This window comes from Cohnella sp. SGD-V74 (assembly GCF_003001675.1).
Lineage (GTDB): Bacteria > Bacillota > Bacilli > Paenibacillales > Paenibacillaceae > Cohnella.
Genome location: NZ_PVYW01000004.1, coordinates 1 through 57,671 on the forward strand (window position 1 = coordinate 1; position 57,671 = coordinate 57,671).

A 57,671-nucleotide genomic window follows, 5' to 3' on the forward strand; every position below is an offset into this window, starting at 1 on the left:
CGAGGGCTTATCCTAACGAATGACACGACAAAGCAAGACACTTCACCTTCTTCTTCGCTCCACTTGGTTCGCATCCAGTTTTCAAGGCGTAAGCCTTGCGTGCATGATGAATGCATATCGGTTCAGCTATCGTGCCGAATCGACGTTTACGATGTGGCGGCGTAGCTCAGCTGGCTAGAGCATTCGGTTCATACCCGGAGGGTCGGGGGTTCAAGTCCCTCCGCCGCTACCAATCTTTATTCCCATGGAGGCTTAGCTCAGCTGGGAGAGCATCTGCCTTACAAGCAGAGGGTCGGGGGTTCGATCCCCTCAGCCTCCACCATAAAAGTACCCCAAAAAGTGAAGAATGCCTTCGTAGCATATTCCGAATACTTTTCGGGGACCCCTAGTATCGCGGAGCCGTGGTGTAGAGGCCTAACATGCCTGCCTGTCACGCAGGAGACCGCGGGTTCGAATCCCGTCGGCTCCGCCATTTATTTTCCGACCATTCGTCGGATGCCTGTACTAAGGCAAGTAAGGCTCGATAGCTCAGCTGGTAGAGCAGAGGACTGAAAATCCTCGTGTCGGCGGTTCGATTCCGTCTCGAGCCACCATCTGTTTTACCCGGTATTAGCAAGCCAATCAGGTGTGCATTCTACCGGCGGGTTATACATGGAGGGTTAGCGAAGTGGCCAAACGCGGGAGACTGTAAATCTCTTCCTTCGGGTTCGGTGGTTCGAATCCATCACCCTCCACCATTACCCGAGCCATTAGCTCAGTTGGTAGAGCACCTGACTTTTAATCAGGGTGTCGTAGGTTCGAGTCCTACATGGCTCACCAGTTTTCGAACTGACAGCAGACGTTAAAGCGTCTGCTTTTTTTGATTTCCGTCAGGGTGACTTGGCGGTTTTATTGTTACATAAAAATCCAATTTGTCATATGACATCTTTTGCGACCAAACTCACTGTGAACCGGAGGAGGGCTGTCTTATAATGGATTGATTATTCGCAAGCGGCTTGTAACTTCAGTGCCCGCTTGGCTAAAAGGGGAAGACTGCATGACACAAGGCCATGTCGCAGGAAGAACCGGAGCGGCGCAAGTAAAAACGTCCAGCAGCAAGGTTGTTCCCGGCGCACACCGTCAGAATAGCCAAAGCTTGAACACGCTTCAATGGCTGCAGATGAACGTTGGAAATCAGGGGACGCTTCAGTTAGCGGGGAGTGTCCAGAGCACGCAAGGCAACCAGGGAACGCCCTCCCCTAATTCGAATGCGAATCCGGCAGCGAGTGCGACGACGACTATGACCGTTCCTGCGCCTGCGGCACCAGTACCGGCGACACCGGCACCAGTGGCTGCAGCGTCATCGACGCCAACGACATCGGCGCCAGCAGCACCGACAGCATCGACATCGACATCCGTACCATCAACGCAGGCGACGACGACACCATCGACAACAACGCCAGCTGCGCCGTCGACACAGACATCGCCAATGCCAGTAATAGCGACGGCGCCGACAGTAACTACTGTAACTACAGCAGCACCTGCAACGTCGACACCAGTGATACCGGCACCAGTGGCTGCAGCGTCATCGACGCCAACGACATTGGCGCCAGCAGCACCGACAGCATCGACATCCGCACCATCAACGCAGGCGACAACGACAACAACGCCAGCAGCACCGTCGACGCAGACGCCGGCATCCCCGGCTGCAAGCTCGACTGCAACCGCTTCCCGGCCAAGAGGCTTGGGGATGATGCGCAGCAAGGTCAAAGACGCGCAGAGTTCGGGCAATTTCGGCCAGGCGGGAGCCTATAAAGACGAGAGCTCCGCTCCGGACAATGCCGGCGATACGATGGAGATCTCGAATTCGGGCGTCGGCGGGCAATCCGATAACTATCAGGACATGTCGGACGATCTGAAGGATCGGATCGAGAAGGGCGAGAAGAGCGGGCAGGACGTCTCGGCGCAAAAAGGCGAAAAGGCGAAAATAGACCGGGAAAATCAGAAGCTGAGCGTCGCCTCGGGGTTGTTGGACGTAGGTTCCGGTTTTGTCGGATTAATCAATATGAAGAAGGCGATCGAGGAGTCCAAAAGTAAGGCGAAGACGGCGGGAGCTCTGTACGAAGGGGCGGAGAGTGTTCAGAAGTCGTTTACGGGCGTCGCGAAAGTCATCGATAACGCCGCCAAGCTGGAAGGCAACGAGGAGGGCACCGGCGCATCGGAAGCGGTAGCCGGTTATGCCGGCAGCATCGGGGACGCTTTGGCGGCGATCAAGAGCGCCTTTTTCATGGTTAAGGATATATACGAAGTGTTCAAGGAATGCTTCTCGGAGGACGGCATCTCCAAGGAGGACGCGATCAAAGGCGGGCTCAGCGCGCTTCATAACGGACTCGAGTCGGCGCAATCGGCCGTCAAAACCGTCAAGTCGATTCTGGAAATTCTTGAATCCGGAGTCGGCAAGCTGACCGAAGCGGTTCCGGGAATCGGCATCGCGATCAGCGGCATCAAAATTACGATTAAAGTGTTCGATATGATGCAGTGGCATGCTTCCAAGGAGCAGATGACCACGATCAAGAGAGATTTCAAAGCCAAGTACGCCAACAGCGACATGGTCAAGAGCAACAATTACACTTTGTTCGGCAAAACGATCCACCAATCGCTGGGCACGAACAAGGAGAAAATCGACGAACGTCGTAAACAATTAATGGACATTATTGATACCTCTAACCAAAGCGCGACCGAGGACGAGAAGAAGGCGGCGCAAAGCGAACTCGACGACATTCAAAATTACGAACTGGCCAAAGAAATGAAATCGATCAACCAGAAGCGGCTGACCCGAGGAGGCATAGAGGCCGGACTCGAAATGGTCAGCATGGCCGGAGATATCGCCACGCTCAGCGGCGCCGGCTCTGCGGTAGGCATCAGTCTGAAGGCGGCGGCAAGCGGCGCGAAGGTCGGAATGGGGCTGTTCCGCCGGTTCAAACAATACGGACGCGACAAAGCGTCGGCCAAAGGTCCGGACAGCGCCTGGTCATCCGTATTTAATGCCGATAAGTCGTCCGACAAGAAACATGCCAAGAGAGCCAACGACACCGACCTCATCCTCGATATGGTCGCCAAGCTTCCCGAGGCCGACGATACGGATGAAGCGAAGAAGCAGTATCAGCGGGTTCTGGTTTACATTGAAGCGACGGGATGCAGCACGAAGGCGCTGTTCGAGGCGAACGGCGACATCGACAAGCAGCGCGATCTGCTGATGGAAGCGATGAAGCAGCGGGATTAACCCCGGCTGCCAGCGGAGAAAAAGTTAGAAATCTACGACAGACGGAGGGTGCCCAATGGTATCGGAAATGGAGCATGCGAAACAACTGGCGGAACTCGGAGGATTGCAGGCCGGGTTGAACAAGGAAGGCTTCTCTACGGAATTGCTGGAGCGCTCTTCCGACATTCCGCTGCATGTGCTGTTGCTGCCGCTCGGCAAGGACGCACGCGGCCGGGATCGGATCGTTAACCTGAACTTCGTGCCGCTTCCGGAATCCGACATCGAGTGGATCAGACTGCTGCAGCTCTATACCGTCGTTCCTTGCGAGATAGCCGCGAATAGAAGGAGCGCATTGGAGAGCTTGCTGCACGCAGCCAACGGCGTACTGCCGCTCGGATACTTCGGCATTAAGGAAGACGGGGAAGTGTATGCCCGCTATGTCTATACGGTTCCGTCCTCGCGAACGGTATCGGCGGACGAACTGCTGGAGGTCGTCTCACTGTTTCATTACATGCTGGAGATGTTCGCCGATCGCATCGAACGGGTAGCAAGCGGCGAGCTTTCTCCGGACGAAGCGCTGCAAGAGCTGGGATGATTCCCGGCTCTTTTTTTTGTCCGTATGATCAATCCAATTGGAGAAATCGTCGCTGCGGCAACGCGAAATTCGTCATTCGATTTTACGTTTTGCCCATATCGGCCCCATCGTTTCCTCCGTTAGTCTGATAGCGAGATGCATCTCACTATTCGACAGGCGGAGGTTGGGAAATGAAAAGACTGCTCATGGCTGCCCTTGCCATTATAATGGTCGGCACGCTGCTAGTCGCTTGTTCATCCAAAGACAACAACGCAAACAAAGGGGAAAGCCCCGCAGCATCGAACAGCCCGTCCGCGACGACGGAAGCTTCGGCGAGTCAGCAGGGAGAAGAAGGCGGGACGGCGACGTATCCGCTCAACACAGACAAGGCGCTGACCTACTGGGGAGAGCTGACGGGCAACCTGGTAGGCGTCAAAGCGACGCACGACGAAGTTCCTTTTTTCCAAGAGTGGCAGAAGGTAACGGGAGTTAAGCTGAATTTCACCGCCCCTCCGTCGGGGCAAGCGAAGGAAGCGCTTAACATCCTGCTCGCCTCCGGCGATCTGCCGGACATCATTGAATACAACTTCCTCAGCGACTTCCCGGGCGGCCCGGAGAAGGCGATCGCGGACGGTTATATTCTGAGGCTGAACGATCTGATCGATCAGCACGCTCCGAATTTGAAGAAATTCCTTCAGGAAAATCCGGATATCGACAAAATGGTCAAAACGGACAACGGCAGCTACTATGCGTTCCCGTTCATTCGCGGAGACGAGTACTTGCGCGTATTCCAAGGACCGATCATCCGCAAGGACTGGCTCGACGAGCTCGGCCTGCCCGTGCCGGAGACGATCGACGAATGGACGACGACGCTGCGCGAGTTCAAGGAGAAGAAGGGCGCATCCGCACCGTTCACCGTGAACAGCAAACCGCGTTTCTTCAACGATTCCTACAATGGCGCGTTCCTCGGAGCGTTCGGCGTTAACCGCGGATTCTACCAAGAGGACGGAGTCATTAAATACGGTCCGGCGGAAAGCGGGTTCAAAGATTACTTGGGCTTGTTCCAGCAATGGTACAAGGAAGGGCTTCTGGACAAAAACATCGCAACCGCGGACGCCAAGTCGATCGACAGCAACTGGGCTTCCGGCCAGACGGGCGCTTCGGTCGGTAACGCCGGCGGCGGCATCGGCAGATGGCAGCCGCTCGTCGAGCAGAACAGCCCGAACGCCGTGCTCGTCGCGGCGCCGTATCCGGTACTGAACAAAGGGGATAAGCCGAAGTTCGGACAGAAGGACAACGCGTATTCGAGCGGAGGCATCGTCGCCGTGACGACGGCCGCGAAGGACGCCGAGCTGGCCGTCAAAATGCTCGACTACGGCTACAGCGAGGAAGGTCGCATGTTCTTCAATTTCGGCACGGAAGGCGTCAGCTACAATCTGGTCGACGGTTATCCGAAATATACCGATCTGCTGATGAAGAACCCGGATAAGCTGGCCCCGGCGCAAGCGATGTCCATGTACATTCGCGGCAGTTATAACGGACCGTTCATCCAAGACAAGCGCTACGCGGAGCAGTTCTTCGCCCTGCAGACGCAGCGCGACGCGATCGATGTCTGGAAGAACACGGACGTGTCCAATTACGCTCTGCCTCCTCTGACGCCGACGCCCGAGGAAAGCTCGGAATATGCCACGATCATGAACGACATCAATACGCTGATCGACGAGATGACGCTGAAGATCGTGCTGGGAACGGAATCCGTCGACAAGTTCGAAAGCTATGTCGAGAAGATGAAGTCGCTGAAGCTCGATCGGGCGATCGAGATCCAGACCGCCGCTTGGGAGCGGTACAAGAACAGATAAGACGGCTGCATGCAAGGAGAGGACGGCTCGGCCGTCCTCCCTTCATCCGGATCGAGAGGAGAGTCGCCCGATATGGCAGATGCGCGGGCAGCGCTGGGGACAGCAAAGCCGTCCGGAAGTTTGGCAATGAAGAGGCGCGTAGTGAAGGATTTTGCGACGAATAAGTACTTGTACCTGATGATCGTGCCGGTTCTCGTGTATTATGCCGTGTTTCACTATGCCCCGATGTACGGCGCCTTGATCGCGTTCAAGGAGTATTCTCCGATGAAGGGGATCTTGGGCAGCGACTGGGCGGGATTGAAGCATTTCGAGGATTTCTTCAACAGTTATTACTTTTGGCGGATTTTGAAAAATACGATTTTGATCAGTCTGTACACGTTGGTGTTCGAATTCCCCGCGCCGATCATCCTTGCGCTGCTCATTAACGAGGTTCGCAACAAGGCGTTCAAGCGCACGGCTCAGACGATTACGTACATGCCTTACTTTATTTCGCTCGTCGTCATCTGCGGGATTATTACCGATTTTACGAACTCGGACGGCGTCATTAACCGATTCTTCATGTTGTTCGGCTACGACGGCCAGGCGATGCTGCAGAGACCGGAGCTGTTTCGCCCGATCTACGTGCTGTCGGAAATCTGGCAGAGAATCGGCTGGGAATCGATTATCTACATCGCAGCGCTCATGAGCGTCGATATGGAGCAGTACGAAGCGGCGCGGATGGATGGGGCTAGCCGGCTGAAGCAAATGTTCTACATTACGCTGCCGGGCATTATGCCTACGATCGCGATCATGCTCATTCTGCGGATGGGCAATCTGATGAACGTCGGTTTCGAGAAAATCATTCTGCTCTACAATCCGGTAACCTACGAAACCGCGGACGTCATCTCGTCTTTCGTCTATCGGAAAGGGCTGCTGGAGTTCGGCTGGAGCTACGGCTCCGCCGTCGGATTGTTCAATTCCGTCATTAATCTCGCGCTGTTGATCACGGCCAACTGGATCAGCCGCCGGGTTAACAATAGCAGTCTATGGTGAGGTGAGCCCGTGAAACGAGAAAAAGGTGCATTCGACAGGCTCTTCGACGTCTTCGTCTATACGGCGCTTTCCGCGCTGGTCATCGTGACTCTGTATCCGCTGGTATACGTGCTGTTCGCCTCGTTCAGCGAGCCGGGAGAGTTCATCACGCATAAGGGCTTCCTGTGGAGACCGCTCGGCCTCAGCTTCGACGCTTACGAGAGCGTCATCCGCAATCCGGGCATTCTGATCGGGTACCGCAACACGTTCTTTATCGTCGTGGCCGGCGTGGCCGTCAACCTGGTCATGACCGCGCTCGCCGCGTACGTGCTGTCCCGCAAAAACGTGCTTTGGAACAACGCCATCATGTTTTTCATCGTGTTCACGATGTTTTTCTCCGGCGGCCTTATTCCGTTGTATCTGATCGTCAAAGGGGTCGGCTTGCTCGACTCGCTGTGGTCGACCATCGTTCCGTTCGCGGTCAGCACGTTTAATCTGATCATCATGCGCACGTCGTTCATGGGCATTCCGGACAGTCTGGAGGAGTCCGCGAAGATCGACGGGGCGAATCACGCGACCATTTTGCTGCGCATTATTTTGCCGCTCTCCATGCCGGTCATCGCGGTCATGATTTTGTACTATGCGGTCGATAAGTGGAACGGCTGGTTCTACGCTTCGATTTTCATCAAGAGCCGGGACCTGTATCCGCTGCAGCTCGTGCTCCGGGAGATTCTGATCGCCAACTCGACGGACAGCATGACGGCGGGAGCCGATGCAGGGGATCGCCACCAGATCGGGGAGACGATCAAATACGCGACGATCGTCGTTGCGACGGCGCCGATTCTGTTCGTGTACCCGTTCGTCCAGCGTTACTTCGTGAAAGGCGTCATGATCGGATCGTTAAAAGGATAATCCCCCACAGGCTGCTCCTTCTTCGCGTTCGACGGGAGAGGGACGGCCTTTATTCTCATGGGCCCGGCGCCCTGAATCCCTCGTTGCGCAAGGCTTTCTTGGAGTTTTCGTCAATCGCGTTGAACTTTTTGCATATGTCCAGAGAGCGTTCATGCCGCTATAATGAAAGAACCAAAAGAAGGAGGCCGACACCTATCGCCCCAGAGACGACGATTGCGAGGAGAGGCTCTTGAAGATTCGATATTTGTGGCAAAAGCGCAAAAGCGTCGTATTTACATGGATCGTCTCCTACAGCGTAGTTCTATTCGTGCCTTGGATCATCAGCCTGATTATCTATACCCAGTCCAGCGACGCGCTCAGAAGCGAGATTCATCGCGCGAACGACTCTTTGCTGAAGCAGGCGCGCTACACGATCGACACCCAGATCGATCTGATGAAGCGGCTTAATATGGAGATGACGTGGAATGCCAAGCTGCAAAGCCTGATGTACTCCACGAAAACTCAGGGGGACGCGCAGTACACCGCTTATCAGCTCGTCAAGGATTTGCAGACCTACCAGACCTCGTACGCTTCGATCGACGAATTTTACGTGACTTGGGAGCAGGAGGGGGCGATTTTGCGTTCCGGCAACGTACGCGAACTCGAAACCGCTTTCAATACGATCCATGCGACGGGGGAAATCAGCTACGGGCAATGGCTGGAGACGATTCGGAACTCGGCCAGCAGCCGCTTCCTGCTGCTGCCCCATATGGACGCGCTGTATCCGAAAACGTCGATCGCGTATTTAACCCACCTGCCCAAAGATTTGAACGGCAGGGTGACGGGCACGGTCGTCGTCATGACCGATCTGTCCCGGTTCCAGGAAGCGATCGAGAGCATCTCGGGCTTCAGCGGAGGCCAGGTGCTGATTCTGAATCAGGACAACGAGGTGCTGCTGTCCAATTTGACCGATGCGCACGTTCAGGAGCAGGCGGTCCGACAGCTCGCCGGAGGCTATTCGGCAGAGAACGCGGATTTCGAGCTGCTCTCGATTCCGTCCTCCGTGTCCGATCTGAAATACGCGTTGGTCATTCCCAGCGGGATTTTCTGGCAGAAGGCGGAGTACGTGCGCAAGTTCACTTACGCCAGCATCGCGATCAGTCTGCTCGGCGCGGGAGTGCTGACCTGGTTTTTCGTGCGGAGGAATTATTCCCCGATTCAGGAGCTGGTGCGATCGCTGTCGGACAAGAGCGTTCATGGCGAGCGAACGGACGGCAACGAGCTGAATTTCATCCAGAGGGCGATCTCCCAGACGAGGAACGAGAAAGAACGTATCGCGCTGCAATTGCAGCTGCACCAGCATACGCTGCGCTCCAACATGCTGAACCGGCTGTTGAAGGGGCGGATGGATTCGCTCGTGCCTTACGACGAGGCGTTCAGATCGTTCGGGATGAAGCTGTCGTCGGAGCGTTTCGCGACGATTCTGTTCGTCGTGGAGAACGCGGGCAACCTTTCTTCGGTGCTGCCGGGTATCGACGCCGACGAACGGCGCAAGCTGGCCCAGTTCATTATTACCAATGTCGTCGAGGAGTTGGTCGGACGTCACGGCCATGCGGGCTACGTGGCGGAGATCGACGATATGATCGTGTGCCTGGTCAATTTCTCCGAGGGAGATCCGACGGAGTTCAGGGACGAGCTGCGCGAGATCGCGACGGAAGCCCAGCTGTTTCTGCTGCAGTTCCGGCTGGATCTGACGATCTCGGTCGGAGGCATTCATGAAGGGTTCGCGGGCATTGCCGAGGCTTATCGGGAAGCCGTCGACGCGATGGAGTACAAGATGGTGAGGGGCAAGAGGGAAATCATTACGTACGACGACATTCGCATCGATCCGGCGGACAATCTTCAGTTCGGGTACTATTATCCCTTGCAGCTGGAACAGCAGATCATCAACTGGATCAAGGCGGGCGACGGGGAAGAAGCTTCACGCGCGATGGACGAGATCATGCAGCGGAATTTCAACAAGCCGGTCGTGACGCTGACGCTGGCCAAGTGTCTGATCTTCAATCTGGTCGGCACGATGGTGAAGGCGATTAACGAAATCGGAGACGGCGAGAGCAGCATTCTCGGCGACAATCCGCTATGGATGGATAAAATCATCGCTTGCGATACGATCCACGAGATGCGGAAGGAACTGCTCGACTTGCTGGACGAGGTTTGCGCCTTCGCTGCCGCCAAGCGGGAGAAGGGCGTCTCCCAGGAGCGGGCGGAATCGCTGCGCCATCTGGCGGCGAAGGTGATTCGCCATATCGAAGAGCATTACGACGACGTCAATCTCAGCGTGAACTCGCTCGGAGAACGCTTCGAGCTGAAGGGCAGCTACCTGTCGAAGCTGTTCCGCAACGAGATCGGCGAAGGGCTCCCGGACTACATCAACAAGCTGCGAATCGACAGGGCCAAGCGGATGATCCGCGACAGGGGGACGTCGATCTCCGACGTCGCGAAGCGGGTCGGCTACAACGAAGCGGCGACCTTCATTCGCGTGTTCAAGAAATACGAAGGCATAACGCCGGGCAAATTCAAGGAAATGAGCTGAAGCGGCATGCCTGCCGATAGATCAACAAGGGGGAGCGGGAGATGAGAACAAGAACGGGAGGCCGCGCATCCGCCCGGCTGCTGCTTGCTGCGGCCATGCTTCTGCTGTCGGGAGCCTGCACGGGGACAAGCTCGCTGTCCGGACCGGAGAGCTCGTCTGCGGGCGGCGCACAGAGGCAAGTCGAGGGCGCGAAAGAAGGGGAGGCCCGGCGGCTGACCTACTGGGCGGAACTGAACGGCAACGCGGGAAGCATCGTTCCGACGTTCCAGCAGGTTCCCTTTTTCCAAGAATGGCAGCGTCAGACCGGGGTGGAGCTGACGTTCATTCAGCCCCCGGCCAACCAGGCCAGGGAGTCCCTCAACGTGCTGCTGGCTTCCGGGGATCTGCCCGATATGATCGAGTTCGAATGGGATACGTTCCCGGGCGGACCGGACAAGGCGATCGCCGACGGCTATATTTTGCGGTTGAACGAAGTGATCGAGAAGCATGCTCCGAACTTGCGCAAATACTTGAGCGAGCATCCTGAGATCGACAAGCAGGTCAAGACCGGCTCGGGAAGCTATTATGTATTTCCGTTTATCCGCGGAGACGACAGGCTGCTGACGTTCCAGGGGCCGATCGTGCGCAAGGATTGGCTGGACGAGCTCGGCCTTCCGATCCCGGAGACGATCGGGCAGTGGCACGAGACGCTGAAGGCGTTCAAGGAGCGGAAGGGAGCGGCCGCGCCGCTAACGTTCCTGGGCGTTCCGCATCCGTTGTTCGGACTGGAGGGAGGAGCCTTCATTGGCGCGTTCGGCGTCAAAAACGGTTTCTATCTCGAAGAAGGCCGGGTGAAGTTCGGTCCGTTGGAACCGGGATACAAGGAGTTCCTGTCACTGTTCCGCCAGTGGTACGACGAAGGCTTGATCGATAGAAATATCGCCACCGTCGACACGAAGACGATGGACGCGAACGTGATCTCCGGCAGAAGCGGCGCCAGCATCTGGAACGCGGGAGCGGGCATCGGCACCTGGCAGCCGTTCATGCAGGCCAAGGATCCTAAGGCACGCTTGGCGGCCGCTCCTTATCCGGTTCTGAACAAGGGAGAGCGGCCGAAATTCGGGCAGCGAAGCTTCGACTACGTCGGAACGGGAGGAGTGGCGATCTCGGCGAACAGTCCGAACGTCGAGGAGGCGGTCCGAATGCTCGACTACGGGTATGGAGAGGAGGGGCATCTGCTGTTCAACTTCGGCATCGAGGGGCAGAGCTACGAGATGATCGACGGTTATCCGACGTATACGAAGCTGATTCTGGACAATCCCGACAAGCTCGCTCCCTCCCAGGCTCTGGCCATGTACACGAGGGCGAGCTACTTCGGCGCGTTCGTGCAGGACGGCCGATATATCGAACAGTACTATCTCCTGCCGGAGCAGCGCCAGGCGATGGACATATGGTCCGATACCGACGCCGCCAAACATAGGATGCCGCGCGTCTCCTTATCGGAGAAGGAAAACGCGGAGCTGTCGGCCATTATGCAGGACGTCGAGACGCTGGTGGACGAGGTGTCGCTGAAAATTATCCTCGGCGTGGAGCCGCTAAGCAGCTTCGACGATTGCGTCGCGGAGCTGCGGACGCTCGGCATCGGCCGGGCGATCGAGATTCAGGAGAAGGCGCTGGCGGTCGCCCTTAAGGGATAGAAGGCGTCGGGACGGGGGAAAGTTAAGTGCATATCGAACAATGGCGGAGGACACCAGATGATCTACCTGTACGCCTTGGCTCTTTCTTTCGCAATCGTGCTGCTGCTCGTCCCTCAAGTGCGCAAGCTTGCGCTCCGCTTCCGCTTCGTCGATCGTCCCTCCAAGCGCAAAATCCATGCGGCGCCGGTTCCGTTGTCCGGGGGAATCGCGCTGTTTGCCGGCGTCATGGTACCGGTTGTTCTCTTCATGGGCGATTCTCCTTTGTTCCGGGCGCTGTCGATCGGCGGCGCCGCTCTGATCGTCGTCGGGCTGATCGACGACGGATTCAAGGCCAGGGGATTGGAATTCCCGGTATGGCCCCGGCTCATCGCCTACATCGCGGTAGCGTTCGTCCCGTTCTGGCAGGGGATCGCCATCCAGGGAATCTCCTCGCCTTCCTCCGCCGCGATGATCATTTTCTCCCCGGCGGCTTCCGCCGCCTTCACGGCCGTATGGGTGTTCGCCTTGATCAACATGCTCAACTTCATCGACGGCATCGACGGACTGGCGTCCGGCGTGACCGCGATCTCTTCGATGACGCTGTTCGCCGCCTCGCTCATCTTCGCGCATAAGGATACGGCGCTCGTGGCCGTCGCGCTCTCGGGAGCCTGTCTGGCTTTCCTCGCATACAACTTCCATCCCGCTCGCATTTTCATGGGCGACGCCGGAGCGACCTTCCTGGGATACGCGCTTGCGGTAACGGCCGTGGACGGCACGCTCAAAGGGGCGACGCTGCTCTCCCTGTCCGTCCCCATGCTGGCCCTCGGCGTGCCGATTCTGGATACGGTGATCGTATTCTCGCGAAGGCTGCTCGAAGGCAAAGGCTTGCACCGGGCGGACAATCTGCATACCCACCACAGCCTGATGAAGTGGGGGCTGACGCAGGTTCAGACCGTCAGCTTCCTCTACCTGATCGCGGCGGTGTTCTCCTTGCTGTCCATCGTCGTGCTGCTCATTGTGCGTTGAATCGCTCCGCCCGCGTCAAATATGGTACAATGACGCATATCGCAATCTTCGCTGACAAGGGGCTTTTCGACGATGAACAAAACCAAGCTGCAGGAGCTGAGCAAGCTGCTGAACGCGACGGTCGTCGCCAAAGTGCTGACCGGAACCGAATGGGAGAAGGCGGGCGGGGAGAAGCACCCGGAAGCCGGAGACGCCATTCAGACGGATACCGGGTGCTTGATGCTCGCGCGAGTCGGCGGATCCGAACTCCATTGCGTGGAGATCGGGGCCGCGCTGTCTCCGCTCGAGAGACAGCTTCTGAGCTGGGCGATCCGCCAAGGGAACATGCGGCCGGTCTCGACGGCCTCCGATCTGGAGCGCCAGGCCAGACGATTCGGAGAATGGATCCAGCAGTCGGTGGCGGCCGGCGAGTGGAGGGCGGAAGTTCCGGATCGAATGGAGCTGCGCAACCGGCTGTTCGAGGGAATGGTGCCTTTTCTCCTCTCGTGCGAGCAGGTGGAAGACAAGGAGCCGTCGTACGGCGAATTGGAGAAGACGATACGGACGTATATCCCGGAAGACACACTGCTGATTCCTCTGCGTGAGCACGAATGGCTCGTGCTCACCAGCGACAGCGTGCTGTCCGAGGCGGACGCGGACGGAGACGAAGAGATCGGGCACGAGGAGACGAAGGAGCTGCTGGCTTCATTGGCTCAAGGGCTGCACGAGCTGATTACGAGCGAATGGGGCGGAGAGTGTCACATCGCGGTGGGAGAGCCGATCGTGCCTTCGGAGAACGTCGTGCGCATCGTTGCTACGCTGAGGGAGACGATCTTCCTCGGTCGCAAGTTCCACGTGGGCATGCAGATTCATCTGCCGTGGCTCGTGCATCTCGAGAGGCTGCTCAGCGGCATTCCCGAGACGGTTCGCTCCCGCTTCGTCGAAGAGATGATGGGAAGGCCCGACCTGTTTACCGATTCGGAGACGGTCGCCACGCTGGACGCGTTCTTCTCGATGGATTGCAACGTGAGCGAAACCGCCAAAAAACTGTTCATTCACCGGAACACCCTTCTGTACCGGTTGGACAAAATCAAAAACGAGGCGGGACTGGACGTGCGCTCGTTCAACGACGCAGTGCTCGTACGGATCTTATTGCTATTGTACAAAGTCACGAAAAGGAAATGAATTTTTTGTACGCTTTGTGCATAGTCATCCGGCCCGGCTGTAAGGTAAGATATTCGTGTACCTTCAAACGAAGTTTAGGGGGAAATGTACATGGCAGGCGTTCGTTTAGAAAGCGTGTATAAAAAATATCCGGGTTCCGACAAAGCATCGGTTACCGACTTTAACTTGGACATCCAAGACAAGGAATTTCTCGTACTCGTAGGCCCATCCGGCTGCGGCAAATCGACTACGCTGCGTATGATCGCAGGACTCGAAGAAATTTCCGAAGGCAAGCTGTACATCGGCGACCGCGTCGTGAACGACGTCGCTCCGAAAGATCGCGACATCGCGATGGTATTCCAATCTTACGCCCTTTATCCTCATATGAACGTGTATCAGAACATGGCATTCGGTCTGAAGCTGCGCAAATTCCGCAAAGACGAGATCGACCGTCGCGTACGCGAAGCGGCTCGCACGCTGGAAATCGAGCACTTGCTCGACCGCAAGCCGAAGGCTCTCTCCGGCGGTCAGCGTCAACGTGTCGCACTGGGACGCGCAATCGTTCGTGAGCCTCAAGTGTTCTTGATGGACGAACCGCTCTCCAACTTGGATGCCAAGCTGCGTACGCAAATGCGCGCGAACATCTCCAAATTGATGAAGCGTCTTGAGACGACTTGTATCTACGTAACGCATGACCAGACGGAAGCTATGACGATGGGCGACCGTATCGTCGTTATGAAAGACGGCTTCATTCAGCAAGCCGCTACTCCGGACGTTCTGTACAACCACCCTGTCAACCTGTTCGTTGCAGGCTTCATCGGCGCTCCGGCGATGAACTTCATCACGGGCCAACTGGTTGAAGAAGGCGGCTCCGTTCGCTTCCGCGCAACCGGCTTTAACGTTGAAGTTACGGAAGGCAAAGCGAAAGTGCTGCGCGCCAAAGGCTACATCGGCCGCGAGATCATCCTGGGCATCCGTCCGGAAGATTTGCACGAAGAGCCTGTATTCATCGAAGCTTCCCCGAACACGGTCGTCAACGCGACGATCGAAGTTGCGGAGAACTTGGGTCACGAGCAATACCTGTACCTGAACGGTCTGGGCAAAGAGAACGTCATTGCCCGCGTTGACGGCCGCTCCGGCTTGCGCGAGAACCAAAACATCAAGCTTGCGATCGACATGAACAAAGTCCACATCTTCGACAAGGACTCGGAACTGAACGTGTTCGAGAGCTAATAGATCGGTAAGAGCGGAAACCGTTCGGCCACTGGCCGGACGGTTTTTTGGCGCATGCCGCTCAATCGCCGTTTCATCCAGCGAATTCGATTGCTTTGTCCGATTATTTTCGATACGATAAATAGGGGAAATCAGGAAAGGAGCTGTACGATGGCCAAGAAAGTGAGAGTATCCGAGCTCGTGCAGCAATTTCACCTCGAAATTGTCGCCGGCGAAGACGGATTGCGACGTACTATCGTCACGGACGACTTAAATCGGCCGGGCCTGGAGATGGCCGGCTATTTCAATTACTATCCGGCGGATCGGGCGCAGATGCTGGGCCGTACGGAGCTCGCGTTCCTGGAAACGTTGACCTCGGAAGAGCGGCGCGACCGGATGGAGAGGCTATGCCACGAGGAAACGCCTTGCCTTATTATTACGCGCGGACTGGACACTCCCGCCGAGCTGGTGGAGATCGCCAACGAGCGCAATTTTCCGGTACTCAGGAGCTCCGTCGCGACGACGATTCTGCTCAGCCGGATTACGAATTTTCTGGAGAAAAGGTTGGCTCCGTCGGCGACGATTCACGGCGTCCTGGTGGACGTGTACGGCGTGGGCATGCTCATTACCGGCGGCAGCGGCATCGGCAAGAGCGAGACGGCGCTGGAGCTGGTCAAGCGCGGCCATCGCCTGATCGCGGACGATGCGGTCGAAATCCGCCAGACGGCCGACAACCATCTGTTCGGAACGTCTCCGGAGCTGATTCGGCATCTGCTGGAGATTCGCGGCTTGGGCATTCTGAACGTGATGACCTTGTTCGGAGCCGGCGCGGTGAAAAACCAGACAAGCATCAGCCTCGTCGTCCGTCTGGAGAATTGGCAGCAGGACAAGCAGTACGATCGCCTCGGACTGGACGAAGAGACGACCAAGATTATCGAGACTGAGGTACCGCTGCTCACCGTGCCGGTCAGACCGGGACGGAACTTGGCGGTCATTCTGGAAGTGGCTGCGATGAATTATCGGCTTAAGCGGATGGGCTACAATGCGGCGCTGCAATTCACGAACAAGCTGACGGAAGCGATATCCGAGGACGATTACGAATAAGAGAGTTGGAGGAAAACGATGTTTACGATGCTGCTCGATCCGATCGCGTTCTCGATAGGAACTCTTCTTGATGTACATTGGTATGGCATCATTCTGGGGGCCGCGGCTCTGGCCGGCTTGCTCATCGCGGTTCAGGAAGGCAAGCGCTTCGGGCTAAACGCCGATTTTTTCCTGGACTTGCTGCTGATCGGAGTTCCGTCTTCCATTATTGCGGCGCGATTGTATTACGTGGCGTTCAAATGGGATTATTACCAGGATCATCCGGGCGAGATCATCCAGATTTGGAACGGCGGGATCGCCATCTACGGGGCGTTGATCGGAGCGCTGCTCAGCGGATTTTTCTACATACGGGCCAAAGGCTACAGCTTCTGGAGAATCGCCGATATCTGCGCTCCATCCTTGCTCATCGGGCAAATGATCGGGCGCTGGGGCAACTTCGTCAATCAAGAGGCTTACGGCGGAGAGGTTGAAGAGTCGTTTCTGCGCGAGACGCTCCACCTTCCGAATTTTATCGTGAATCAGATGAACGTCCAGGGCGTGTTTCATCATCCGACCTTTCTCTACGAATCGCTGTGGAGCCTGGTCGGTCTGATCATTCTGTTCGTCATCCGGCGCCGCAACTTCCTGAAATCGGGCGAACTGCTGTTCACCTATTTCATCTGGTATTCGATCGGCCGCTTCTTCATCGAGGCGCTTCGCACGGACAGCTTGGCTTTCAAAGGGCCGGAGTGGCTCAAGTCGACGCTGGACGCGCTGTGGTCTCCGATGACGGCCGTGTTCGAGCAAGGCTACCTGAACCCGGCGGAAGGCAATATCCGCATCTCGCAGCTGCTGGCTCTGCTGCTCGTCATAGGCGGCATCATTCTGATCGCAACGCGGCGCAAGCTGGGATATGCAACGGAGAAGTACAACGATCCGCTGGTGAATTTCAAAACCGGGAAAACCGCGTCCGAGGGGCGCGAAGAAACGGGGAGCAGCAAGAATGACGCAAACGGGAACAAACGCAACGACGCGGACGGAGGAGCAGCCAACCGCAAAGATTCAGACGAAGGAAGCGGCGGTAAAGACGCAGCAGGCGAAGCGGGAAGCGGCGGAGGCGACGGTGGCGGCGGAGATTAGGTCCGGGGCCAAGATTACGACCGTCCTGTTCGATCTCGACGGCACGATCATCGATACGAACGAACTGATCATCCAATCTTTCATGCATGCGCTTCGCGGCCATGTTCCCGAGAGTTTCGGGCGGGAGCAGATTATTCCGTCGATGGGCGAGCCTCTGGCCGTTCAGATGAAGCATTTTAGCGGGAGAGACGATGTCGCGACGCTGGTGGGCGCCTACCGGGAATACAATCTGCTTAAGCACGATGAAATGGTGTCGCTGTTTCCGGGTGTGAAGGAGACGATCGAACGGCTTCATCGGGAGGGCGTTCGTCTTGGCGTCGTAACGACGAAGATGAGGGAGACGACGATTCGCGCGCTTAAGCTTCTGGAGATCTACTCCTATATGGATACGATCGTGACGCTGGACGACGTGGAGAACGCGAAGCCGCATCCGGAGCCGGTAGAGAAGGCGGTCGCGGCGCTCGGCGCGAAAGCGTCAGAGACGCTGATGGTCGGAGACAGCTCCGTCGACATCGTATCCGCGCTCCGGGCGGGAGCCGTTCCCGTCGGAGTCGCATGGTCCCTGAAAGGGGAAGAGCTGCTGCGCAAATCCGGCGCATCGTACATCGTAACGGAGATGGACGAGCTGCTGGCTCTATGCGGAATCGGAAATGAGGGTGCTTAAGGTTGAGGAACGTGGAGCGGTATCCGGTGGAGGGTCCGAACGCGCTGTGGCAGGTCTACCGCACGGTGTCCCGGTTCAAGTCGGTGCGCAATTTCGTCTTTATCCAGATTGCGCGCTACTGTCCGAGCCTGCCGGTTAAAAACTGGATCTACAGGCGAGTGCTTGGGATGAAAGTCGGACGGCGTACGTCGTTCGCGCTCATGGTGATGGTGGACGTCTTCTTCCCCGAGCGAATTACGATCGGAGACAACTCGATCATCGGCTACAACTCGACGCTGCTCACTCACGAATATTTGATCAAGGAATACCGTCTGGGAGATATCCGGATCGGCTCGAACGTCATGATCGGAGCGAACGTGACGGTGCTTCCGGGAGTGACAATCGGCGACGGCGCGGTCATTGCGGCCGGCTCTGTCGTTCACAAGGACGTCGCTCCGGGGGCGCGTGTCGGGGGCAATCCTCTGCGTTCGCTTGGCGATTCCGCCGACGGCCCGGAGCTTCGATAGCGAGGTGGCGAAATCGTGAAGCGTCCGGGAACAATCATCGGTTATCTGCTGCTCGTTCCCCTTCTGCTCTGCCTAACCTACCAGAATCGGCTTCATGAATCGAACTACAAGGTTGCTCAGGAGCCGCTCGATCCCGTCGTTTCCGCGGAACGCATTGCCGACGAGTACGATGTGATCGTAGCCGGAACCGATCCGGAAGGAATTATGGCGGCGATCTCGGCTTCGCGCAACGGCTTGAAGGTGCTGCTCGTCGAGAGCCGCGACCGTTCCGTCCTGGGCGGGTTGATGACGCTGGGGTGGCTGAATACGCTCGATCTCAACAAGGCTCCTGTGAAATATCGGCTCTGGAAAGATCCCGTTTATTTGAACAAAGGATTGTTCCAAGAGTGGTACAACGGCATTCAGGGCACCTCCTTCGATGTCAACCGCGCCGCCAATCTGTTCAATCGAATGGTATCCGCGGAGGATAATATCGACTTGCTTATGCATGCGCGAACAATGGAGCCCGTGTTGGAAGGGAACCAGGTTGCCGGCATGCGGTTGGAGACGGGGGACGGAAGAGGGGAGATCGTCGTCCGCGCCAAGGCGATTATCGACGCAACCCAGGATGCCGACGTGGCCGCCGCCGCTGGGGCGGCATATACGTTCGGACGCGAGGATCTCGGGGAGCCGGAAGCGCGGATGGCGGTTACGCTGGTGTTCAAGCTCAGCGGCGTGACGGATGAAGTGTGGCGCAAGATGAAGCGGTTCGACAATACCGGCTTCGACAGCCGCAGCATCTGGGGATATCAGCAGGCCAGGGAGTACGTGTCTTCGGATTCGGCGAGAGTGCAAATGCGCAACCTGAACATCGGCCGAGAGGACGGCGACACGGTACTGATCAACTCGATGCAGATTTACGGAATCGATCCGCTTGATCCGGAATCGGTGAGCGAGGGGCTGCGGATCGGCGAGAAGGAAGCGCCGCTGATTGTCGAATTTCTGAAGACGAGATTCGAGCAGTTCCGCAGCGTGGAATTCGCCGGCACCGCGCCCGAGCTGTACGTCAGGGAAACCCGTCACATTCTGGGAGAGTACCGGCTGACAATGGCGGATCTGCTGGACAATCGCGATCACTGGGACGCGATCGCCTACGGGGCGTACGAGGTGGATATTCAAAGTCTCGACGCCAATAACAAAGGCACGATTCTGATGGTGCCGAAGCAGTACGGGGTGCCCTTCCGCAGTCTTGTTCCTCTGAAGGTGGACGGTCTGCTCGTGGTTGGCCGGTCGGCCAGCTTCGACACGCTGCCTCACGGCAGCGCTCGGGTTATTCCGCTCGGAATGGCGACCGGCGAGGCCGCGGGCGCCGCAGTCAAGCTTGCGTTGGAGCGGGGAGTCTCCCTGCGGGAGCTTTCCCTGTCGCGGGAAGCGATGGCGGAGCTTCGGCAGAGGTTGACGAAGCAAGGGATGGACTTGACGATGCGCAGCTTCGCGCCTCCGGCTTATACGAAGCATGAAGCGTACCCGGGACTTGCGGCGGCGGCCAGCCTGGCCCTTGCGAGCGGCGGGTACGGGAACGACTGGAAGCTGGACGAGACGACGAATCCCCAGAGATTCTTAAATCAGATGCGTACGTTGCAGAAGCGCTATCCGGAGCTGATACGGCGTACATTGACGGCTTCCTCGGTTGGCGGGGCATCCGCGAAGGAAGCGCTTGGTCTCGATCTGGCCGCGTATATGATCGCACAAGCGGCAGATCTGGCCGCCGACCGTCAGACGGCCTTGCAGGCATTGGCGGAGCGGGGATGGATTCGCGGCGAGACGATCGCCAATCTGACCGACCGTGAACGATTGACGAACGGCGACGCGTTCATGCTTGTTCGCGACTTGGTGCAGTACGGCGCAGGAGTCGTATTCGAATAAACGAAAGTCGCCCGACGGCCTAGACGGCGTCGGGCGACTTTCACTGTATCGGAGAGCGGAAACGTATCGGGAAAGCGGGATTGACTGAGCGATGGGGTCATGGTAATATACGACTAATCTCTTTATTTTGGCAGTATGGTAACATGGTAGTACTTTAATGTGGTGAAGTTAATGCGAGAAGCAACGGAGAGTCGCAAGAGAGTGCGGCACGGTCCGTTCAAAGCTGAAACAAATCATTTGCAATAGAGGAAAACGCGAAGAAGGTGCGCAAAGATGACGAAACCGAAAGTGTTCGAGAAGCCTACCGGAGTGAAGGATTATTTGCCGCATGCGGTAGCCAAGCTGAGGAGGATCGAGCGCAGCGTGTTGGAGTGCATGCGCTTGTGGGGTTACGAGCAGATCATCACTCCCGCGCTCGAATATTACGATACGGTCGGGATGGCCAGCTCGACGTCGGACCAGAAGCTGTTCAAGCTGCTGGATCGCCGAGGCACGTCGATCGTGCTGCGCTCGGACATGACGGCGCCGATCGCGCGCGTCGTCGGTTCGCTGCTGAAGGATGAGGCGTTCCCGATCCGCCTGAGCTACCACGGCAACGTGTTTCGGGCTTTCGAGGAAGAGGGCGGACGGGACTCGGAATTCTACCAGACCGGCGTAGAGCTGGTCGGAGACGCGTCTCCGGAGGCGGATGCGGAGATGATCGCGCTGGCGGTCGCCTCCCTGAAGGCGGCGGGTGTGCCGGCGTTCAAGATCGCGATGGGCCACGTCGGGTTCCTGAACGGTTTGTTCGAGGAGACGCTGCCAGGGCTGGTTGGCGAACAGGAGACGCTGAAAGCCTGTCTGCTGCAGCGGGATCACGTCGGCTACCGGGACGCGATTCGCAAGCTGTCGCTGGACGCCGCGTGGAAGCGGGAGCTGGAAGATATTTTGCGGCTTCGCGGCGGTCAGGAGGTGTGCGCCCAGGCGCTGGAGCTTAGCTCCAACGAAGGCGCGCGGGCGGCGATCCGACATCTGTGCGACGTATGGGACGTGCTGGAGGCGTACGGCATCCAGGAGCACGTGCTGATCGATCTGACGATGATCGGGGACTTCTCCTATTACACGGGCATGACTTTCGAAGGCTATGCCTCGCATCTGGGCTTCCCGGTGTGCAGCGGAGGACGGTACGACAACCTGCTCTCGCAGTTCGGACGCCCCGCTCACGCTACGGGATTCGCGCTGAAGACGACGCGTATTCTGGAGGTCGTGGAAGACGCCGCGGAAGAGCGCGAACGGACGCTCGTGGCGTATGAGGGCCCGCAGCGTCAGGCCGCTCTCGCGAAGGCGAACAGGCTGCGCGAGCAAGGCGAGATCGTCGTGACCGCGCTCGTATCGGCTTCTGAGCTGGAGGAGCTGCGGGCTTCGCATCAGGAAGGGCATGCGAGCGGGAGCGGGATATCGTACCGCGGAAGAACGTATGAGAAGCTGGTTTCTTTCGAAGACGGAAAGGATGATTTGGCATGACGGACAGCGGCACGTTAAAAGTCGCGATGCCCAAAGGGCGCATCTACAAGCAGGCCAGCAAGCTGTTCCGGCAGGCCGGTCTGCCGATTCCGGAGGATTTCGACGATTCCCGCAAGCTGATCATCCCGGTTCCCGAGGCGAACATGGAGTTCATCATGGCGAAGCCGGTCGACGTTCCGACTTACGTGGAGTACGGCGTGGCGGATATCGGGATCGTGGGCAAGGACGTTCTGATGGAGGAAAACAAGGACGTCTACGAGCTGCTCGATCTCGGCATCGCGAAGTGCCGGATGTCGGTCATCGGGCTGCCTGATTGGAAGCCGGTTATCCATCCTCGCGTGGCGACGAAGTACGCGAACGTGGCTTCGCAATATTTCCGGGAGCAGGGGCAGCAGGTGGAAGTGATCAAGCTGAACGGCTCGATCGAGCTGGCTCCGCTGATCGGCCTCGCCGACCGGATCGTGGACATGGTGGAAACCGGGCAGACGCTCAAGGAGAACGGGCTAGTCGAGATGGAGACGCTGTTTCAGGTGACGAGCCGGCTGATCGCCAACCGCGTGAGCTACAGGCTGAAGAATTCGGCGATTCAGGAGCTGTGCGACCGTCTGGGCGCGATTATCGGCGCTCCGGTCTGACGGATACGGTTAAGCGAGGAGGGAGCAGGAATGTATATAGGCAAAGCGGACGGATTCCGTCTGGAGCGGGAGAGCGAGTACGGCTCGCCGGAGCAGAACGCCACGGTGCGGGAAGTCGTGGAAGCGGTGCGCCGGGAAGGCGACGAGGCGCTGCTGCGGTATACGGCGGCTTTCGATAAGGTGACGCTGACGCCGGGGCAGCTTCGGGTAACGGAAGAGGAAATTCAAGGCGCTTACGCCAAGGTGGAGCCGGAGTTTCTGGCGGCGCTGCGGCAGGCGGCGGCGAACATTACGGCGTTCCACGAGAAGCAGAAGCGCGGCTCGTGGATGGACGTGGCGCCGGACGGCACGATGCTGGGCATGGCGATTCGCCCGCTGCGCCGCGTCGGGCTATACGTTCCCGGTGGCAAGGCGGCGTATCCGTCGTCGGTGCTCATGAATGTGCTCCCGGCCAAGGTGGCCGGCGTGCCAGAGATCGCGATGGTCACTCCGCCGGCGACCGGCGGCCGGGAAGGCATCGACCCGTACATTCTGGTGGCGGCCGCGGAAGCGGGCGTGACGGAGATGTACCGGGTCGGGGGAGCGCAGGCGGTAGCCGCGCTCGCCTATGGGACGGCGAGCATCCCCGCCGTCGACAAGATTTGCGGGCCCGGCAACATCTTCGTGGCGCTGGCGAAACGGGCCGTGTACGGCACGGTCGACATCGACAGCATCGCGGGCCCGAGCGAGATTGTCGTGCTGGCGGACGACAGCGCCGATCCGCGGTATGTGGCCGCGGATATGCTGTCGCAGGCGGAGCACGACGAGATGGCGTCGGCGGTGCTGGTGACGCCGTCGCAGGCTTTGGCCGCGGCGGTGGAGACGGAGCTGGAGCGCCAGGTCGCGGCTTTGCCGCGGGTCGATATCGCGCGCAGCTCTTTGGAGCAGCACGGGGCGATTCTGATCGTCGACAGCCTGGACGAAGGGCTGGACGTGGTCAACAAGCTGGCTCCGGAGCATCTGGAAGTGATGACGGAGGAGCCGATGGAGCTGCTCGGCCGCATCGAGACGGCGGGGGCGATCTTCATCGGTCCGTACAGCTCGGAGCCGGTAGGAGATTATTTCGCGGGCCCGAATCACATCCTGCCGACGAACGGCACGGCGCGGTTCTCGTCTCCGCTGAACGTGGACGATTTTCTGAAGAAATCCAGTTTGATCCGATACAGCAAGCAGGCGTTGCTTAGAGACGCCGCGGGGATCGCGACGCTGGCCCGGCACGAAGGGCTGGAAGGCCACGCCCGCGCGGTGGAAATCCGATTGGAAGGCAGGGAGACGAAGTGAGCGAAGAGAAGGTGTTGGGCGGCCGTTCCTCGGCCGTATCCCGCAAGACGAACGAGACGGACATTCAATTGTCCCTGGGAGTGGACGGAAGCGGCGAGGTGTCGCTCGAGACGGACGTTCCGTTCTTGAACCATATGCTGGACCTGTTCGCCAAGCACGGCCAGTTCGACTTGAAAGTCGAAGCGCGCGGAGACGTGGACATCGACGACCATCATACGGTCGAAGACATCGGCATTTGCCTCGGGCAAGTGCTGCGGGAGGCGCTGGGCGACAAGAAGGGCATCAAGCGCTACGCCAGCGTGTTCGTTCCGATGGACGAAGCGCTTGCGCAGGTTGTCGTCGATATCAGCAACCGGCCGCATTTCGAGCTGCGCGGGGAGTTCCCGGCGGCTAACGTAGGCAGCTTCACGGTGGAGCTGGTACACGAGTTCCTGTGGAAGCTGGCGCTGGAAGCGCGTATTACGCTGCATGTCATCGTCCACTACGGACGCAATACGCACCATATGGTCGAGGCCGTGTTCAAGGCGCTCGGACGCGCTCTGGACGAAGCGACTTCGATCGATCCGCGCGTGAAGGGCGTGCCTTCCACCAAAGGAGTGTTGTAAGTGATCGCGATCATCGACTACGGCATGGGAAATCTGCACAGCGTCAGCAAAGCCGTAGAGCGGCTCGGCTGCGAAGCTCGCGTGACGTCCGACCCGCGGGAGATTCTGGCGGCGGACGGCGCGATTCTGCCGGGCGTCGGCGCTTTCGGCGACGCGATGGCGAATCTGCGCGAGACCGGGCTGGTCGATACGGTTAAGGAGTACGCGGCTTCGGGCAAGCCGTTTCTCGGCATCTGCCTCGGCATGCAGCTGCTGTTCACCGAGAGCGAGGAGCACGGCGTCCACCAGGGGCTGGACTTGCTGCCGGGACGGGTCGTCCGGTTCCAAGGGGACTACAAGGTTCCACATATGGGCTGGAACGAGTTGACCTTCAAGCAAGAGAGTCCGCTGTTCGAGGGCGTGGAGCCGGGACACGTGTATTTCGTGCACTCGTACCACGCGCTGCCGGAGCGGGAGTCCGATTTGCTGGCGGTGACGGACTACTGCCAGCCGGTGACGGCGATCGTCGGCAGAGGCTCGGTGTACGGCATGCAGTTCCATCCGGAGAAAAGCGGCGATCTGGGCATGGCTCTCCTCCGCAAGTTCACGGATATGGCGTCGGGAAGGATTGAGGGCTTTGAGGTTTAGACCTTGTATCGATATTCACCAGGGCAAGGTGAAGCAGATCGTCGGGGAAACGCTTCAGGCGGACGCTTCGAAGGTCGTGGAGAACTTCGTCTCCGAACGGGGGGCGGATTATTATGCTTCGCTGTATCAACAAGACGGGTTAACCGGCGGGCACATTATCATGCTCGGCGGAGGCAACCGGGAGGCTGCGGTGTCCGCGCTAAGGGCCTATCCCGGCGGCTTGCAGATCGGCGGAGGCATCACGGCGGATAACGCGGCAAGCTACTTAAGCGAAGGAGCTTCGCACGTCATCGTCACTTCTTACGTTTTCCGGGACGGTCGTCTTCAGATGGACAACTTGCGGCGTATCGTTGCGGAGGTCGGCCGGGAACGGCTCGTACTTGACCTCAGCTGCAAGGAACGGGACGGCAAATGGTACGTGGTGACGAACCAGTGGACGACGTTTAGCGATCTGGAAGTCAACGAAGCCACTGTCCGAGAGCTCGAAAGCTACTGCGACGAGTTCCTGATCCACGCGGTCGATGTGGAAGGGAAGCGGGAGGGCGTGCAAGAGAGGCTGGCAGCCAAGCTCGCGGAATGGGCGACGATTCCGACCACTTACGCAGGCGGCGCGCGATCGCTAGCGGATTTGGCGCGATTCCGCGAGTTGACGCAAGGCAAGCTGGACATTACGATCGGCAGCGCTCTCGATATTTTCGGAGGGACTCTTCCCTATCGAGAGGTCGTGGCCTATTGCAACCCGTCGCGGTCGTCATAGCGGATAACGCGAGAAAAGGGGGAACGCCACATGTTAGCTAAAAGAATTATCCCTTGCCTGGACGTGAAGGATGGCCGGGTCGTTAAGGGCGTTAATTTCGTGAATTTGCGGGATGCCGGGGATCCGGTGGAGCTGGCGGCGATCTACGACCGGGAAGGCGCGGACGAACTGGTGTTTCTGGACATCTCCGCGTCGGTGGAAGGCCGGGCGACGATGGTGGACGTGGTGCGGCGGACGGCCGGGGAGATTACGATTCCGTTTACGGTCGGAGGCGGCATCTCGGCGGTGGAGGACATGAAGCGGCTGCTGCGCGCGGGCGCGGACAAAATCGGCATCAACACGGCGGCGATCCGCAACCCGGACCTGATTACGGACGGTTCGCGTACGTTCGGGGCGCAGTGCATCGTGGTGGCGATCGACGCGAAGTTCAACGCGGAGTGGGGAGAATGGGAAGTGTTCACCCACGGCGGACGCAATTCGACGGGCATTCGCGCGCTCGAATGGGCGAAAGAGGCAGAGCGCCGGGGAGCGGGAGAGATTCTGCTCACCAGCATGGACGCGGACGGCACGAAGGATGGCTTCGACGTCGCGCTGACCAAGGCGGTGTCATCGAGCGTGGGCATCCCGGTCATCGCTTCCGGAGGAGCGGGCAACGCTCAGCATTTCGCGGATGTGTTCGCGGAAGGACAGGCGGACGCGGCGCTGGCGGCGAGCATTTTCCACTATAAGGAAGTTACTGTGCAAGAGGTCAAGCAAACGTTACGCGGCAAAGGAGTGAACGTCAGATGACGCAGCAAGAGCAAGGGCAGTGGCAGGATCAAATCAAGTGGAGCGACGACGGCCTGGTGCCGGCGGTCGTGCAGGACGCGCTGAGTAAAGAAGTGCTCATGCTGGCCTACATGAACAAGGAGTCGCTGCAAAAGTCGCTCGAATCCGGGCAAACGTGGTTTTGGAGCCGGTCGCGCGGCGAGCTCTGGAACAAAGGGGCGACCAGCGGGCATACGCAGCAGATCGAGTCGCTGCATTACGATTGCGACGGGGATACGCTGCTCGTGAAGGTGCGCCAGAACGGACCGGCGTGCCATACCGGAGCGTACAGCTGTTTCTATCGCGAAGGGACGTCGAAGACGGCCGAGGCAGCGGCGCAGCAGGAGGACCGCTTCGGTCCGCTCAGCCGGCTCGAGACGACGATCGCGCAGCGCGACGCGGAACGCCCGGAAGGCGCGTACACGACGTACCTGTTCGAGAAGGGGATCGACAAAATTCTCAAGAAGGTCGGGGAAGAAACCGCTGAAGTGATCATCGCCGCGAAAAACCGCGACGGTGACGAGCTGCGCTGCGAGTCCGCCGATCTCATTTTCCACCTGATGGTGCTGCTCCGCGAGCAAGGCATTCCGTTCGACGATGTGCTGAAAGAGCTGGAATTCCGTCACCGGAAACCGGTCAAGAAGGATTAGGTGAAGCGGCCATGACCCGACCGGAAGCGAAAGGCATGCTCATCGATTATCATACGCATCACGCGCGCTGCGGCCATGCGGTCGGCAACTTGGAGGACTACATCCTCAGCGCGATGAACCTAGGCATGGAGCAGATCGGCTTGTCCGACCACATGCCTTTGCTGCATGTGACCGACAAGGACAATCCCGATTCCGCGATGCCGATGGACGAGCTTCCCCGCTATGTGGAGGAGGCGCTCGCCCTGAAGGAGAAATACAAGGGCCGCATCGAGGTGCGCGTCGGTCTGGAAGGCGATTACGTCGAGGGTTACGAAGAAGAGATCGAGCGAATCGTGAACGGTTATCCGTGGGATTACGTGATCGGTTCGGTTCATTTTCTCGGAACGTGGGATGTGACGGATTTCAGGCAGGTTAGCCGATGGGAGGGGCGCCGCGTCGTCGACGTGTACGAGCAGTACTTCGACGCTATCGCGAAAGCCGCGGCAACCGGCTTCTACGACTACATCGGGCACATCGACGCGATCAAGCGGTTCGGCTACCGTCCGGAGGAGGACGTGACCGCCCTGGAGGATGCTGCGCTGCAGGCCGTCAAGAAATACGACCTCGCCTTCGAACTGAACGCGGCTGGCTTCTACGCGCCTTGCAAGGAAATGTATCCCTCCTTTTCCATTTTGGAGCGAGCCAGAGCTTACGACATCCCCGCAACGTACGGTTCCGACGCCCATCACCCTGACAAAGTGGGACAAAAAGGGGCAGAAGCGCAAGCGATGCTGAAAAAAGCCGGATATACGCACCTGGCTTTGTTCACTGGGCGTAAACGGGAAATGAAACCTTTTTAAAATCGACCCGTACTCATGTATAATGGGATTGATGACTTGACGGATTTCGACACATGGAGCGTCGAATCGCCAAAATATGGAGGGGCACATGTACAGCAGCAGTAAGCTTCGTATCTTTTCGGGATCATCCAATCCGTTGTTGGCAGGCAAGATCGCCGACAATCTCGGAGTGCCGCTGGGGAAAATCAAGCTTTCCCGGTTCAAGAGCGGTGAAGTGTACGTTCACTACGAGGAGACGATTCGCAACTGCGACGTTTTCCTGGTCCAGTCTTTATCCCATCCGATCAACGATTACTTCGTGGAATTGCTGGTCATGATCGATGCGGCGAAACGGGCGTCGGCACGGACGATTAACGTCGTGCTTCCGTATTACGGCTATGCCCGGCAGGAAAGGAAAGCAGCTCCCCGCGAGCCGATCTCCGCGAAGATGGTAGCGGACGTGCTGACGACAGTCGGCGCGCACCGCATCGTGACGATCGACTTGCACGCTCCGGCCATTCAAGGCTTCTTCGACATTCCGGTCGACCACTTGACCGCGCTGGACTTGATCAGCGACTATCTGAAGTCGAAGAACATCCGCAATCCCGTCGTGGTCTCCCCGGATGCGGGACGAGCCTCGACGGCCGAGAAGCTGGCGAACCAACTGGATTGCTCTTTCGCCATCATGATCAAGAAGCGTCCGGCGCACAACGAATCCGTCATTACGCACGTCATCGGGGAAGTCGAAGGGTTTACCCCGATCGTAATCGAAGACATGATCGATACCGGCACGACGATCGTTAACGTCGTCGAGGGCTTGAAGGAACGCGGCGCGGAGGATCCGTTCGTATGCGCGACCCACCCGCTGTTCTCCGATCCGGCTCTGAAGCGGCTCGACCACCCGAACATCAAGGAAGTGGTCGTTACCGACACGATCCTGCTGCCGGAAGAACGCTCTTCCCGGTTCAAGGTGATCTCGGTGGCGCCGATGCTCGCGGAAGCGACGCGCATCATCATGGAAGGCGGCTCGATCAGCACGCTCTTCAAGACGAAAGGCGTATAGAGGCATAAGTCAGGCAGGAGCCGCAAGCGGAGGACAATCTCCTTAGCTTGCGGTTTTTTTCTTATGCTTTTCTTATGCTATAAGGGCGTTGATTCAGATCCGGGCAATCGTAGAGTAATAGAAAATACTGTTCGGTGACGCGGAGTATGCGCAACACTACTTTTCCGGGACGTGTCGGAAAAGTCAGTGTGCGCGTTTTTTCGTCTGCAGTGCTGGAGATGGCTGTGTTATGATTGAGAAAGGGACAATGAAACAGGATACGACAAGTTAATTCCCGAAAAATGTCGACCAAGGAAAGGATGTTGAGGTGTGAAAAGGAGCATACATAAGTTCACTTTGCTGGTTGGTCTATCCATCATCGTATTGCTATCAGCTTCTGTTGCTGCACTTGCCGCCGGGTTTAAGGATGTGAGTAACACCCACTGGGCTAAAGAAGATATTCAGGCTTTAGTAGCCAAAGGCGTTCTAACGGGATATCCCGATCAGACTTTTCGTCCTAACTTACCGGTTACAAGAGCCGAACTGGCTGCAATTTTGTATAAAGCGGCGAAAATTCCCGCAGGCTCTGTCTCAACCTCGATCCATTTCGAAGATGTTCCGCAAAATAAGTGGTATAGAGACAGCGTCTATGCGATGAGCCCCTTTCTAGAAGGTTACATACTTAACGAGAATTCCGTATTTAAACCAGATCAGCCAGCAACCCGAGTGGAAACCGTCGTCGCACTTGGTCGCTTGCTCGGTTATGATGCCGACCAAAGTCTGTCCGAGCTTGCCACACTCAAGGATTGGACCGAGATTCCTGCTGCTGCCCGCCCCTATATCTCCAAGGCTCTTTCGGAGGGGGTAGTTAGCGGATATCCGGATAAGACATTTCAACCTAATCGGCAAGTGACTCGCGCCCAGGCGGCAACGATGATATGGAAAACCTTTGAACGATTGCAACAAAACACGGCAGAAAGCGACAATACGCAAAGCCCTTTTGCCGGGAAATGGCGAAATAGCGAATTGACGGATTACGATTTTACGATCGTGTTCCTTGATCAGTCGGTAGGATTAATCAGCTACATCATTGATGGCGAAACGGTCGGCGGGCATTTCAACTATGTTAAACGCTCAGACACGCAAATTGAGCTGACTTTATTGGATGACCCAAGCGGACCTAATATGGTATTCACTTTAATAGATACAACTACTTTACAGTTGGATTACTTGGGGAAACAGTATCGATTAAGTAAACAGCAGTCCTGACGAAACCTATATCGAGGAGGATATGCAGATGAGACGGATCGCGTTATTACTTGTATCGGTCGTGTTGGGCTTGTCTATCTTATCGCCTGTCGCGCAGTCCAGCAATTACAAGGGAAACGAATACATGCAAAATGGCGGGGATAATGTTGCCTTAGCTATTGCGCTTAATATGGGAGACTTGTTAAAGCGAACTGTGGCCGACTTTTATGGCATTCCGTTAAGCGCTGAAGATCTTGTGGAGGATCAGCTTACGAAGCCATTAGAACAGGTGCCGGGAGGCAAGCAATTTCTGACTGTTCTCTCTTTCTCTGAGAATACGCTTGAAGCTTATGTGGATCTGGGCAATGCTCTGGGAGAACTCTCCAAAGCGAAAAGGGATTTATACAACGCTCTCATGGACAGCTCTATGGATTATATGGAAGGTACTGTGAGGCTGATGAAAGCCATTCAGGAAAGAGCCAGGCAGGATGCTATCAGTGGTACGCCTATGGACGAGAAGTTGTTTGTCAACTTCGACAAGGTGATGGACGGTTCGGATCTGGCAAAGCGTATTCGCAATCATTCCAAAGACATCATTTTTTTCTTCGACAAGCCATCGCGAGTCAGATTGCAAAGCGCAGCAGACAGCGTAGAGCAGCTTAGCAAAGCATATCGCAATATAGGTTATAAGCAGATGTATCAACTGGCTCGCGAGCAGAAGGAGAAGGAGTTGGCGGCGAGCAGGCAGCAGGAACCTGTAGGACAGCCGCAGCAGCCCGTAGCAGAACCGCAACCGCCGGCAGTGAACCAGCCGCATCAACAATCTGTTGTTGAACAACGAAGGGATGCCTATGTGTTCAATACGGGAAATATCGGATTAAAATTGCGTGATATCCCATCGCCAAACGCCAAACAGCTCGCGGGTATTCTGGACGGTTCCAAAATTACTGTAATTGGAGACGGTCCATCTAATGGCTATTACAAAATTGAATATAACGGTATTGTCGGATGGGGAACTGCCGAATACATTCGGATTGCTGCCACACCTGAGCAGCGCAGGAATGCTTACGTGTTCAACACCGGCAACATTGGGTTAAAGCTGCGGGACGTTCCTGCCGCAAATGCGAGACAGCTTGCGGGTATTCTGGACGGCTCCAGAATTATTGTTATTGGAGACGGTCCATCCAATGGGTATTACAAAATCGAATATAACGGCATTGTTGGCTGGGGGACCGCGGAGTACATTCGTATCGAAGGTGCTGCTTCTGCAGGGGGAGCATCACAAGCGAAATTTATCTGGCCAGTGCCTGAGTCGAAGCTGATTACGAATGGGTACGGAGGGGAACATGGTGGTCTGGATATCGGAAATCCAGGCTACAGTCCGACAATAGTAGCTGCTGCCAGCGGCGTCGTTGTGACGAGCATCTCCAATTGCGTTGTCGGGGATACCAAATGTGGGAGCACCTTTGGTAATTACGTCATGATAAAACACGATATTAATGGGCAAATCTACTATACGTATTACGCTCATCTGAAACAAAACTCAGTCAAGGTTAAAGAGAACGACTGGGTCGAAGCAGGGACGGAGATTGGGGTCATGGGGAACACTGGTTATAGCTTTGGCGTTCACCTGCATATGGAAGTACGAGTGGGCGGTACATCTTCATCAAATCGCCAGGACCCGATAGAGCATCTGGCTATCCCGCAGGATGTCAGGCTTGGGACTGGAGTCTCCGAGAGCTACAAGAAAAAGGTGAACGATTTGAAGTAAATTAGAGCAGTGTCGAAGAAAACCGCTTCTATTGAAAGTTTGAGGGCCGTGACGGATTGCCGGAAGGCAACTGTTACGGCCCTTCGAGAATCAGATAAAGAGCTTTATTTTATGGATCGCGCAGGCTGTGTTATAATCTTGGGTGATGAGTTTCAGACCACGAGGAGGTGCCTTGCGATGAGCCAGCGAAAGCGCGCGGCGAAAAACCGACGTCCCAAAGTCATCCCGATGAGATTGGATGCGACATTCTTCTTCGAGCGTGCCGTTCAGTCGCTGGATCGGTACCATTACGACAAGGCACTGAAATATTTTCGCCGCGCGGTGGAGTACGAACCGGAGAACCCGGTCAACCACTGCAACATGGCCGGCATTCTGTCCGAGATGGGGCGGTACGAGGAATCGAACGTCATTCTTCGCTCGGTGCTCGATCAGATCGATCCCGCGATGACGGAATGCTACTACTACTTAGCCAACAACTACGCCAACATGGAACTGTTCGAAGCGGCGGAAGAAGCGCTTGTCCGGTATCTGGAGAACGATACGGAAGGCCAATTTCTGGAAGAGTCGGACGAGCTGCTCGACTTGCTTCACTATGAGCTGAACCGGCCCGCGAAGCTGTCGACCATCAAGGCCAAAGAAAATATCTACGCCCACGACAAGGCCCGGGAACTGCTGGAGGCAGGCCGGTTCGCCGAGGCGGTCAAAATGCTGGAAGAAATTATTGAGCGGCAGCCGGACTTCTTGGCGGCAAGGAATAACCTGGGGCTGGCATACTACTATATGGGGCTGTTCGACAAGTCGGTCTCCACCATTACCGAGGTGCTGGATTCGGAGCCGGGCAATCTGCACGCGCTGTGCAATCTGGCGATTTTCTACCAGCATTCGAACCAGCAGGAGCAGCTTCGGTCGCTGATCGCGAAGCTGAACAAGACGATTCCCTTCCACCCCGAGCACGTGTTCAAAATGGCGACGACGCTGGGCATTGTGGGGGAGCATCGCGAGGCTTACCAGCATTTTCGCCGTCTGCTGCGCACGGGAGAATTGGCGGGAGAGCCGAGCCTGCATCATTTCGCGGCGATCGCGGCGGTCAATCTTCAGCGTTACGAAGATGCGAAGAAGCATTGGCAGCAGGCCGAGAGACTCGATCCCGAATCGCAAGTGCCTCCTTTTCACCTGAAAAAGCTGGAAAGGATCCGTGCGGGAGAAGAGACCGCTCCGACGCATTACCACTATCACCTTCCGTTCGAAGAGCAGTTCAAGCAGTGGGAAAACAACCCTGGCCAAGTGACGGAGGCGCTCAAGAACGATCCGCTTATCCGCTCGTCTTTCTTCTGGGCGCTCAGGCACGGAGACCGGCGCACGAAGGTGCAGGTCATTCAAGCGCTGGGCCTCGTGGCGGACGATGAAGTGGTCGAGGCGCTGAAAGCCTTCCTGATCGATCCGGACGAGGAGGACGAACTGAAGCGGGTGGCGGTGCTGGTGCTCCGTTCCATCGGGGTGCAGGACTCGCTCACGGTCATCTTCAGCGGACGGACGCTGACGCTGGACGCGCGCCGCAAATCCGCGCAGCTTCCGGTCTGGGACAGCGCATGGCAGACGGTGCTGGAGCAGGCGCTCGAAGGGATGTCGGGACGGTACGACGTCGTGCAGCAGCACGACATGATGACGCTGTGGGTCGATTTTCTGTCGCGCGTGTACCCGGAGGTGCCGAAGCTGCACAAGTCGACGGGCTGGGCGGCGGCGCTCGAATATTGGACGGCCAAGATGCACCGAAGAACGGTCACCTATGCGGACCTCGTCAGCCGGTACGGCGTGTCTCAAGCGAGCATCAGCCGGTACGCGAACCGGATCGACGAGGCGTGCGGCATTCGGGAGAAGCTGGATTTGACGAGACCGTCGTTTCACTGACATCCAATTCCGCTTTAACAACGAACTCGAACTCGATATTGTTTCGCGCCACGAGGAGGCAGCATCCATGCACAAAACAATCGTAATCGGAACGGGACCCGCAGGGCTGACAGCGGCGATCTATCTGGCCCGCGCGAACCTGTCGCCGCTTGTCATCGAAGGGCCCGAGCCGGGCGGTCAATTGACGACGACGACGGAGGTCGAGAATTTCCCCGGTTTTCCCGAGGGGATTATGGGACCGGATCTCATGGCGAACATGCGCAAGCAAGCCGAACGGTTCGGAGCGGCATTCCGCACGGGCTGGATCAATCAGGTCGACTTGTCCAAGCGGCCGTTCACTCTGTCGCTTGAAGGCGGGGAGACGCTGCAAGCGGAGACTCTGATTATCTCTACAGGGGCTTCCGCCAAATATTTGGGCATTCCGGGAGAGAAGGAGAACGTCGGATACGGAGTCAGCACGTGCGCGACTTGCGACGGGTTCTTCTTCCGCGGCAAGAAAATTATCGTCGTCGGAGGCGGAGATTCCGCGATGGAGGAAGCGAATTTCTTGACGCGGTTCGCCTCGGAAGTGACGCTCGTCCATCGCCGCGACGAACTGCGCGCTTCCAAGATCATGCAGGAGCGGGCTCGCCAGAACGACAAGATTTCGTGGGGATTAAACAAAACTCCGCTGGAGGTCGTCGCCGGCGATCAGGGCATTACGGGTCTCAAAGTGCGCGACAACGCGACAGGAGAGGAAGAGATCCTCGGCACGCAGGGCTTGTTCGTGGCGATCGGCCATACGCCGAACACGAAGTTTCTCGGCGATCAGATCGAGACGGACGAACTCGGCTATATCAAGGTGAAGCCGGGATCGACGGAGACGAACGTGCCGGGCGTGTTCGCTTGCGGAGACGTGCAGGACCATAAGTACCGCCAGGCGATTACGGCGGCGGGCAGCGGCTGCATGGCCGCGCTCGATTGTGAGAAGTTTCTGGAAGGCTCCGCGACGCACGACTGGAGCCAGTCTCTGTAAGCTTGCCGTTCATATGCCGCTTCCGCCGCCGACGGTTCGGCTGCGGAGCCGGCGGTTAAGATCTTATTATTTTTTATGAGGTGTCGACAAACATGTCAGATTCATTGTTCGTAGGCGTAGATTTGGGCGGAACGTCCATCAAGGTCGGCTTGTGCAACGAGACGGGAGATTTGCTTCGCACGTACGAAGGACCTACGCAAGCCTCCGATGGAGCGGATGCCGTTCTGTCCAATATCGCGGCCTATGTGCGGGAGCTCGTTCCTCCGGGAACGGCGGAATGGGAAGCGGTCGTCGGCGTAGGCATCGGCATTGCCGGGTTCCTCAACATTCCCGAGGGGATTATCAACTTCTCGCCCAACCTTCCGTTCAAGGATGTGCCGGTCAAGGGCATCATGGAAGAGAAGCTGGGCAAGCCGGTGAAGATCAACAACGACGCCAACGTCGCCGCTCTCGGCGAAGCATGGGGAGGCGCGGGCAGAGGCGTACGGAACTGCGTATGCTACACGCTCGGGACAGGCGTCGGCGGCGGCGTCATACTGAACGACCGGCTGATTGAAGGGGCTTCGGGAATGGCCGGGGAACTGGGCCATATCACGATCGTGCCCGATCTTGAGGCGATCCAATGCGGCTGCGGCAGAATGGGCTGTCTGGAGACGGTGTCGTCGGCTACCGGAATCATCCGCATGGCGAAGGATGCCGTCGCGCGCGGAGACAAGACGTCGCTCGCTCTCGTGGAAGAAGAGTTGACGGCCAAGCACGTTATCGACGCCGCGAAGGAAGGAGACGAGGCGGCCGCGAGGATCGTCAGCCGGGCGGCCTTCTATCTGGGCAAGTCGATGGCGGTCGTGGCGCTTGTCGTCAATCCTGAGCGCTTCATTATCGGCGGCGGAGTCAGCAAGGCGGGAGAGTATCTGTTCTCGCAAATTCGCGAAGCCTTCGGCAAGCTGACGCCGGCCAACGCGACGGCCGGAGTGGAGATCGTGGCGGCGGAGCTCGGCAACAACGCCGGAGTGGTCGGAGCCGCAGGATTGTTCCTTCGGGCATAATTGCAGCAAGGCGCTCGGCTCCGCACGCTTGTGAAGCGGTCCGGGCGCTTCATGTTATTATTACTGTCCCGCAGAGGGATGAACGCAATCAAGGCCGCAGGGAGAGGGGTAACGCATGGATACGATAACGACGCAGCCTAGGCTCGTCATTATAACGGGGATGTCGGGAGCCGGCAAAACGATCGCCGTGCAGAGCTTGGAGGATCTGGGCTTCTTCTGCGTCGATAATTTGCCGCCGGTGCTTATTCCGAAGTTTGCGGATTTGATCGACCAGTCGCAAGGCCGAATCGCCAAGGTCGCCTTGGTGATCGATCTGCGCGGGCGAGAGTTCTTCACGGCGCTGTCCGAATCGCTTAATCATATTCGGGAGCATAACACGATCCACTACGAGATTCTGTTCCTCGACGCGACCGACTCGGTGCTCGTGCAGCGCTACAAGGAGAGCAGGCGCCGTCACCCGCTGGCGCCGGATGGATTGCCGCTGGACGGGATACACTTGGAGCGTAAGCTGCTCGAAGACTTGAAGGGCTGGGCCAATCAAGTTATCGATACGAGCAATCTGAAGCCCGCCGCGCTGAAAGAGAAGATCGTCGCCCGGTTCACGAACATGGATCAGAACAACATTTCGATTAACGTGACGTCGTTCGGATTCAAGTACGGCGTTCCGATCGACGCCGATCTGATCTTCGACGTTCGCTTTTTGCCGAACCCGCACTATATCGACACGCTTCGCCCGAAAACGGGAGTCGACCCGGACGTGTACGATTATGTCATGAAGTGGCCGGAGACGCAGACTTTTTTGACGAAGCTGCTCGATATGCTGCAGTTTCTGATCCCGATGTACCATAAGGAAGGCAAGAGCCAGATCGTCATCGGTATCGGATGCACGGGAGGCAAGCACAGATCGGTGGCGCTGGCCGAATATTTGGGACGCAGGCTGGGGTCCAGCGATACGGAATCGGTGCGAGTGAGCCACCGTGACTCCGAACGCGACCGGCATTGAGGTGAGGGAATGAGCAAAAGACAACCCTCTGCCCGCAAGCCGCGGATCGTCGTGATCGGCGGAGGCACCGGGCTGTCCGTCATGCTGCGCGGCTTGAAGCGGAAGCCGCTCGACATTACGGCCATCGTCACGGTCGCGGACGACGGAGGCAGTTCCGGCATTCTGCGGGAGGAATTGCAGATTCCGCCTCCCGGCGATATCCGCAACGTGCTGACCGCGCTCGCGGATAAGGAGCCTCTCATGGCCGAAGTGCTGAAATACAGATTCCAGAACGGGACGGGATTGGCCGGACACAGCCTCGGCAATCTTATCCTGGCGGCGATGACCGACATTACCGGAGACTTCGTCACCGGCATAACCGAACTGAGCCGTATTCTCGCCGTCAGGGGACGGGTGCTGCCTGCGGCCAATCAGTCTATCGTGTTGAAGGCGGAGATGGAGGACGGTTCGACCGTCGTAGGCGAGTCGGCAATTCCGAAGTCGGGGCTGGCCATCCGGAGGGTGTATCTGGAGCCGCCCGACGTCAAGGCGCTGCCGGAGGCCGTAGAGGCGCTGCGGGAAGCGGACGCGATACTGATCGGCCCGGGAAGCTTGTACACGAGCATTATCCCGAATCTGCTCGTACCGGAGCTGGCGGAGGCGATCGTGGAATCCGATGCGGTCAAGCTGTTCGTCTGCAACGTGATGACCCAGCCCGGCGAGACGGACAACTATTCCGTCAGCGATCATCTGGCCGCCGTTCACGCCCATATCGGCCATCATCTTTTTGACTACGTCATCGTGAACGACGGAGAAATTCCCCCGCAGGTGGAGAACCTCTACGCCGAGCAGGGAGCCAAGGCGGTCCACTTGGACCTGGAGGAGGTTACCCGCCGGGGCTACAAGGTCATCGCGGACAAACTCGTCCTGTTCCGCACTTACTTGCGGCATGACGCGGAGAAACTAAGCGAGCACATTTACCAGCTGGTTGATAACTGGATGCTCAGAAAGGGGTGAGAAAGGCATGTCTTTTGCAGCGCAAACGAAAAAGGAGCTCACGATGCTCGAGAGCGACAGCTGCTGCGAAAGGGCGGAACTGTCGGCGCTGATTCGGATGAACGGTACGATCTCGTTGTCGAACCGCAGGGTCGTGCTGGACATCGCCACGGAGAATGCCGCGATTTCGCGCCGAATTTACACGTTGCTAAAGCGCCATTTTACGGTCGTCACAGAGCTTTTCGTCCGCAAAAAGATGCGGCTGAAAAAAAACAACGTCTACGTCGTTCGAATTCCGGCCGGGGCCGAAGCGATCTTGAACGATCTGAGCATCGTCTCGGAAGGATTTCTCTTCCATCCGAGCATTGACAAGGAGCTCGTCCGTAAATCCTGCTGCAAGAAGGCTTATCTGCGGGGCGCTTTCCTGGCGGGGGGCTCGGTGAACAATCCCGAAGGGTCGTCCTACCACCTCGAGATTTCGTCGATGTACGAGGAGCACTGCAAGGCTCTCGTCGACTTGGCGAACAAGTTCCATCTGAACGCCCGGTTCATCGAGCGGAAGAAGGGTTTTATCCTGTATATCAAGGAAGGCGAGAAGATCATCGAATTTCTGAACATTATCGGCGCGCATCAGGCGCTGTTCAAGTTCGAGGATGTACGCATCATGCGGGATATGCGCAATTCCGTGAACCGGATCGTCAACTGCGAGACCGCCAATCTGAACAAGACGATCGGAGCCGCGGTTCGGCAGATCGATAACATCAAGCTCCTGGAGAAGGAAATCGGACTTCACAATCTTCCCGACAAGCTCCGCGAGGTGGCCGAGGTCAGGCTCCAGCACCCGGATATCAACCTCAAGGAAGTCGGAGATCTGCTGAAAGGCCAGGTCAGCAAATCGGGCGTTAACCATCGGCTCCGCAAGCTCGACGAGTTGGCCGAAAAAATCCGAAACGGCGGGGCATAAAGCGTATGGCGCATTTGTTCATATCAATGTTATAATAATGTAGAACTGGAGCACGGGAGTCCCGACGAGCGGGACGAATTAAAGATAGGGGGTATCCGGTCCATGACGAGACAGCCGGTAGTCGTTCGGCTTAAAACAGGTCTTCACGCCAGACCGGCGGCACTATTCGTGCAAGAGGCCAATAAATTCTCTTCGGACGTCTTCGTCGAGAAGGATGAGAAGAAGGTTAACGCGAAGAGCATCATGGGCATTATGAGCCTGGCGATCAGCTCCGGCACGGAGGTCGCGATCAGCGCGGAGGGTTCGGACGCAGAGCAGGCTGTAACCGCTTTAGTCCAACTCGTGAGCAAAGAAGAACTGGAAAATCAATAAGATTTTTTGCATGAAGCCCCCGTGGAGGGGCTTTTTGCGTTTTTAGCGTTTTTGTCCCTGAATGTGAAACATTTGTCTATTCGGTTGCGTTAATAAAGACAAACCGATCGAAAGGGGCTTGGTCATGAAAAAAAGCGCTTTGCAAGTGTTGTCGGTCGTTCTGGCCGCGGCGGTGATTGGATGGTTCGGATTCGTGAAAGGGGAGGGGAACGCGGTGTCCGCAGAAACTTCGGCTTCGGCCGCCCAAACGGCGCCTTATACGGTAACGGTGGGGGCGAGCGGCTCCGTGATGGTAGAGCCGGACGTCGCCTACCTGCGTCTGGCGGTCGAGACGCGCGGGTCGAAAGCGACGGAGGCGCAGCAGGCGAACGCGAAGCAGTTCGCGGGAGTGGAGAAGGTGCTGTACGAGACGTTCGGCATCGCCAAGAAAGACGTCACGACGACCGGGTTCGACGTGCAGCCGGAATACAACTATACGGAGAAGGACGGTCGCGTGCTGAAGGGCTATATCGCGGTACATTCGATCCAGGTGACTTACCGTAAGCTGCCGGACATCGGCAAGCTGTTCGACGCGCTGACGGAGTCCGGAGCGAACCGTCTGGACGGCGTGCAGTTTTCCACCGAGAAGAAGGAGCAGTATGAGCTGGAAGCGCTCAAGAAGGCGATGCAGAACGCGGCTGCCAAAGCCGGGGTATTGGCGACGTCGGCCAATCGTCAGCTGAAGGGCGTCACGAATATCGTGCAGGGCGAAGTGTCGAACAATCCGGTGCTGTATGCCCGCGAACAAGCAAAAGCCGTTATGGCCGATATGGCGGCCGGCAGCGCCCCTTCCTCGGTACAATCGGGTCAGATCGAGATCAGCACCCAAGTCACCGTTCAATACGAGATGCAATAATCGGAGCGCGGCAGAGGCCGTCTTGGAAGCTCGGAGGGTTCTTGCAAGCAAGAGCCCCGGTTTTCGAGGCGGCCTTTTTTAACGCTTCAGCCTGAAAGTATAAAATCCGCTACCTTATCTGAATCGTCTCCGACAAAACGCCTTCATCGTCCAGAGGACACCGAAGGCGTTTTTGCTTGGGCTGCTGCGCAGGCGAGTCAGGAAAAATAAAACCGCCCGCCTGAGCCGGCGGGCGGGAAGAGTAAGAAGTTATCGCAAAGATGATGGGGTTGTTTAGGCTTCTCTATAATGGCTCAATTGACGAATGGAGAGCGCTTCTTCCAGCAGTTCGATGAATTCGTGAGACAGATTCATCTTCTTGGCTTCTCTGTAGACTTCCAGCAGATGCTCATCTTTAAGCGGGCGAAGCAAGGATGCTTTATCGCTCAACCGACGAGCTGCAACCATGTCAACGGGAGTGGAATGCGTTCTCCCTGCTGCGGAAGGGTCCTCGGACGACGTGGCTACAAGGTACGGATACGATCTTTCAGGCATACATAATTCCTCTCTTCCAAAGTTCCTAAGAGATAGCTAGAACTGGGTCTAAATGGAATTGTTATATTTAACAGAATAACATGGTTTGGTGGACTAGCAGAGAGGGCATTCAAAGTTTTGAATTTTTGTTGACATACAATTGGAGTTGTGTTATTAGAGGGTAAAAAAAGCCGTTCATGTCATCTTGGGATGACGCGAACGGCTTCTTCTTGATGCGGGAGTAACGCTTAGTTGACTTTCTCGATGACTTTATCGATCAGACCGTACTCGCAGGCGACCTCGGCATCCATGAAGTTGTCGCGGTCGGTGTCCTTCTCGATTCTCTCCAGCGGCTGGCCGGTACGTTCGGCCAGAATGCCGTTCAGCTTATCCCGCAGCTTCAGAATTCTGCGAGCGCGGATCTCGATGTCGCTGGCTTGGCCTTCTGCTCCTCCGAGCGGCTGGTGAATCATCACTTCGCTGTTCGGCAGGGCGAAGCGCTTGCCCTTGGCGCCCGCGGCGAGCAGGAACGCGCCCATCGACGCGGCCATGCCGACGCAGATTGTGGAGACGTCCGGCTTGATGAACTGCATCGTATCGTATATGGCCATGCCGGCCGTAATCGAACCGCCGGGACTGTTGATGTAGAGGTGAATGTCCTTTTCCGGATCTTCGGCCGCCAGGAACAGCAATTGAGCGATGATGGAGTTGGCGACTACGTCGTTCACCTGCGTGCCCAGAAATACGATTCGATCTTTGAGTAATCGGGAATAGATGTCATATGCCCGTTCTCCTCGATTGGTTTGCTCGACAACCATAGGTACAAAACTCATGTTTGGCGTCCCTCCTCATGTACTGTGGTTTTCTTATCATAGCGAATCCGAAGACAAAAGTCAAAGAAAGTCAAAGAGGGGTGGCGAAGAAATTTGCGGTTCTCGGAGCAAGGGGGCGGGGATACAAAAAAACCGGCCTGAAGCCGGCCGGCTGATGTAAGCAATATTGGCGCGCCCGTGAGGAATCGAACCTCAATCTCAGCCTTCGGAGGGCTGCGTCATATCCGTTGGACCACGGGCGCTCATTAAGTACAGCAAGAGTTATTATAGGCGATAAGACTCTAAAATGCAAGGGAAAAATCCAGGTTTAATTTTGATGTTTTCGTGTACGGAGCATCTTGCAACAAACGTGAAAATTCGCTAAGATAGGGGTGGGACTTAAAATGATGTGGTGGGACGTTTTGTGTCCAACAAAACTATTCGCATCGTTGCCGACGATGACCATTCGGTCTCAGGAGGATAAGCGGAGAGAATGCGAAAAATAATCGATATTCAGAAAAAGCTGCTTCCGGATCTCCTGAAGGTGATGGAGACGAGGTACGATATTTTGCACCGGATCTATCTGGAGGGCACGATCGGCCGGCGTACGCTGGCGGCGAGCCTGGAGATGACGGAGCGGGTGCTTCGGTCGGAACTGGAGCTGCTCAAGTCCCAAGGGCTGCTGGATACGGCGTCGACAGGAATGACGCTGACCGCCGGCGGCAGGCAGTTGGTCGAAGAGATGGAGCCGATCGTCAAGGAGCTGTTCGGTTTGTCCGATCTGGAGGACGAGGTTCGCGAAGCTTTCGGGCTTAAGCGAGTCGTCATCGTTCCCGGAGACTCGGACGAATCCGCTCTCGTCAAGGCGGAACTCGGCAGAGCGGGCAGTCGCGTGCTGCGGGAGAGCCTCTCCCCGGGCGACGTGGTCGCCGTTATGGGCGGTTCCACGATGGCGCACATGGCCAAGCAATTTTCCGCGCCGTCCCAGATGAAGGACAATTGGTTCGTGCCGGCAAGAGGCGGACTGGGAGAGAGCGTCGACTACCAGGCGAACACCATCGCTTCGGAGCTGGCCAAACGGGCGGGAGCGCGCTACAGAATGCTGCACGTTCCGGATCATCTGAGCGAGGAAGCTTATCAGACGATCATGCAGGAGCCGAACGTCAGGGAAGTCGTCGATATGATCCGAGGCGCGCGAATCGTCGTTCACGGAATCGGGGATGCTGTGACGATGGCCAGACGCCGCAAGCTCAAGGACGAGACGAGAGACGAACTGGTGAAGGACGGGGCGTTGGCGGAAGCCTTCGGATATTATTTCGACCGTCACGGCAAAGTCGTGCATCGTATGGCGACGGCCGGGCTCAGGCTCGAAGATATCGAAGCCGCCGAGGTGGTCATCGGAATCGCGGGCGGCAAGAGCAAAGGAGAAGCGATCGCGTCCGTCATGCGATTCGGACACGACGACGTTCTTGTAACGGACGAAGCGGCGGCGAGAGAAGCGCTCCAGCATATTTAACGCTCATCGCGAGCTTAAAGCCTGCAATTCGGGTAATCCTTACTTATAGCGGTCTCGGCGCTTAGGCGCCTTGATATAGCATCAATTATTTTTTTCAATCCAAGGAGGAAACCAACATGGCAGCAGTAAAAGTGGGTATTAACGGATTCGGACGTATCGGACGCAACGTGTTCCGCGCAGCGCTGAACAACCCTGAAGTAGAAATCGTCGCGATCAACGACCTCACGGACGTTAATACGCTTGCTCACCTTCTGAAATACGACACGACGCACGGCAAACTGGACGGAACGGTTGAAGTCGGCGAAGGCGCGCTGATCGTGAACGGCAAATCGGTTAAAGTTTTTGCAGAGCGCGATCCGGGCAACCTGCCTTGGGCTTCCGTAGGCGTTGAGATCGTCGTTGAATCCACGGGTATCTTCACGGCGAAAGACAAAGCCGAGCTTCACCTGAAAGGCGGCGCGAAGAAAGTTATCATCTCCGCTCCTGCAACGAACGAAGACATCACGATCGTTATGGGCGTTAACCAAGACAAGTACGACGCAGCTTCGCACACGATCATCTCCAACGCTTCCTGTACGACGAACTGCTTGGCTCCGTTCGCGAAAGTTCTGAACGACAAGTTCGGTATCGTTAAGGGCATGATGAACACGATCCATTCCTACACGAACGACCAGCAAGTATTGGATCTGCCTCACAAAGACCTGCGCCGCGCTCGCGCTGCCGCAGAGAACATCATTCCTTCTTCGACAGGCGCTGCGAAAGCCGTTGCTCTCGTATTGCCTGAGCTGAAAGGTAAGCTGAACGGTATGTCCATGCGCGTTCCTACGCCTAACGTATCCGTTACGGACCTGGTTGCCGAGCTGAAAGTCAACGTTACGGTTGAAGAAGTGAACGCGGCTCTGAAAGCTGCTGCAGAAGGCCCGCTGAAAGGCATCATGAACTACTCCGAAGAGCCGCTCGTATCCAGCGACTACAACGGCGATCCTGCTTCTTCCACGATCGATGCGCTGAACACGATGGTCGTTGAAGGCAACATGGTTAAAGTTATCTCCTGGTACGACAACGAGTGGGGTTATTCCAACCGCGTTGTTGACTTGGCTTCTTATATCGCAAGCAAGGGCCTATAATTAATCGCAACCCCCTAAATCCCCCTTCCCGAAGGGGGACTCCAAAGGGCTCCGCCCTCTGGACACCCGGCGCTGTCGGATGAGTGACAGAGGACGGGGGAGGGGAACGGCCTGCTTGGATCGCTGCGTCCCGGATTTGCTCCGCAAACCCGGGACTACGCTTAACTATCGAGCGGGAAGAGCGGCCGCGGGCCGGAAGGGAAGGCCGGTTCTCCTCTGCGCATGACTGCGCTGCTTGAGGAGAGAAGGCCGGGTTCCCCACGCAATGACTGCGCTGCTTGGGAACCAAGGTCAAAAGCTGGGGTTCCCCACGCAATGACTGCGCTGCTTGGGAACCAAGGTCAAGAGCTGGGGTTCCCCACGCAATGACTGCGCCGCTTGGGAACCAAGGTCAAGAGCTGGGGTTCCCCACGCAATGACTGCGCCGCTTGGGAACCAAGGTCAAGAGCCGGGGTTCCCCACGCAATGACTGCGCTGCTTGGGAACCAAGGTCAAAAGCAAATCTTCCCTTCGGGGAACGAGATACAGAAACAAGGCGGGCTCCCTACAGGGGCCTAGCTTTGCGCAAGGAGATAGACAGCCATCTGAGGAGGTTCGACCCTTGAACAAAAAAAGCGTAAGAGACGTAGAGGTTGCAGGGAAGAAAGTGTTCGTGCGCGTTGATTTCAACGTGCCGCTGGAAAACGGAGCGATCACGGACGACACGCGCATCCGCGAGACGCTGCCTACGATCAAGCACTTGATCGAGAAGGGCGCGAAAGTCATTCTGGCGAGCCACCTTGGCCGTCCGAACGGTCAAGTCGTCGACGGCTTGCGCTTGACGCCGGTTGCCGCTCGTCTGTCCGAACTGCTGGGCAAACCGGTCGCCAAAGCTGACGAAGTCGTCGGAGCATCCGTGCAAGCGAAGGTTGACGAGCTGAAGGACGGAGACGTGCTGCTGCTGGAAAACGTGCGGTTCGAAGCGGGCGAAGAGAAGAACGACGCAGAGCTGGCGAAGTCGCTGGCCGCGCTGGCCGATCTGTTCGTCAACGACGCTTTCGGAGCGGCTCACCGCGCACACGCGTCGACGGAAGGCATCGCACACCACATTCCTGCGGTTTCGGGCTTGCTGATGGAGAAAGAGCTGGACGTCCTGGGCAAAGCGCTGAACAACCCTGAGCGTCCGTTCACGGCGATTGTCGGCGGCTCCAAGGTTAAGGACAAAATCGACGTCATCAATAAAATGATCGAGATCGCGGACAATATCCTCATCGGTGGAGGTCTCTCTTACACGTTCCTGAAGGCGCAAGGCAATGAGATCGGCTTGTCGCTGTGCGACGATTCCAAGCTGGACCTGACGCTCGAATTCGTCGAGAAAGCGAAGAAGCTCGGCAAAAACTTCTATCTCCCGGTCGATATCGTTGTATCGGAAGATTTTAAATCGGCCGTCAACATGGATATTGTCGGCATCGACGGTATCCCGGCTAACAAGGAAGGCGTCGATATCGGTCCGGAAACGCGTAAAATCTACGCGGAAGTCATCAAAAACTCCAAGCTGGTTCTCTGGAACGGACCGATGGGCGTATTCGAAGTGGATGATTTCGCGAACGGTACTCGCGAGGTAGCGCAAGCTTGCGCGGACTCGGACGCTTACACCGTCATCGGCGGCGGCGATTCCGCAGCGGCGACCGAGAAGTTCCATCTGGCTGACAAAATGAATCACATCTCCACGGGCGGCGGCGCTTCTCTGGAGTTCATGGAAGGCAAGGCGCTTCCGGGCGTCGTAGCTCTTAACGACAAATAGAGGTGACAAGGATGAGCAGAACACCGATTATCGCGGGCAACTGGAAAATGTTCAAGACGGCGGGCGAGGCAGCGTCCTTCGTAGCCGAAGTCAAAGGCAAGGCGGAAGTATCCGGCGTGGAGAGCGTCATTTGCGCTCCGTTCACGGCGCTTCCAACGTTGGTCGAAGCGGTTAAAGGCACGACGATCAAAGTCGGCGCGCAAAACCTGCACTTCGAAGACAGCGGCGCTTATACGGGCGAGATCAGCGGCGTTATGCTGAAGGATCTCGGCATCGATTACGTCATTATCGGCCACTCCGAGCGTCGTCAGTATTTCGGCGAGACGGACGAGATCGTGAACAAGAAAGCCCATGCGGCATTCCGTCACGGTTTGGTTCCGATCGTATGCGTCGGCGAGAAGCTGGAAGAGCGCGAAGCCGGCTCGACGAACGAAGTCGTTCGCGTACAGACAGAAGGCGCGCTGGCCGGCCTGACGGCCGAGCAAGTCGCGGCGACGGTTATCGCTTACGAGCCGATCTGGGCGATCGGTACGGGCAAGTCGTCCACGTCCGCGGAAGCGAACGAGACGATCTCCTATATCCGCGGCGTCGTGGCCAAGCAATTCGGCGCGGAAGCGGCGGACAAAGTGCGTATTCAATACGGCGGCAGCGTTAAGCCGAACACGGTAGCCGAGTACCTCGGCCAATCCGATATCGACGGCGCGTTGGTCGGCGGCGCAAGCTTGGAGCCGGCTTCCTACGTGGCGTTGGTTGAAGGAGCGAAGTAAGATGACAGCTCCCAAACCGGTTGCGTTAATTATTTTGGACGGCTTCGGAATTCGCGAAGAGAAGCATGGCAACGCCGTGGCTCAAGCGAACAAACCGAATTTCGACAAGTATTGGAGCACTTTCCCGCATACGACCTTAACGGCGAGCGGGGAAGCGGTCGGCTTGCCGGAGGGTCAGATGGGCAACTCCGAAGTCGGCCACCTGAACATCGGCGCGGGCCGCATCGTCTATCAGGACTTGACTCGAATCTCCAAGTCGATTCGCGATCAGGACTTCTTCGACAACTCGACGCTGGTCGGAGCGGTGCGTCACGCGAAGGAGAACAGCAAGAAGCTGCATCTGTACGGCTTGCTGTCCGACGGCGGCGTTCACAGCCATATCGATCACCTGTTCGCGCTGCTTGAGCTGGCGAAGCGGGAAGGTCTGGAGGAAGTGTATATTCACGGCTTCCTGGACGGCCGCGATGTCGCTCCCGACAGTGCAGTCGGTTATTTGACCCAATTGCAAAGCAAAATCGAAGAGTTCGGAATCGGCCGCATTGCTACGCTGCAAGGACGCTACTACGCGATGGACCGCGATAAGCGGTGGGAACGGGTAGAGAAGTCCTATCGCGCGATGGTTTACGGCGAAGGCCCTGCGGCGATTGATCCGATCGCGGCGGTCAAAGCTTCTTACGAGCAAGGCGTGTACGACGAGTTTTTCGTGCCGACGGTCATCGTCGGAGCGGACGGCAAGCCGAATGCGCTCGTCGAATCCGAAGATTCGGTCATTTTCTTCAACTTCCGTCCCGATCGCGCGATTCAGCTGTCCAACGTGTTCACGAACGAGGATTTTCGCGGTTTTGACCGCGGTCCGGGCTTCCCGAAGAACCTGTATTTCGTGTGCATGACGCTGTTCGCGGAAACCGTCGGGGGCTTGGTTGCGTATAAGCCTAAAGAGTTGGATAATACATTGGGTGAAGTGCTCGTGCAGCACGGGAAAAAACAGCTCAGAATCGCCGAGACGGAGAAGTATCCGCACGTTACCTTCTTTTTCAGCGGCGGACGCGATCACGTTCTGGAGGGCGAAACCCGGATTCTCATCAATTCGCCGAAGGTCGCCACTTACGACCTGCAGCCGGAGATGAGCATCTACGAGGTGACGGAGACGCTGGAGAAGGAGATCGCCGCGGATAACCACGACGCGATCATTCTGAACTTCGCGAACCCGGACATGGTCGGTCACTCCGGCATGCTGGAGCCGACGATCAAAGCGGTGGAAGCGACCGACGAATGCCTCGGCAGAGTCGTCGACGCGGTCACGGCCAAAGGCGGCGTCTGCGTCATCATCGCCGACCACGGCAACGCGGATATGGTGCTGGACGACAACGACCGGCCTTTTACGGCGCATACGACGAACATCGTTCCTTGCATCGTCACTCAAGCCGGCCTCTCGCTTCGCGAAGGCGGCATTCTGGCTGACGTCGCTCCGACGCTGCTGACGCTGCTGCAATTGCCGCAGCCGGAGCAGATGACGGGCAACACCTTGATTGTCTAACCGTATTAACAATTAACCTACCGAAGGAGTGTTCTACCTATGACGATCATTACTGACGTATATGCTCGCGAAGTGCTGGATTCTCGCGGCAATCCGACTGTTGAAGTCGAAGTTCAACTGGAGTCCGGCGCTAAAGGCCATGCCATCGTGCCGTCCGGCGCCTCTACGGGCGCGTACGAAGCGGTCGAGCTTCGCGACGGAGACAAAGGCCGTTACCTCGGCAAAGGCGTTCTGAAAGCGGTAGAGAACGTCAACACGGTCATCGCTCCGGAAATTATCGGCTACGATGCGCTGGATCAAGTCGAGATCGACAACAAAATGATTCAACTGGACGGCACGCCGAACAAGGCGAAGCTGGGAGCCAACGCGATTCTCGCGGTGTCCATGGCGGTTGCTCGCGCAGCTGCCGACGCGCTGGACGTTCCTCTCTATACTTACCTGGGCGGATTCAACGCCAAAACGCTGCCTGTACCGATGATGAACATCGTGAACGGCGGAGAGCACGCAGACAACAACATCGACGTACAAGAGTTCATGGTGCTGCCGATCGGCTTGCCTACGTTCTCCGAAGCTCTGCGCGCAGGCACGGAAATCTTCCACGCTCTGAAGGGCGTATTGAAAGCCAAAGGCCTGAACACGGCAGTTGGCGACGAAGGCGGCTTCGCTCCGAACCTTGGATCCAACGAAGAAGCGCTGTCCACGATCCTCGAAGCGATCGAAAAAGCGGGCTACAAAGCTGGCGAAGAAATTTTCCTGGGCATGGACGTCGCTTCCACGGAGTTTTTCAAAGACGGCAAATATCACCTCGAAGGCGAAGGCAAATCCTTCACGCCGGCTGAATTCGTTGACCTGCTTGCTAGCTGGGTAGACAAGTATCCGATCATCTCGATCGAAGACGGCTGTTCCGAAGACGACTGGGAAGGTTGGAAGCTGCTGACGGAGAAACTCGGCGGCAAAGTTCAACTGGTTGGCGACGATCTGTTCGTTACGAACACCGAGCGTCTGGCTGACGGCATCGAGAAGGGCGTAGGCAACTCCATCCTCGTTAAAGTCAACCAAATCGGTTCCCTGACCGAGACGTTCGACGCAATCGAGATGGCGAAACGCGCAGGCTATACGGCTGTAATCTCCCACCGTTCCGGCGAATCCGAAGACAGCACGATCGCCGACATCGCAGTTGCGACGAACGCTGGCCAAATCAAGACAGGCGCTCCGTCCCGTACGGACCGCGTGGCGAAGTACAACCAATTGCTCCGCATCGAAGATCGTCTTGGCTCCACGGCTAAGTACGGCGGCAAAGCGGCGTTCTACAACCTTAGCAACCTGAAGTAAGTTAAATAGCGACATCTTAGCCAGACATCATGAACGACAAGAAGGACGAACCCTTGCGCATAGACGCGGTTCGTCCTTTTTATTTAGTGGAGGATCACCAGGTGCGAGTAGAGCCAAGTTCATGTTATAATAAAGACAAATTTTGCATACACTGGTTAACTAAAACGGAAGCGCTGAGCCCGCAAACGTGGAGGTGAACCAGTCTGTGAGCGATAGGGAGGAATTCCCCGTGACCACCGCTTCCGCCAAGAAGGTTGTCGCATGCGTGGTTCGTCTTCGGAAGTTGAATCCCGCAGTGCGTAAGCAAGTCACTACGCTTCCCGCGAAGAACGGTAAAATTGTTCTGGATCGTAAAAATCCTGTGCACGCCGCTTGGATGCACGAGGAAGAAGGCGAAGAGGACCTGTATTAAGCGATGTCTGTTCAGCCTGGTGAAGCGTACAAAGGCCCTGATGAAGGGTCTTTTTTGTATTCAGGGAACATCGAGGGCAGTGCCCGATTAATACTGAAAGGCCCGAACGATCCGCAGCGAGAGTATCGCTTAGCGGATCGACTGGACCTCGGGCTTGAAGGAGAAAGATGATTCGACGTTTCAGGAGTTGGTTTGACGGTTCGGCTACGTCTCCGACCGCCAGACAGAATAGCCGAAAGCCGGCAGCTCTGCCTTAATGAGTCCGTCTGCGATGTCGGCAGCGGCGTCTCCGAACGCTTGCGTCCAGTTGTGGCCGGCCGTGGCCGTCGATATCGCGGCTGTGATCGGCTGCTCCGAGACGTTCATTGCGACGACGAAGCGCTCGGAGCCGTCGGAAGAGAGGCGTTCGTAGGCCAGCAGGCCTCCGTCCGCGGCCAGGAACTTGAAGTTCGCGCTCCGAAGCGCTTCGTGATCCTTGCGCAGACGGATCGCCGAGGCGAAAAACGCGAACAATTCCTTGTTCTGCTTGTCCTCCTCCCAAACCATGCACCCTCGACAGTGAGGGTCGCCGCCGCCGGTCATCCCCACCTCGTCGCCATAGTAGATGCTTGGAGCGCCGGGGAACGTCAGCTGGAACAGCGTGGCCAGCTTCATGCGCCGCTCGTCCTCCCCGCATACGGTGAGCAGGCGCGGGGTGTCGTGGCTTCCGAGCAGATTAAACGTCGCTTCCACGGCCTGTCTCGGATAAGCCGCCAGTTGGCTGCCGATCGCGTTGGCGAATTGAACCGCGCCGATCTCGCCGCGGGCGAAGAAGTCCAGCGCGGCATCCGTCACCGGATAGTTCATGACCGCATCGAACTGATCCCCCTGGAGCCACATGGCCGAGTCGTGCCAGATCTCCCCGAGAATATAAGCCTCGGGATTGAGCTTTTTGACGACCGTCCGGAACTCCCGCCAGAACGCATGGTCGACTTCGTTGGCTACATCCAGCCGCCACCCGTCGATGCCGACTTCTTCGATCCAGTAGCTGGCTACGTCGAGCAAGTAGCGCTTTACCTCGGCGTTTTCCGTGTTCAGCTTGGGCATGATCGGTTCAAAGCCGAACGTATCGTAGGTCGGAATTCCGTTTTCCACCCGCAACGGAAACTCGCGCACGTGGAACCATTCGGCGTAAGGGGATTCCGCGCCTCTCTCCAACACGTCCACGAACGGAGGAAATTCCTTTCCCGAATGGTTGAACACCGCGTCCAGCATGACCCGGATTCCCCGGGCGTGGCAGGCGGCTACGAGCTCCTTCAGCTTCTCGTTCGTGCCAAAGCGGGGATCGACCTTCATGTAGTCTTTCGTGTCGTATTTGTGGTTGGTCGTCGCCTCGAACAACGGGTTGAAATAGATGGCGTTCACGCCGAGAGCGCTCAGGTGATCGAGACGGTCGATGACGCCCTGCAAGTCGCCGCCAAAAAAGTTCGTCGGAGTCGGGTCGCCGCCCCAGGGCAGCGTTCCTTCGGGATTCAAGGAGGGGTCGCCGTTCGCGAACCGTTCCGGGAAAATCTGATAGAACATCGCGTCCTTCACCCAAGCGGGAGGAGAGAATACATCGGCGGGGTTCAAGAAAGGGAAGTCGAACAGCAGCAAATAGTTGGCCGGTTCATCGTCGAAGAAGCCTCTTTCCGACATATACAGCTCCTCGTCCCCGGAGCGGAAGCGGAAGCCGTACTTCAATCGGCGAAACGGAGGAACGACCGCGGCCTCCCAGTAATCGAACAACTCGTCGGATACGAGCTTGTTCATCGGGGCGACGGCGCGGGTCCGTTGCCAGGCGTACTTGTCTCCGAAGATGACGGATACTTCGTCCATCTCGCCTCGTTTCGTTCGTACTCTCAGGTAAATGGTTTTGTCGTCGCAGGCATAGGCCCAGTTCTGTTTGGGACGGTGGTAGATCGCTTCGCGCAGCATGGACATGTCTCCTTCATAGGGAAATTAGAGATGAAAAAAAGGCACAGCCTCGTCGTGCACGGACGAGGTTGTACCTGGTGGTAACAGCGCCTTTAAGTTGCTTTTGCGATGTTTGCGATATTGGGATAGCGGAATACGGCCGATTCGATGGTTTTCGTAGGTGCAATCGTTTGCCCTTGCCGAAAAGCCACGCCCTATCCTTGCTGTTCATGTTATCCCAGATCAGCGAATCTGTAAATAGGGCGCAATACGAACGATTTCGCAGTAATTAACAGATTTTGTGGGAATAATTGCGATTTTTCGGCCTGAAACAGTGAATATGAGCTGAAAATGGAATTTGCTAACTAAATCGTCCATCGTTTATGATGAGTTTGTGCAATCGTTTTCACGGAAGATCGAAAGAGAGTTTCTTCGACATTCTGAAGGCACTGCTACCCTAGGGGTACATCCTCGCGAGTTAATCACTTGGCGAGGGTGTGCCCCTTTTTGCGGTTTCCGGAAGGCGTTGAAGACGATGGCACGAGGCGGCACGTCGGACAAATCGGCAAGGCAATCAGAAAAGGGGAAGCACTTAAAAACGGGAGGATGGGTAACATGAAGCTCAAAAAATGGAGCATCGGATTGCTCTGCGCGCTGCTGATTGCGGCATTGACAGCTTGCGGAGGAGGGGACGGCAACGGAAGTAACGGGAGCGCGGCGCCTTCTTCAAGCACAAGTCCTTCGATTGCGTCGGAAGGCGCCGCTCCGTCCGAAGACGGCGAAGAGGAGGCATTGAAGCCGGAAGCGGGCGCCAAGCTGAAAGTATGGGAATCGAAGGAACAAATGCCGTACATGCAAGAGCTGGCGGCGGCCTTCGAGAGAGAATACGGCGTACCCGTGACGCTGGAGGAAGTCGCCGGAGGAGACCAGGGCGGACGGCTGGCGACGGACGGCCCTTCTAAGCTGGCGGGCGACGTCTTGACGCTGCCGCACGACCAGATCGCCCAGGCGGTCAAAGCGGGCCTGCTTCTTCCCAACGACGTGTTCGAGGAAGAGACTCGCGCTACGATGGCGGAAGCGGCGGTTAAGGCTTCAACCTACGAAGGAGTGCTGTACGGCTATCCGAAATCGGTGGAGACGTACGCGCTGTTCTACAACAAAGATCTGTTCCCTGAACCGCCCAAAACGTGGGACGAAGTCGTGAAGTTCGCGGAGACATTCACGAATTCGAAGGAGAACAAGTACGCCGTCATGTGGGAATTCGTCGGCTATTATTCCTATCCGTTCGTCGGCAGCTTCGGCGGTTACTTCTTCGGCCAGGACAATACCGATCCGAACGACATCGGACTGAACAGCCCGGGGGCGGTAGAAGGCTTCGAGTTCTTGAGATCGCTTAAGCCGATTCTGCCGATGAACGCGGCGGACGTCACCTACGACGTCAAAACGCAGCTGTTCGCGGACGGCAAGCTGGCTCTGAACATCGACGGTCCATGGTCGGTTGCCGCTTTCAAGGACAAGGTCAATTTCGGCGTTGCGCCGATTCCGGCTGTACCGGGTGGCAAACCGTCCACCTCGTTCTCCGGGGTCAAGTCCTACTACGTTAACTCTTACACGCCGTATCCGATCGCGGCCCGCCTGTTCGCGAACTTCGCGGCGAGCAAGGAAAACCAGTTGAGAAACTACGAGATGACGGGAGCCATTCCGGCGAACAAGGAAGCCGGGGAAGATCCGAAGATCAAGGACGATCCGTACGTCAGCGGTTTCTTCCAACAGTTCGAGAACTCGACTCCGATGCCGGGCATCTCCGCAATCAACGCGCTGTGGGATCCGCTTAAGGCGGCGTTCACGACGGTGTGGGACGATCCGAAGGCCGACGTCAAGGCGACGCTGGACGCCATGGTCACGACGGTACAAACGGCCATCTCTTCCCAATAGACAGAAGGTCCGCCAAGCGCGGGGCTGTTTCATAAGTTGAGACGTACAAGATTAACGATGAAAAAAGAAGGAGATAGATGCTCGTACCCTGCATCCATCGATAATCGTTCGGTACAACTCTTGTTACTTATGAGACGGCTCTGTCCGAGGCGAGAAAGAGAGGAATCTCGCATGCGCAAACCAACCGCGGGCGCCTTGCTGTCCGCGCTCTTCATGGGCCTGGGCCAGCTCTATCACGGTCAGTGGATGAAAGGGATATTATTTCTGGCCGTCGGAATCGGTTTCCTGGGAGGAGCCGCGGCGCTCGATCTGCCGGACTATTTGCGGGGGCTGTGGACGCTCGGCGACCAGCCCAGCGGCTTGGTCAAAGTCGGCAAGCTGACGCAGATGGTGGAGGGAGACCACTCCATCTTTTTACTGATCAAAGGCTTGATGGCGCTGCTTGCCGTGCTTCTGGCCGCCGCGCTGTACGCGGCCTGCATTCGGGACGCGTACAAGACGGGACTTCAGCGGGAGGAAGGGCGGAAGGTCCGTTCGTTCGGCCAGACGTTGAGAGCGATTAATCAAAGAAATTTCGCTTACGTCGTTCTGTTGCTTCCCGCCGTATTCATTTTATTTCTCACGGTGCTCCCTCTCGTGTTCTCCATTCTTCTCGCCTTTACGAATTACGCGGATCCGAATCTGCCGCCGGCGAACCTTGTCGATTGGGTCGGCTTCGCGAATTTCGTCAAGCTCGTGAGCTTGAAGGTATGGAGCGACACGTTTTTCGGCGTGCTGCTATGGACGGTCGTCTGGGCGGCGATCGCCACCGTCACGACGTACGTCGGCGGAATTCTGGTGGCGGTGCTCATCCATCAGCCGCGCATCCGCTTCAAGGCGTTCTGGCGCACGGTCATGATCGTTCCGTTCGCGATTCCGAGCTTGATCTCCTTGCTTGTTATGCGCAACATGTTCAACAACAAGTTCGGGCCGATCAACGACATGCTGCGCATGATCGGAATCGAAGGCGTGCCGTGGCTGACGAACCCGATGTGGGCCAAGGCGACGCTCATGATCGTCAACATGTGGATCGGCATTCCGATTACGATGATTCTCGCATTCGGAATTTTGACGACGATTCCCCGGGATCTCTACGAAGCCGCAGAGGTCGACGGAGCGGGCTCGTATCAGAAATTCCGCCGCATAACGCTGCCTATGATGCTGTTCGCGACCGCTCCGGTGCTGATCATGCAATTCGCCGGCAACATCAACAATTTTAACGTCATCTATCTGATGACCGACGGCGGGCCGGTAAATACCCATTACCAATACGCGGGTCACACCGATCTGCTCGTCACTTGGCTGTATAAGCTCGCGCTGGATCAGGCGCAGTACAGCTTCGCGTCGGTCATCGGCATCGTCATTTTCCTGATGATCGCCTCCCTGTCCATCTGGAGCTATCGCCGCACCCGATCCTACAAAGAGGAGGACATGATCGTATGAACGGCTCCAACGCCCGCTTGAAGCTCGGTCTCAGCTACGCCATTCTGATCGTGCTGACGATCGTCAGCCTGTATCCCGCGCTGTGGATCGTTCTGTCCTCCTTGAAGGAAGGGAACAGCCTGTACAGCGAGACGCTTATTCCGAGAAGCTTTACTTTCGAGCATTACCGAGAGCTCTTTCGCTCGACCAAATATCCGATCTGGTTCATGAACACGTTGAAGATCGCGACGCTGTCGACGGTGCTGGGGACGTTCCTGCTGCTGCTGACCTCGTACGCGGTGTCCCGGTTCCGGTTCGCCGGCCGGCGCTTCTCGCTCAACGCGCTGCTCGTGCTGCAGATGTTCCCGGGCTTCATGGCGATGATCGCGGTGTACGTGGTGCTGAATACGGTGGGCTTGCTCAATTCCCATCTGGCCCTCGTGCTCGTCTACAGCTCAGGCGCGATCGTGACCAATGTGTTCGTGGCCAAGGGCTTTTTCGATACGGTGCCCGGAAGTCTGGAGGAAGCCGCGCGGATCGACGGGGCGAGTCACCTGACCGTCTTCTTCCGAATCATGGTTCCGCTGGCCAAGCCGATGCTCACTTACGCCAGTCTGATGATCTTCAACGGCTGCTTCGTCGACTTCATTTTCGCCGATCTGGTGCTTCGCTCCGAGGACCAACGGACGTTGGCCGTCGGGCTGTATAAGATGGTCAATCAACGCAATTCCACGGAGTTTACGCTGTTCGCCTCGGGGGCGGTGCTGGTCGCGCTGCCGGTGATGACGCTGTTCCTCGTGCTGCAGCGCAACCTGGTCGACGGCTTGACGGCCGGGGCGAGCAAAGGCTAGATGAGCAAATCCTGGACGAGCAAAGGTAGATGAGCAATAGCTGGTGAGCAGAGAGGCAACAAGGGCAGAAGAGGCATTATGCGTAAAAAACGGTCCCCGGCCGGCTTCCGCTGTCGCGGAATGCAGGGCTGAGGACCGTTTCGGCGCTTGGGAGATGCGGCGGAGTTCTTGTTACTCTACCGTTTCCGGAGCTTCGATGACGATGTTGCTTAACTTGAGGTTAACCGCATTGGCGATCGTATCGCCGACCGGGCAGGTCTCTTCCAGAAACTTGACGAACTGCTCGACGCGCTCTTGCGGAGCATCCGTCTTAATGTAGAACGTATAGCGAATATCCGAATAACCTGGACGGACGTCGGACTTTTTGAAGAAGCCGTCCAAGTCGAGATCGCCTTCCACTTCCACGCGGAAATCGTCGAGGCGCACGTCGAATTTCTTGGCGTACACTCTCGCCACGATAGACTGGCATGCGCCGAGCGCGCCTAACACCGCTTCTACCGGATTCATTCCCGTATCCGTTCCGCCCAGGCTCTTCGGCTCGTCGATCGTCAATTCGAAATCCCTTGAGCGGACTTTAACGACTACCCCTTCTTGCAATTGCGCGGTTGCTTTGAATGTCGTGATCGCCATACCTTCCAATCCCCTCCAGTTCTAAGATAAGCCTATCATAACATATTAATCCTATTGAGTTAATTTGTTTTGTTGATTTTCTACAAACTTATTTTCCGTTGGCTGTCAAAAGCTGTTCTCCTTCGCTCTGGATCGTTTGGAGCGCTTCGTCCAGCGTCTTCCCGCCGGCGATGACCTCATCGAGCTGCCGTGAGAACAATTCGAAGAAGCGGGAGGCGGACTCGTCGCGCGTTGTTTTCAGATTCCATTTCTTGACGGCAGGCTTGAGCGCGAAGAACGGCTCGACGTTAAGCTCACCCGATTTCGTCGCGTATGCTTTGCGGGCTGGGATGTCCGACGAATGCGTCCCCGATTCGAGCCTGGCGATCTCTTCGCCGTTAATGTACTTGATCACTTCCCAGGCCGCGCTCTTGTGCGCGGAATCGCGATTAATGGAATAGATGCTGCCCAGAAGCAAGGGCTTCGCCGTATCCGGCGTTGAGGGATTCACGGGAACGGTGACGACGCCCCATTCGAACGGACTATAATTCTGGACGAGCCTCTTGGCGTTCTCGAAGTCTTGGTAGAGGCCGAAGTGGCCGATTTTCATGGCGACT

At 57.1% G+C, this 57,671-nt stretch carries 52 protein-coding genes and 7 tRNA genes (1 of these 59 running past the window's edge); 51 read left to right on the forward strand and 8 right to left on the reverse strand.

Annotated elements, in window-relative coordinates; translation table 11 throughout:
* Window positions 1–155 precede the first annotated feature (155 nt).
* From B0G52_RS07270 to B0G52_RS07295, 6 genes are all read left to right on the forward strand, one after another.
* Window positions 156–232: transfer RNA gene (locus B0G52_RS07270), tRNA-Met, on the forward strand.
* A gap of 14 nt (window positions 233–246) precedes the next feature.
* Window positions 247–322: transfer RNA gene (locus tag B0G52_RS07275), tRNA-Val, on the forward strand.
* Between the two features lie 73 nt (window positions 323–395).
* A tRNA-Asp gene (locus B0G52_RS07280) sits at window positions 396–472 on the forward strand.
* A 45-nt stretch (window positions 473–517) separates the two neighbouring features.
* Window positions 518–593, forward strand: a tRNA-Phe gene (locus B0G52_RS07285).
* Window positions 594–653: 60 nt separating this feature from the next.
* A tRNA-Tyr gene (locus tag B0G52_RS07290) sits at window positions 654–737 on the forward strand.
* 6 nt (window positions 738–743) lie between these two features.
* Window positions 744–819, forward strand: a tRNA-Lys gene (locus tag B0G52_RS07295).
* Between the two features lie 458 nt (window positions 820–1,277).
* Here B0G52_RS07295 and B0G52_RS35230 read toward each other — a convergent pair.
* Window positions 1,278–1,457 (reverse strand): hypothetical protein, encoded by a 180-nt coding sequence (locus B0G52_RS35230; protein ID WP_143762532.1) that lies wholly within the window; start codon window positions 1,455–1,457, stop codon window positions 1,278–1,280.
* A gap of 51 nt (window positions 1,458–1,508) precedes the next feature.
* Window positions 1,509–1,658, reverse strand: coding sequence for a hypothetical protein (locus B0G52_RS35540; protein ID WP_158223617.1), 150 nt, complete (start codon window positions 1,656–1,658; stop codon window positions 1,509–1,511).
* A gap of 71 nt (window positions 1,659–1,729) precedes the next feature.
* On the opposite strand from B0G52_RS35540, the gene B0G52_RS07305 reads away from it, so the two are divergent.
* The 35 genes from B0G52_RS07305 to B0G52_RS07475 all read left to right on the forward strand — a co-directional run bounded on the left by B0G52_RS07305 (window position 1,730) and on the right by B0G52_RS07475 (window position 40,464).
* Window positions 1,730–3,262, forward strand: a complete 1,533-nt coding sequence (locus tag B0G52_RS07305; RefSeq protein WP_094042890.1) for a hypothetical protein — start codon at window positions 1,730–1,732, stop codon at window positions 3,260–3,262.
* A 55-nt stretch (window positions 3,263–3,317) separates the two neighbouring features.
* Window positions 3,318–3,836 (forward strand): YbjN domain-containing protein, encoded by a 519-nt coding sequence (locus B0G52_RS07310; RefSeq protein ID WP_094042891.1) that lies wholly within the window; start codon window positions 3,318–3,320, stop codon window positions 3,834–3,836.
* A gap of 170 nt (window positions 3,837–4,006) precedes the next feature.
* Window positions 4,007–5,674: a type 2 periplasmic-binding domain-containing protein gene (locus B0G52_RS07315; protein ID WP_094042892.1), complete on the forward strand. Its 1,668-nt coding sequence runs from the start codon at window positions 4,007–4,009 to the stop codon at window positions 5,672–5,674.
* Between the two features lie 126 nt (window positions 5,675–5,800).
* Window positions 5,801–6,706 carry an ABC transporter permease gene (locus tag B0G52_RS07320; RefSeq protein WP_094043284.1) on the forward strand — a complete coding sequence of 302 codons (906 nt, stop codon included), beginning with the start codon at window positions 5,801–5,803 and terminating at the stop codon, window positions 6,704–6,706.
* Between the two features lie 9 nt (window positions 6,707–6,715).
* A complete protein-coding gene (locus B0G52_RS07325) occupies window positions 6,716–7,597 on the forward strand; it encodes a carbohydrate ABC transporter permease (RefSeq protein WP_094042893.1) in 882 nt (293 codons plus the stop codon).
* Window positions 7,598–7,826: 229 nt separating this feature from the next.
* Window positions 7,827–10,169: a helix-turn-helix domain-containing protein gene (locus B0G52_RS07330; protein WP_094042894.1), complete on the forward strand. Its 2,343-nt coding sequence runs from the start codon at window positions 7,827–7,829 to the stop codon at window positions 10,167–10,169.
* A 41-nt stretch (window positions 10,170–10,210) separates the two neighbouring features.
* On the forward strand, window positions 10,211–11,845 hold the full coding sequence (locus tag B0G52_RS07335) for an extracellular solute-binding protein (RefSeq protein ID WP_233162457.1): 1,635 nt from the start codon (window positions 10,211–10,213) through the stop codon (window positions 11,843–11,845).
* A 57-nt stretch (window positions 11,846–11,902) separates the two neighbouring features.
* Window positions 11,903–12,850 (forward strand): MraY family glycosyltransferase, encoded by a 948-nt coding sequence (locus B0G52_RS07340; protein ID WP_094042895.1) that lies wholly within the window; start codon window positions 11,903–11,905, stop codon window positions 12,848–12,850.
* A gap of 72 nt (window positions 12,851–12,922) precedes the next feature.
* Window positions 12,923–14,014: a PucR family transcriptional regulator gene (locus B0G52_RS07345; RefSeq protein ID WP_094042896.1), complete on the forward strand. Its 1,092-nt coding sequence runs from the start codon at window positions 12,923–12,925 to the stop codon at window positions 14,012–14,014.
* A 90-nt stretch (window positions 14,015–14,104) separates the two neighbouring features.
* Window positions 14,105–15,226 (forward strand): ABC transporter ATP-binding protein, encoded by a 1,122-nt coding sequence (locus B0G52_RS07350; RefSeq protein WP_094042897.1) that lies wholly within the window; start codon window positions 14,105–14,107, stop codon window positions 15,224–15,226.
* 150 nt (window positions 15,227–15,376) lie between these two features.
* The gene (hprK, locus tag B0G52_RS07355; RefSeq protein WP_094042898.1) at window positions 15,377–16,309 is read left to right on the forward strand and encodes an HPr(Ser) kinase/phosphatase; all 933 of its coding nucleotides are present in this window, start codon (window positions 15,377–15,379) and stop codon (window positions 16,307–16,309) included.
* A gap of 18 nt (window positions 16,310–16,327) precedes the next feature.
* Window positions 16,328–17,428, forward strand: coding sequence for a prolipoprotein diacylglyceryl transferase (lgt, locus tag B0G52_RS07360; RefSeq protein ID WP_106359397.1), 1,101 nt, complete (start codon window positions 16,328–16,330; stop codon window positions 17,426–17,428).
* Complete coding sequence (ppaX, locus tag B0G52_RS07365; protein ID WP_198960614.1) at window positions 17,412–18,092, forward strand: pyrophosphatase PpaX; 681 nt, start codon at window positions 17,412–17,414, stop codon at window positions 18,090–18,092. The genes lgt and ppaX overlap by 17 nt, the downstream gene beginning before the upstream one ends.
* Before the next feature lie 2 nt (window positions 18,093–18,094).
* Complete coding sequence (locus B0G52_RS07370) at window positions 18,095–18,598, forward strand: acyltransferase (protein WP_094042899.1); 504 nt, start codon at window positions 18,095–18,097, stop codon at window positions 18,596–18,598.
* Window positions 18,599–18,613: 15 nt separating this feature from the next.
* Window positions 18,614–20,503: an FAD-dependent oxidoreductase gene (locus B0G52_RS07375; RefSeq protein WP_094042900.1), complete on the forward strand. Its 1,890-nt coding sequence runs from the start codon at window positions 18,614–18,616 to the stop codon at window positions 20,501–20,503.
* A gap of 273 nt (window positions 20,504–20,776) precedes the next feature.
* Window positions 20,777–22,006: an ATP phosphoribosyltransferase regulatory subunit gene (locus B0G52_RS07380; protein ID WP_094042901.1), complete on the forward strand. Its 1,230-nt coding sequence runs from the start codon at window positions 20,777–20,779 to the stop codon at window positions 22,004–22,006.
* Complete coding sequence (gene hisG, locus B0G52_RS07385) at window positions 22,003–22,641, forward strand: ATP phosphoribosyltransferase (RefSeq protein ID WP_094042902.1); 639 nt, start codon at window positions 22,003–22,005, stop codon at window positions 22,639–22,641. Before B0G52_RS07380 ends, hisG begins: the two co-directional genes overlap by 4 nt.
* A gap of 30 nt (window positions 22,642–22,671) precedes the next feature.
* Entirely contained in the window at window positions 22,672–23,961 is a 1,290-nt protein-coding gene (gene hisD, locus B0G52_RS07390) for a histidinol dehydrogenase (protein WP_094042903.1), read from the forward strand.
* Window positions 23,958–24,566, forward strand: a complete 609-nt coding sequence (gene hisB / locus B0G52_RS07395) for an imidazoleglycerol-phosphate dehydratase HisB (protein ID WP_094042904.1) — start codon at window positions 23,958–23,960, stop codon at window positions 24,564–24,566. The genes hisD and hisB overlap by 4 nt, the downstream gene beginning before the upstream one ends.
* Window positions 24,567–25,193: an imidazole glycerol phosphate synthase subunit HisH gene (gene hisH / locus B0G52_RS07400; RefSeq protein WP_094042905.1), complete on the forward strand. Its 627-nt coding sequence runs from the start codon at window positions 24,567–24,569 to the stop codon at window positions 25,191–25,193.
* Window positions 25,183–25,950, forward strand: coding sequence for a phosphoribosylformimino-5-aminoimidazole carboxamide ribotide isomerase (gene hisA / locus B0G52_RS07405; RefSeq protein WP_094042906.1), 768 nt, complete (start codon window positions 25,183–25,185; stop codon window positions 25,948–25,950). The genes hisH and hisA overlap by 11 nt, the downstream gene beginning before the upstream one ends.
* Before the next feature lie 30 nt (window positions 25,951–25,980).
* On the forward strand, window positions 25,981–26,739 hold the full coding sequence (hisF, locus tag B0G52_RS07410; RefSeq protein ID WP_094042907.1) for an imidazole glycerol phosphate synthase subunit HisF: 759 nt from the start codon (window positions 25,981–25,983) through the stop codon (window positions 26,737–26,739).
* On the forward strand, window positions 26,736–27,407 hold the full coding sequence (gene hisIE, locus B0G52_RS07415; RefSeq protein ID WP_094042908.1) for a bifunctional phosphoribosyl-AMP cyclohydrolase/phosphoribosyl-ATP diphosphatase HisIE: 672 nt from the start codon (window positions 26,736–26,738) through the stop codon (window positions 27,405–27,407). Before hisF ends, hisIE begins: the two co-directional genes overlap by 4 nt.
* A gap of 35 nt (window positions 27,408–27,442) precedes the next feature.
* Window positions 27,443–28,246: a histidinol-phosphatase HisJ gene (gene hisJ / locus B0G52_RS07420; RefSeq protein ID WP_094043290.1), complete on the forward strand. Its 804-nt coding sequence runs from the start codon at window positions 27,443–27,445 to the stop codon at window positions 28,244–28,246.
* Between the two features lie 88 nt (window positions 28,247–28,334).
* Window positions 28,335–29,288 carry a ribose-phosphate diphosphokinase gene (locus tag B0G52_RS07425; protein ID WP_094042909.1) on the forward strand — a complete coding sequence of 318 codons (954 nt, stop codon included), beginning with the start codon at window positions 28,335–28,337 and terminating at the stop codon, window positions 29,286–29,288.
* A 309-nt stretch (window positions 29,289–29,597) separates the two neighbouring features.
* Window positions 29,598–30,536, forward strand: coding sequence for an S-layer homology domain-containing protein (locus B0G52_RS07430; protein ID WP_094042910.1), 939 nt, complete (start codon window positions 29,598–29,600; stop codon window positions 30,534–30,536).
* Between the two features lie 28 nt (window positions 30,537–30,564).
* Window positions 30,565–32,286 (forward strand): peptidoglycan DD-metalloendopeptidase family protein, encoded by a 1,722-nt coding sequence (locus B0G52_RS07435; protein WP_158223618.1) that lies wholly within the window; start codon window positions 30,565–30,567, stop codon window positions 32,284–32,286.
* 177 nt (window positions 32,287–32,463) lie between these two features.
* The gene (locus B0G52_RS07440) at window positions 32,464–34,194 is read left to right on the forward strand and encodes a tetratricopeptide repeat protein (RefSeq protein ID WP_094042912.1); all 1,731 of its coding nucleotides are present in this window, start codon (window positions 32,464–32,466) and stop codon (window positions 34,192–34,194) included.
* A 67-nt stretch (window positions 34,195–34,261) separates the two neighbouring features.
* On the forward strand, window positions 34,262–35,209 hold the full coding sequence (gene trxB, locus B0G52_RS07445; protein WP_094042913.1) for a thioredoxin-disulfide reductase: 948 nt from the start codon (window positions 34,262–34,264) through the stop codon (window positions 35,207–35,209).
* A 92-nt stretch (window positions 35,210–35,301) separates the two neighbouring features.
* Complete coding sequence (locus B0G52_RS07450) at window positions 35,302–36,255, forward strand: ROK family glucokinase (RefSeq protein ID WP_094042914.1); 954 nt, start codon at window positions 35,302–35,304, stop codon at window positions 36,253–36,255.
* 115 nt (window positions 36,256–36,370) lie between these two features.
* Complete coding sequence (rapZ, locus tag B0G52_RS07455; RefSeq protein ID WP_094042915.1) at window positions 36,371–37,258, forward strand: RNase adapter RapZ; 888 nt, start codon at window positions 36,371–36,373, stop codon at window positions 37,256–37,258.
* A 9-nt stretch (window positions 37,259–37,267) separates the two neighbouring features.
* Window positions 37,268–38,254, forward strand: coding sequence for a gluconeogenesis factor YvcK family protein (locus B0G52_RS07460; protein WP_094042916.1), 987 nt, complete (start codon window positions 37,268–37,270; stop codon window positions 38,252–38,254).
* 7 nt (window positions 38,255–38,261) lie between these two features.
* On the forward strand, window positions 38,262–39,197 hold the full coding sequence (gene whiA / locus B0G52_RS07465; RefSeq protein WP_094042917.1) for a DNA-binding protein WhiA: 936 nt from the start codon (window positions 38,262–38,264) through the stop codon (window positions 39,195–39,197).
* 102 nt (window positions 39,198–39,299) lie between these two features.
* Window positions 39,300–39,569 carry an HPr family phosphocarrier protein gene (locus B0G52_RS07470; RefSeq protein WP_094042918.1) on the forward strand — a complete coding sequence of 90 codons (270 nt, stop codon included), beginning with the start codon at window positions 39,300–39,302 and terminating at the stop codon, window positions 39,567–39,569.
* Window positions 39,570–39,693: 124 nt separating this feature from the next.
* The gene (locus tag B0G52_RS07475; protein WP_094042919.1) at window positions 39,694–40,464 is read left to right on the forward strand and encodes an SIMPL domain-containing protein; all 771 of its coding nucleotides are present in this window, start codon (window positions 39,694–39,696) and stop codon (window positions 40,462–40,464) included.
* Between the two features lie 273 nt (window positions 40,465–40,737).
* On the opposite strand, the gene sda is transcribed toward B0G52_RS07475, so the two are convergent.
* From sda to B0G52_RS07490, 3 genes are all read right to left on the reverse strand, one after another.
* Window positions 40,738–40,893, reverse strand: a complete 156-nt coding sequence (gene sda / locus B0G52_RS07480; RefSeq protein ID WP_233162459.1) for a sporulation histidine kinase inhibitor Sda — start codon at window positions 40,891–40,893, stop codon at window positions 40,738–40,740.
* Between the two features lie 332 nt (window positions 40,894–41,225).
* Window positions 41,226–41,810, reverse strand: coding sequence for an ATP-dependent Clp endopeptidase proteolytic subunit ClpP (clpP, locus tag B0G52_RS07485; RefSeq protein WP_094042921.1), 585 nt, complete (start codon window positions 41,808–41,810; stop codon window positions 41,226–41,228).
* A 167-nt stretch (window positions 41,811–41,977) separates the two neighbouring features.
* A tRNA-Arg gene (locus tag B0G52_RS07490) sits at window positions 41,978–42,052 on the reverse strand.
* A 230-nt stretch (window positions 42,053–42,282) separates the two neighbouring features.
* Between B0G52_RS07490 and B0G52_RS07495 the strand changes: the two genes are divergently transcribed.
* From B0G52_RS07495 to B0G52_RS07525, 7 genes are all read left to right on the forward strand, one after another.
* Window positions 42,283–43,305 carry a sugar-binding transcriptional regulator gene (locus B0G52_RS07495; protein ID WP_094042922.1) on the forward strand — a complete coding sequence of 341 codons (1,023 nt, stop codon included), beginning with the start codon at window positions 42,283–42,285 and terminating at the stop codon, window positions 43,303–43,305.
* Between the two features lie 116 nt (window positions 43,306–43,421).
* Window positions 43,422–44,432 (forward strand): type I glyceraldehyde-3-phosphate dehydrogenase, encoded by a 1,011-nt coding sequence (gene gap / locus B0G52_RS07500; RefSeq protein ID WP_094042923.1) that lies wholly within the window; start codon window positions 43,422–43,424, stop codon window positions 44,430–44,432.
* Window positions 44,433–45,033: 601 nt separating this feature from the next.
* Window positions 45,034–46,215 carry a phosphoglycerate kinase gene (locus tag B0G52_RS07505; RefSeq protein ID WP_094042924.1) on the forward strand — a complete coding sequence of 394 codons (1,182 nt, stop codon included), beginning with the start codon at window positions 45,034–45,036 and terminating at the stop codon, window positions 46,213–46,215.
* Window positions 46,216–46,226: 11 nt separating this feature from the next.
* Window positions 46,227–46,982 carry a triose-phosphate isomerase gene (tpiA, locus tag B0G52_RS07510; RefSeq protein ID WP_094042925.1) on the forward strand — a complete coding sequence of 252 codons (756 nt, stop codon included), beginning with the start codon at window positions 46,227–46,229 and terminating at the stop codon, window positions 46,980–46,982.
* Window position 46,983: 1 nt separating this feature from the next.
* Window positions 46,984–48,519 carry a 2,3-bisphosphoglycerate-independent phosphoglycerate mutase gene (gene gpmI / locus B0G52_RS07515; RefSeq protein ID WP_094042926.1) on the forward strand — a complete coding sequence of 512 codons (1,536 nt, stop codon included), beginning with the start codon at window positions 46,984–46,986 and terminating at the stop codon, window positions 48,517–48,519.
* A gap of 39 nt (window positions 48,520–48,558) precedes the next feature.
* Window positions 48,559–49,851 carry a phosphopyruvate hydratase gene (eno, locus tag B0G52_RS07520; protein ID WP_094042927.1) on the forward strand — a complete coding sequence of 431 codons (1,293 nt, stop codon included), beginning with the start codon at window positions 48,559–48,561 and terminating at the stop codon, window positions 49,849–49,851.
* A gap of 229 nt (window positions 49,852–50,080) precedes the next feature.
* A complete protein-coding gene (locus B0G52_RS07525) occupies window positions 50,081–50,263 on the forward strand; it encodes a hypothetical protein (RefSeq protein WP_143762533.1) in 183 nt (60 codons plus the stop codon).
* 204 nt (window positions 50,264–50,467) lie between these two features.
* Here B0G52_RS07525 and B0G52_RS07530 read toward each other — a convergent pair whose 3' ends face one another.
* Window positions 50,468–52,219: an alpha-glycosidase gene (locus B0G52_RS07530; RefSeq protein WP_094042929.1), complete on the reverse strand. Its 1,752-nt coding sequence runs from the start codon at window positions 52,217–52,219 to the stop codon at window positions 50,468–50,470.
* A gap of 594 nt (window positions 52,220–52,813) precedes the next feature.
* Here B0G52_RS07530 and B0G52_RS07535 point away from each other — a divergent pair.
* The 3 genes from B0G52_RS07535 (at window position 52,814) to B0G52_RS07545 (ending at window position 56,445) form a co-directional block, all read left to right on the forward strand.
* The gene (locus B0G52_RS07535) at window positions 52,814–54,133 is read left to right on the forward strand and encodes a sugar ABC transporter substrate-binding protein (protein WP_094042930.1); all 1,320 of its coding nucleotides are present in this window, start codon (window positions 52,814–52,816) and stop codon (window positions 54,131–54,133) included.
* 171 nt (window positions 54,134–54,304) lie between these two features.
* A complete protein-coding gene (locus tag B0G52_RS07540) occupies window positions 54,305–55,615 on the forward strand; it encodes a carbohydrate ABC transporter permease (protein ID WP_094042931.1) in 1,311 nt (436 codons plus the stop codon).
* Entirely contained in the window at window positions 55,612–56,445 is an 834-nt protein-coding gene (locus B0G52_RS07545) for a sugar ABC transporter permease (RefSeq protein ID WP_094042932.1), read from the forward strand. Before B0G52_RS07540 ends, B0G52_RS07545 begins: the two co-directional genes overlap by 4 nt.
* Before the next feature lie 171 nt (window positions 56,446–56,616).
* On the opposite strand, the gene B0G52_RS07550 is transcribed toward B0G52_RS07545, so the two are convergent.
* Together B0G52_RS07550 and B0G52_RS07555 are read right to left on the reverse strand one after the other, a co-directional pair.
* Entirely contained in the window at window positions 56,617–57,075 is a 459-nt protein-coding gene (locus tag B0G52_RS07550) for an OsmC family protein (protein WP_094042933.1), read from the reverse strand.
* A gap of 88 nt (window positions 57,076–57,163) precedes the next feature.
* Window positions 57,164–57,671 carry the 3' end of an ABC transporter substrate-binding protein gene (locus B0G52_RS07555; protein WP_094042934.1) on the reverse strand. It continues 866 nt past the right edge of the window, so the window shows 508 of its 1,374 coding nt (coding positions 867–1,374); its start codon lies off the right edge, out of view; the stop codon is at window positions 57,164–57,166.

Coding starts and splice junctions, on each gene's coding strand:
- B0G52_RS07305 (WP_094042890.1), top strand. CDS start 1,730: ATGATGCGCAGCAAGGTCAAAGACGCGCAGAGTTCGGGCAATTTCGGC.
- B0G52_RS07310 (WP_094042891.1), top strand. CDS start 3,318: ATGGTATCGGAAATGGAGCATGCGAAACAACTGGCGGAACTCGGAGGA.
- B0G52_RS07315 (WP_094042892.1), top strand. CDS start 4,007: ATGAAAAGACTGCTCATGGCTGCCCTTGCCATTATAATGGTCGGCACG.
- B0G52_RS07320 (WP_094043284.1), top strand. CDS start 5,801: ATGAAGAGGCGCGTAGTGAAGGATTTTGCGACGAATAAGTACTTGTAC.
- B0G52_RS07335 (WP_233162457.1), top strand. CDS start 10,211: ATGAGAACAAGAACGGGAGGCCGCGCATCCGCCCGGCTGCTGCTTGCT.
- B0G52_RS07340 (WP_094042895.1), top strand. CDS start 11,903: ATGATCTACCTGTACGCCTTGGCTCTTTCTTTCGCAATCGTGCTGCTG.
- B0G52_RS07345 (WP_094042896.1), top strand. CDS start 12,923: ATGAACAAAACCAAGCTGCAGGAGCTGAGCAAGCTGCTGAACGCGACG.
- B0G52_RS07350 (WP_094042897.1), top strand. CDS start 14,105: ATGGCAGGCGTTCGTTTAGAAAGCGTGTATAAAAAATATCCGGGTTCC.
- hprK (WP_094042898.1), top strand. CDS start 15,377: ATGGCCAAGAAAGTGAGAGTATCCGAGCTCGTGCAGCAATTTCACCTC.
- lgt (WP_106359397.1), top strand. CDS start 16,328: ATGTTTACGATGCTGCTCGATCCGATCGCGTTCTCGATAGGAACTCTT.
- B0G52_RS07380 (WP_094042901.1), top strand. CDS start 20,777: ATGACGAAACCGAAAGTGTTCGAGAAGCCTACCGGAGTGAAGGATTAT.
- hisG (WP_094042902.1), top strand. CDS start 22,003: ATGACGGACAGCGGCACGTTAAAAGTCGCGATGCCCAAAGGGCGCATC.
- hisD (WP_094042903.1), top strand. CDS start 22,672: ATGTATATAGGCAAAGCGGACGGATTCCGTCTGGAGCGGGAGAGCGAG.
- hisF (WP_094042907.1), top strand. CDS start 25,981: ATGTTAGCTAAAAGAATTATCCCTTGCCTGGACGTGAAGGATGGCCGG.
- hisIE (WP_094042908.1), top strand. CDS start 26,736: ATGACGCAGCAAGAGCAAGGGCAGTGGCAGGATCAAATCAAGTGGAGC.
- hisJ (WP_094043290.1), top strand. CDS start 27,443: ATGCTCATCGATTATCATACGCATCACGCGCGCTGCGGCCATGCGGTC.
- B0G52_RS07425 (WP_094042909.1), top strand. CDS start 28,335: ATGTACAGCAGCAGTAAGCTTCGTATCTTTTCGGGATCATCCAATCCG.
- B0G52_RS07435 (WP_158223618.1), top strand. CDS start 30,565: ATGAGACGGATCGCGTTATTACTTGTATCGGTCGTGTTGGGCTTGTCT.
- B0G52_RS07440 (WP_094042912.1), top strand. CDS start 32,464: ATGAGCCAGCGAAAGCGCGCGGCGAAAAACCGACGTCCCAAAGTCATC.
- trxB (WP_094042913.1), top strand. CDS start 34,262: ATGCACAAAACAATCGTAATCGGAACGGGACCCGCAGGGCTGACAGCG.
- B0G52_RS07450 (WP_094042914.1), top strand. CDS start 35,302: ATGTCAGATTCATTGTTCGTAGGCGTAGATTTGGGCGGAACGTCCATC.
- rapZ (WP_094042915.1), top strand. CDS start 36,371: ATGGATACGATAACGACGCAGCCTAGGCTCGTCATTATAACGGGGATG.
- B0G52_RS07460 (WP_094042916.1), top strand. CDS start 37,268: ATGAGCAAAAGACAACCCTCTGCCCGCAAGCCGCGGATCGTCGTGATC.
- whiA (WP_094042917.1), top strand. CDS start 38,262: ATGTCTTTTGCAGCGCAAACGAAAAAGGAGCTCACGATGCTCGAGAGC.
- B0G52_RS07470 (WP_094042918.1), top strand. CDS start 39,300: ATGACGAGACAGCCGGTAGTCGTTCGGCTTAAAACAGGTCTTCACGCC.
- B0G52_RS07475 (WP_094042919.1), top strand. CDS start 39,694: ATGAAAAAAAGCGCTTTGCAAGTGTTGTCGGTCGTTCTGGCCGCGGCG.
- clpP (WP_094042921.1), bottom strand. CDS start 41,810: ATGAGTTTTGTACCTATGGTTGTCGAGCAAACCAATCGAGGAGAACGG.
- B0G52_RS07495 (WP_094042922.1), top strand. CDS start 42,283: ATGCGAAAAATAATCGATATTCAGAAAAAGCTGCTTCCGGATCTCCTG.
- gap (WP_094042923.1), top strand. CDS start 43,422: ATGGCAGCAGTAAAAGTGGGTATTAACGGATTCGGACGTATCGGACGC.
- tpiA (WP_094042925.1), top strand. CDS start 46,227: ATGAGCAGAACACCGATTATCGCGGGCAACTGGAAAATGTTCAAGACG.
- gpmI (WP_094042926.1), top strand. CDS start 46,984: ATGACAGCTCCCAAACCGGTTGCGTTAATTATTTTGGACGGCTTCGGA.
- eno (WP_094042927.1), top strand. CDS start 48,559: ATGACGATCATTACTGACGTATATGCTCGCGAAGTGCTGGATTCTCGC.
- B0G52_RS07530 (WP_094042929.1), bottom strand. CDS start 52,219: ATGCTGCGCGAAGCGATCTACCACCGTCCCAAACAGAACTGGGCCTAT.
- B0G52_RS07535 (WP_094042930.1), top strand. CDS start 52,814: ATGAAGCTCAAAAAATGGAGCATCGGATTGCTCTGCGCGCTGCTGATT.
- B0G52_RS07540 (WP_094042931.1), top strand. CDS start 54,305: ATGCGCAAACCAACCGCGGGCGCCTTGCTGTCCGCGCTCTTCATGGGC.
- B0G52_RS07545 (WP_094042932.1), top strand. CDS start 55,612: ATGAACGGCTCCAACGCCCGCTTGAAGCTCGGTCTCAGCTACGCCATT.
- B0G52_RS07550 (WP_094042933.1), bottom strand. CDS start 57,075: ATGGCGATCACGACATTCAAAGCAACCGCGCAATTGCAAGAAGGGGTA.